We start from the raw sequence: 57671 nt of genomic DNA, 5'->3' as shown, positions 1-57671 counted from the left end.
TTCCTTCTTCCATAATGCCCGCACGCGTCGACATCGTCATTGCTTCTTCTTGATCGTGGGTAACCATAATGAAAGTAACACCCACTTGTTCTTGAATGTTGACAAGTTCAAATTGGGTACTTTCACGCAGTTGGCGATCAAGTGCCGCCATTGGTTCATCCAGTAAAAGAAGCTTAGGGCGCTTCACAAGACTGCGCGCAAGAGCTACACGCTGCCGCTGTCCCCCAGAAAGTTGGTCTGGTTTACGGTGATGAAACCGATCCATATGGACAAGGCGAAGAGCGTCACGAACACGATCACTAATCTCGTCACGTGGGGTTCCCTCTTGCTTGAGTCCAAATGCAACATTTTGGGCAACGGTCATATGGGGAAAAAGCGCATATGATTGAAACATCATGTTCACGGGACGCTCAAAGGGCGGTCGGCGCGTTACATCCACACCATCAATATATATTTTTCCGGATGATGGCGTATCAAGGCCTGCCAAAATACGCAGAAGTGTTGTTTTCCCACATCCCGAGGGGCCAAGAAGAGAAAAAAACTCCTCCCGATAAATTGAAAGGGAGACATTGTTTAAAATAGGAAGCCCGTTAAAATCCTTTGAAACATCAACAATCTCAATATAAGGGCGGGCAGTTGGGTCTTGCCATGGTTCAAGTGTGTTTGGGCGTTGCATAGGAATACAATGAATAAATCTATTTATTAGCGAATTATTGATTCTAGCACAAGGGTTCTATCACTGTCTGGAAATAAGAGTGGAGTATAAAAAACCGAAGGCCGGGTACTTGCGTAACCGGCCAACAGTTTATTTTAGGGAGGCTATGTAAGAGAACTACCTCTCACAAGTGAGAACATACCCAATTTTTGCTGCACTCTTCAAGCGTTAATTTTTACTTATTAGTATGACTTATGAGCATGGGTAACCAAGGGCGGCGTTATTGCAGCCGTAGTCGTCGCGGATCTTTTGTAAACTTATTGTATATTCGTGCGTCAGCTGAATTATAAAGCGATTGATCTTCTGGTAAAATATAGGCACGCATAAGGATTACAAGTTCCGTTACTGTGCGTTGATCATCTTTCCCACGCAACACGTGGGAAAGCCCCGGAATAGGCGTGCGAGCATCAATGTTATCTGACCGCTCCTCCATAAGCCCTCCCAACACAACGACCTCTCCTGTGCGAATTTGAATGATTGAATCCATTTCACGCACCTGTACCTCCGGCACGGTTGAACTTCTTTGTCCTGACGTTAAAATCCCAACAGCAGGATCTTCGACTTCGTTGGTAATGCGGGTAATTGTGGGACGCAAACTCATCGTAATGCGCCCTGTTGAAATATCAACAGATGGCTGTACAGTCATAATAAGCCCCACAGGAATTGTGTGAACCTCACTGGATGCGCGTTCAATATCAGGGCGACTCAGCGAGCGAATTTCCCGTTGATAATTGACACGAAAGAAAACATGGTTAGTGGCCGCCTTTAAAACAGCCACATTATTATTCAAAACGGTTAGTCGGGGATTTGAAAGCGTACGGACAGTTCCAAACACATTAAGAAGCCTAACAAAGCCTGAAATATTACGCCCAAATCCCCCTAAAGAAAAAACATTCCGCGCCCCCAAAGGTCCTGGGGGGCGATATCCGCCGGGTTGGGCCAAATTACCCAGAGGAGCCCCCATAGCAACCTGCTTCTTGACGGAGTGCCAATCAATGCCCCCTTGAAATTTATCATTCAAATTAACCTCGATTATTTTCGCTTCAATAAGCACCTGAGCATTTGTCTGTTGGCGCAAAAGCGTTAAGTAGGAACTCACAAGATGATGTTGCTGATGACTCGCCGTAAGCGTTAAGATTCCAGCTTGCTTATGCACAGAATAGCGCACATCCCCTACATGGGAACCTTCGTGGGCTTTCCCCAGCGCTGATGTTTGCAAAAGTGATTGAAGGTTTGCGTCGAGTTCCTTCCAAAAATCAAGCGTGGTTTCTGCAGCTATTTTTGTACTTGATCCGCTTAAACCTCGAGAGGGTTGAGAGCCGGTGGTCACTTCGGATCCCCCATTGAATATATCCGTTCCGATGACCAGGGATGAGTCTTTATGGCGCCGAATGTTTAAAAATTGGACACTATATGTTTTGGTATAAGGAATATTAGGTAAAATATGCAAACAATCCCCTTCTATCTGGTAGGCAAGATTGGTGACCTGAGCGATCTTCGCCAGCAGCACCTCGGCCGTTTCACGATGGGAGTTAATAAAAATATCACCCACGAGGGGGGTATTACTTATAAGATTAATCTTTCCTACTGTAGCAATTTTGTGCACAAGTTCCTTCACGCCAATTTCCCCCGAAATTGTCATATCAAGGGGTTTTTTAAACGCGTCACCTATCGTATTCTTGGGAATTTTCGGAGGCACAAAGGAGGGCGCATCATCAAAAAGGGGATCCGTCAAAGAGGACTCATATGAATCTTGAGAAGATCGAAGACTAGGATCGTGATAGTCTGTGTGTGCGCATCCTGAAAAAGACAAGGTTAGAAACAACAATACCAATGGTAATTTTTTTAAAACACATTTTATCATGTGTAATTTTCTTTAAAATCATTCGATACTTGTATCACTTCGCCAGGATTTGACAATTAAAAAAATGAAGATGCCTCGTTGACAAGCAACACGATATTACACAAAAATTATCGCAAGAGCCATAAGAGTGTCTTCAATGGATCTGTCTCAATCATCCAACGTTTAACCTCGTGCAACACAGCACATGAAAGACAAATACCCTGTATAGACAGGCATTCTTTAGAAATACATGAATTTTTAACCGTCTTCTTTCATACTTGAAGAAGACCATCACATCTGTGACACATGCCGAACACCCCATGCGACGCTATTATAATAACAAACCTTGATACTCTTCCTGGGTTCAGAATCGACACGCACTATGGACTGGTTGTGGGAAGCATCGTCGAGACACGCCATCTTGTATCACACTTGCAAGCTCTTTGGCACAAAATATGGGGTGGGGAAGTCCATGGGTACTCAAAACTTCTTGAGGATGTCCACACCGAAGCCCTCCAGAGACTCAAAGAAAAAGCCCATTACGCAGGAGCTAATGCTGTGCTGAATATTCGATTTGCCACCTCCGAAATTGGGGATGGCGCTGCCGAACTTATTGCCTATGGAACGGCCGTAAGGGTAATTGCAGATGCTTGAGAGTGGACTCGTTATTCTTAGTATAATTTTTATTGCTGTCTGGGCCCGACATCTTGAGAGGCAGCATTATGTAGATATTCAGACCCGGGAAATTCTTTATGCTAATATTCCCGTTATGACTACCTCTCTGAAAAAACAGAGGGTTTTTGTAAGTCGCACCAAACTTGTCATTAGTAGTATTTCTATTGCTGACGATTTGTTTAAGTATGTACTATCAATTCTTCGCGGTATGTTTGGGGGACGCGTTGCCTCATACGAACTTATACTCGATCGCGCACGCCGAGAAAGCATTCTGCGCTTAAAAGAACAATGCCCTGACGCGGATGCACTGATCAATGTTCACTTTTGCACCAGTAAGGTTGGGAGACGGATTGTAGAGATCGTTACTTATGGTACTGCCGTATATTGGCAGGAAAAGGGCGCGCATGGCGATCATCTTTAAGCCTTCCCTTTTTCATGATTTTAATCCTAATATTCGTATCAAAGGATATTATCGCACATTTTTTATCCTTATTATTCCCGCTCTTATCATTGCTTGGATTATTTATGGTGTCATGGGGATCATCCTTGATAGCGTTGTTGAGAATATTACACCGGCCCAAGAGCAATGGTTATGGCAGCAGATACGTATTCCCCTCAAGATTGAAGAACACAGCTATAAGGTCAAAAAGAAACTAACCCATCACATCCAGCGTGTTTTTCGCAAAATTCCCATAGACGTTCTACCGTATCATTATGATTACAAAGTCTATGTTGTGAAGGATGATGAGGCAAATGCTTTCGCGGCCCCCGGTGGCAACATTATCGTGACAGATTCTTTGATGAAGGAAATTAATAATGAGGATGTTTTATTATTTGTTTTATGCCATGAGCTGGGACATTTCCAAAATCGTGATCACCTCAAACAATATGGTCGCAATCTTGTCCTTACACAGGTCGTAAAATGGATTTTTGGCGCTGGAATTGGAGCTCTGGTTGCACGTTCTGCCCTCATTTATCGCCACGATTATTCACGACAAGAAGAGTACGCAGCTGACAGATGGGGGGCCTATCTGTTATACAAAACAAAAAAAAATCTTAATGGTGCGCTTCAATTTATGGAGTGGGCCTCTCATGTGGACGAGACTCCCCTCTGGCAGGAGTTTTTTTCCACACACCCCAGCTCACACAACCGCACTAAACGAATAATCGAAATGCTTCCAGGTCCCGTAAAAATGCCCCGACACCCACTCATCCACTTCGGTCAACACACTGTCCACGTGGGAAAAAAAATACTCGCAAACGGCCGAGTGCGCACACCACACGCGCGCGCGCCCAAAACCCAATAGTGCCTCGTTCTTCTTGTGCACCGCCAAAACCCAATAAGCATTTTATCAGTCGTAACAATTAACCGATTGGTAATACTTATTCCTTAGTATGCATGAACGCTAACGGTGGCATCCATATAGTGATTTTATCATAATGAGGATACCACCGGGTAGCGCCCATTTCATACTTTTCATGGACATCCAGATAATTTTTAGGAAACAAGGCTTGTTATAGATGTTTTGTGTAGACCCCATAAAGGTTTTCACGTAAATTAAAAAAATTACGATAATATTATCACCAAAAAATACAGGCTCGTTCACATGTTTCGCAAAATTATTAACTGGCTTTCTGCCGATATGGCCATTGATCTTGGAACCGCTAATACCCTTGTTTATGTAAAAGGCAGAGGGATTGTTTTGAATGAACCGTCTGTGGTAGCTATTGCAACAATAAAAGGCCGCAAGCAAGTTCTTGCTGTTGGCGAAGAGGCCAAACTCATGGTGGGCCGCACACCTGGAAATATTCAAGCAATCCGTCCCTTACGTGAGGGTGTCATCGCTGATTTTGAAGTTGCCGAAGAAATGATTAAGCACTTTATCCATAAGGTACACAATCGCCGTAGTTTTGTCAGTCCTCAAATCGTCATTTGTGTGCCCTCAGGGGCGACTGCTGTGGAGCGGCGCGCTATCCAAGAATCAGCAGAAAGCGCGGGTGCTGGAAAAGTATATCTTATTGAAGAACCCATGGCGGCGGCTATTGGGGCAGGTCTTCCCGTTACAGAACCGACCGGGTCAATCGTTGTTGATATCGGAGGCGGAACAACAGAAGTAGCTGTCCTCTCATTGGGCGGCATCGTGTATGCACGCTCTGTGCGCGTAGGCGGAGACACCATGGACGAAGCCATTATTAATTACATTCGCCGTCATCACAACCTTCTTATTGGTGAAAGCACAGCAGAGCGCGTAAAAAAAGAAATTGGATCAGCATTACTAACAAAGGACAAGGATGGACCTCAAGTGCGCATCAAAGGGCGTGATCTTTTAAATGGGATCCCCAAAGAAATTATCATCTCTCAACAACATGTGGCTGAAAGCCTGATCGAGCCTATTACGGCCATCATCGAGGGCGTAAAAATTGCACTTGAGCATACACCTCCTGAACTGTCTGCCGATATCGTGGATAAAGGTATTGTTCTTACAGGTGGTGGATCATTACTAAACAACCTCGATGTTGTTCTGCGAAATGCAACAGGTCTTCCTGTTTCTATTGCTGATGATCCTCTTTCTTGCGTTGCTTTAGGGACAGGTAAGGCCCTTGAAGAAATGAGAACGCTGAAAAATGTTCTCATTAGTATGTATTAAAAAGACTACTGAGGTGATCAAAAACCTTAAAGTGGTGAACGTGTATGGCCACAAATGATAGTGTGGTAAGTCCTGAGGATGAAAAATAAAAATTTATGCGCATGGGGCTGAACAAACATCATCACACAACAACAACATTTCGGCCTGTTGTTCTTATTCTCACAAGTTTTGTTCTTATTTTTCTCGAAAAAAATAACCCTGCTATTTTAGCGAATTTTCGGACGCATCTTTTTCGTACCACCCTTCCCGTTCTGAATTTTTTATACGCACCCCTTAGCTACCTATCGGGCGTCCCCACTCGCTTGCATGAGTACCTTAATCTGCAAGAAAGCTTAAAGATACTAAAAGAGAGAAACAAAGCACTGCGCAAAGAAAATATTCACTTGCAGGCACAGCAGGTGGAATACAAACTGCTTGCCAAAAAATTGCGTTACCGGCCTCACGGAATCAAGCTACGCTATACGGGGCGCGTTGTTTTTACAACAGGTCAGCCCTATCAACATAGCATGATTATCAGGGGGGGAACTGTGAATAACATTCGCAAAAACTCTTCCGTTATATACCGCGACCACCTTGTGGGCCGGGTTCTTAGTAGCACACTCTCCTCTTCTCATGTTTTGCTTATTCACGATACCATCAGCCGTATTCCCGTTGTCACAGAAAAAACAACCATTCAAGGAATCATAAGGGGAACAGGAAATCGGGACCTTAAACTCACACATGTTCTTAATGCCCACAAACTGCTCATCGGGGAGAAACTTTACACCACAGGAAAAGGGGGCATTTTTGCCCCGAATATTCTTGTAGGAAAAATCGCACGTATTGTGAAAAATGAGGTTTTTGTTAAAACCCCTGTTCGCAAAGATATGCTTGATTTTGTCTTTGTCGTTGATCCCCCTCTCGCACCACAGGAAAAGAAACATATCGATGAAAAATTATAGTTATCGCTCATCATTGGAAAATATTTTGGGAGGCGTTGGTGAACGAATCCAGCGCACGTTTCCAAGCCTTTTCCTTGTTCTTCTAGGAGCAATATATTGTATGGTTCCCCCTACCCTTATTGGACTTTGGCCTAATCTTTTTCTTCCAGCTTTTTATTTCTGGATTATTTTTATCCCTGAGCGGATTTCATTTTCTCTTGTTATGGCCATCAGTCTTGTACACGATATCTATACAGGACTGCCACTCGGGTTTCATGGCTTTATTTACGGAGTTTTTCATCTCATTGTAAGCTGGCGAGCACGCAAACTTTTGGAAAGCACGCTAATCCCTTTGTGGATTGCTTTTGGGGTTTTTGTTTTCTGTGTCGTTGGAGTAGGCCAGCTTATCGTAATGCTTTTTGAACGTGGGACGAGCAACTTTCTTGAGGTACAGTTCCATACCCTCATTACATTTGTTGTTGCACCTTTTGTTTATCTCGCGATTAATCCTCTTCTTCATAAAATGAAACTATGAATAATAAGCAGGACTCCCATCATCTGTTAACCCGTCGAATGGCTCTGGTAGGGGCAGGGAAAATTGCTCTTTTTGCTACTCTTTTAGCACGACTTTTTCATTTACAAGTTATCCAAAGGCAGCACTACAGAAACCTTGCTGAAGGAAATCGTATTAAAATAACCCCCCTCACACCCGTACGGGGAGAAATTTTTGATCGCCAAGGCAAAAGCCTTGCCTCAAATCGCCCAACCTACTTTCTGCAGATTCTTCCCGAAGATGTCCCCTCACTTACTGAGGCGCTTGCCCTCATCACGTCCCTTACATCCCTTCGATTTCCAGACTATGCTATCATCCAAAAGCGCGTGCGATCCTCACCGAAATTTCTGCCTGTTACCATTAGTGAAGATCTGAGTTGGAGTGACGTATGTGCAATTGAGGTTAATCTTCACCGCTTGCCAGGGTTTTCTGTTGAGGCCGGGCATCTTCGAAGCTATCCCTATGATAAAATTTTTTCTCATGTCATTGGTCATGTGCATTTACTTGCCGATGGGCAAAAATCCCATGCTCGTTTTCGTAAAATACCCAATCTCCACGTAGGGAAAACAGGTATTGAGAAACAGCGTGATGATGAACTACTCGGTACCCCCGGTATTCGTGAAACCGAGGTTAACGCGCACCGGCGAGAAATTCGCGACCTATCCCTCAAGCCAAGCATCCCAGGAGAATCGCTGATATTAACTCTTAATAGGGATCTGCAAGTTTTTGTGTATGAGAAACTCCAGAGCCATCAAAGTGGTTCCTGCGTTGTCATTGATGTTACAAACGGAGACATCCTTGCCCTTGTATCAGCACCTGGATTTGATCCAAATGTTTTTAGCACAGGAATAAGCACCCCTCATTGGAAGGAACTTCTTTCCAACCCCGCGAAGCCTCTTATGGATAAAGTGATGTCTGGGCTTTATCCACCGGGATCCATTTTTAAATTTGCGGTGGCGCTGGCAGCACTTGAAGATGGCATTAAAGATCTACACGTATCGTGCACAGGGAAATTTTCTTACGGATCGCACATATTTCACTGCTGGAAAAAAACCGGACATGGCTTGGTTGATTATGAAAAAGCCCTGCAGCATTCCTGTGATACTTTTTTTTACGTCCTCGCGCAAAAACTGGGGCACCAAAAAATATATAATGCTGCTCATAAATTAGGATTTGGCAGCAAAAGTGGGCTTGATTTTCCTAACGAAAAAAGTGGGCTTCTCCCAACACCTGCGTGGAAGCGTGCAACTTACCATCAACCGTGGACTGGTGGTGATACCATCAACATGTCTATTGGCCAAGGATATCTCCAAGCCACACCGATTCAGCTCGCCCTTACAATGGCACGTCTTTCCTCTGGGAAAAACATCACAGCACGTCTTTACAAAACACCCGATGCCCCCGCACCACCTCCACTCAATGCCCAACCAGAGCATCTTTCTCTTATTCGCAAAGGTCTTTGGTTATCTGTAAGTGATTGGGGGACGGGATGGCGTTTGGGACAAAAATTTGGCTCAACCGATGTGTTTGCAAAAACAAGCACCGCACAAGTGAAACGCATTACCCAAAAAGAGCGTGATGAAGGTATAAAAAATGCCGACCTTCCCTGGGAACTGCGTGACCATGCCATGATTGTAGCGGCGGCTCCGTATAGTAACCCTCGCTTTGCTATGGCAGTCGTGATTGACCACGGGGGGGGTGGTGGATCGGTGGCGGCTCCGTTTGCGGGAGAGGTTTTGCGAAAAATTATCACACTGACAAACACAACCCCATAAAAGAACAGGCAAAAGAAATAGAAGACGAAAATCATGATCAACTGGTTTATTTCACGCACACACCAACGAAAAATACGCAGCATTAACCCATGGATTGTGGGACTTCTTACTCTCATTGCATGTATTGGATTTGCTATTTTATACTCCGCAGGAGGAGGGCACCTGAAACCCTGGGCAAGCCGCCAGATTGTCCGCTTTGGTGTAGGACTAAGTATGATGATCGCTATTGCACTTGTGGATATTCGGTTTTGGTTTCGCAATGCCTATCTTATGTATTTTTGGGTTTTAGGGCTTCTCATCGTGGTTGAGCTTTTTGGCCTTGTTGGCATGGGGGCACAACGATGGATTAACCTGTACTTTTTTCACCTTCAACCTTCTGAGTTAATGAAAATTTCTCTTGTGGTTGCGCTGGCCCGGTATTTTTATGGGCTTTCTATATACGACACACAAAAGCTTACATCATTAATGCCTGCCTTTGCACTTGTCTTTATCCCGGCTCTGTTCATTCTCAAGCAGCCTGATTTAGGAACTGCCCTTGTTCTCATTATGGTTGGTTGTACGTTGATTTATTACTCTGGTCTTCCTAACTGGATTATTGGTATGGCAAGCACGCTTGTTTTAGCCGCCATGCCTCTTATGTGGAACCGTATGCATGGTTATCAAAAAAATCGTGTCCTTACTTTTCTTGACCCGGGGCGCGATCCCCTGGGGGCAGGATACCATCAGCTGCAGTCAAAAATTGCCCTTGGGTCTGGGGGAATTTTTGGTAAAGGTTTTCTTGAGGGCACCCAAAGCCACTTAAACTTTTTACCCGAAAAACAAACAGACTTTGTTTTCACAATGTACTCAGAGGAGTTTGGTTTTATTGGGGGCGTTTTTCTTCTCATTTTATATGCAATTTTAATTGCTTACGGGTATACCGTTTCCACACAATGCCGGAATCGGTTTGGTTCACTTCTTGCAGCAGGTATTAGTACAATTCTTTTCATTTACGTTATTGTGAACGTCGGGATGGTTGCGGGACTTTTGCCTGTGGTGGGTGTACCACTGCCTCTTGTATCATATGGGGGAACATCCATGATCACAGTCTTGATGGGTATGGGCTTTATTATAAGTGTCGACATTCACAAAAACAGGCTGAGTACTTTTTAGAATTAAACGTTCCTCTATGATAATGTTAGTGACAAAATGATTTGTTGGTCTTCGGGCATAAGACCCGAAACAACAATGTCACCTCCCGCCCAGCGGATGGTCTTATACAACAGGTGAAAATAGGGGCGTTCACGGTGAGAAAAATCCTGATCTGTAGCAAATTCATCTGATACAGGCATCATAAAAATTTTCCGTAAGCGCTCATTGGACGGAAAGCGCACCACCAAGACCCCCCGGTTTTTGATAGATTTTGTTGTAAATTGTAGCACTGATTTGGGGGGGATTTGTTGAATAATTGTTGTAAATAAATGCAAAAATGCCTGCCGCAAGCGCGTCTCATCAAGGCTTACAATGATTGGTTTTTTCTGTAAATCAGAAAAAATTTCAAGGTTATGTGTGACAAAAACATCGTGAATGCTTAAGAGAAAATCACGGACAAAAATCCCTAAGTCAACCTTGCGTGGGACAGGAGGGGAATTTTCAAGATCATCATCGGACAACCCGCGCAAATCACTGACTAAAGAATTCAATCGCTGTGCTGTCGCACGTATGTGTGTAATTGGTTCCAGGGAAGTTTCCGGAGCATTCGCCAGTGTTTTCATCAAGATTTCTCCATACCCCTGTAACCGCCGCAAGGGGCGCTCAAAGAGATAGCAGATATTCTCAATAAACTCTGTTTTTATGCGGTTATTCACAACCAATGCATTATTATGATCTTTCAGTACTTTTTCGACTCTTAGGCGATCCGTAATGTCAATCACAGAAAATAAATGCGCTCCATTGATTAGGGGAAGATACCGAAAATTCAAGGTTTTCCCTGTTTTCATATCCAACGTAACAGAGCGCGGAGTACGCTCATTCACAGCACGTAACACCCGCTCTTTATAGTCTTTCCAAGATTCCGAGAGGATAATTTGATTTTTATTGACATCCATTGCCTCAGAGAGTGTCATTCCAGACTTTAAATATTCATCGTCAATACTATTAATACTCAAAAATTCTTCATTAATAATCTGAAGTTTATGATCACAGCCAAACACAGCAACACCTTCATGCAGGGCATTAAGTGTTTCTTTTTGAACGGCTATTTGCGTATTGTACTTCTGTTCAAGCTCAAGGGAGTTGGTGACATCCTCAAACACATAAAAAAGGCCACCCAGTGGGTGGGGTGCTGTAATAACACGTAATGTTCTGCCATCGGGCAAATATGTCAACTCCTGCAAAGGTGAAATTAAGGCGGTAAACTGCTGATAGAGGCGTTTCTTGTACTCGGGAAAGTTCATACTTTCTTGAACCAACTCACGACTCCGCAAGTTTTCAAGCACTTCACCGAGACTTGGACAGGCGTGCAAAAAACTTTCATCAAACTCAAACATACGTGAATAGGCATGATTGAAAAAAACGAGGCGCTTATCTGGGCCATAAATCGTAATACCAATACTAAGATTTTCAAGCACCTGGCGATGGGCTTGGCGATGGCGGATGAGCTCCTTTTTTCCTTCCTCAAGCTGAGTCAACTCTGTGGCAAACCCTACACGCTCGTTATCCACATTGACTTCGTGCATTTCAAGAAGTGCGCGTCTCCCATCAACAACAACGTGACGGCGATTGACCATGCGCCCTGGTACAGTCACAGACTCAACTCGAGAAGGCATAATGTCAAACTCTGACCACAAGCTTTTCTCACGCGCGCTTTCCCCGCCCACATGAGACATATCATCCATTTCACCATAAGCAGCGTTATGGAATGTTAGGTTGCCATCGGCTGTGCGGTACCAAATAGGATAAGGTAAAGCATCCAAAATAGCACGATAGCGCTGTCGCTCTTCGAGTAAACTAGCAATTCGTTTATTTGCATTGGCCTGATCAATAATTTCAGACGTTATATCTGTAACCCAAATCACAGCAGTCACCCCATCAAGTGGGCGTAAGGAAAGCTCAAACTTGCGGCCCTTGGAAGAACTGTCAACCCGTTCATTATAGGATCGCTGGCTTGCACGAAACTGCGCAAAGAGTTCCGTGAGGGTATCTCTACTCTCCTCACCAAAGAGAAGAACAGCCTCGCTCATACTGAGGGCTTCTTCACTATCACTTCCTGTAATCGATTGCATTCCCCCACTAATGATGAAGGTTTCATCTTCAAGATTCCATATAATCCAAGAGGCTTCGCTATGATCGATCAAAGATCCTAGATACGCAGTTTTTTTTTCTAAATCATCTTTTTTTTGACGCACAGATCTCAACACAGAAGACTGCCACACCAATAGGCCTAAAATAAAATAAAGAAAAATATTAAAAACAAGATCCAGGCTAAAGCCACCACTAAAGGTGAATAAGTCTTCCATGCAATCCCATACCTCTTGTTATGAAATTTAGTATAGAATTACCTATCATCCAATGCAATGGATACCATCACTTCGATGATATTGTTCTACGTGTAGCACATACACTTGTGCTGCCAGCCATCGCTACCAGGTGCTATGGGCATGATATCTACTTATAGCAACAAGGGGGAGGAACTACACACATATTGTGTGTGGGCAGAAAAGCTCCTTATCCTTAGGAAGCATCACCAGAAGAATCGGAACTATCATCGTCTTCATCCGATTCGGCAACTAAACTTGCTGATACCACTTTTTCATCTGCTTTAACACGCAGCAGGGAAACACCCTGGCTTTTACGCCCCACGATACGCACCGCGTGTAACCCACAACGAATGAGCTGACCATTGTTCGTAACCAACATAAGCTGGTCATCACGATCAACCACAAAAGATGAGGCAACAGGGCCTGTTTTAGATGTGACATCAATGTTCGCAATACCCATGCCTCCGCGTCCTGACACACGATACTCGTAAGCCGATGAACGCTTTCCCATACCCTTTTCTGAAACCACGAGTACAAATTTTTCACGTATCTGTAATTCCTTGAAACGTTCTTCTGAAAGAACATAGTCAGTGGAGGTGCTTTCGGGTGAATCTCCCTCATCACCCGTGTCATCACCACGACGTAGCTTACTAGCCATACGCAGATACGCCCCGCGTTCTTCACTCGTTGCATCAACATGAGGGAGGGTCATCAAGGAAATAAGGTGGTCTTTTGCCGCCAACCGCACACCACGCACACCTGTTGATGTCCGCCCACTAAAAATACGCACATCATTCACATGGAACCGGATACATTTTCCTTGGTACGTGCTGAGAAAGACATCATCGTTTTCATCACACAAAGATACACCAATCAATCGATCGCCCTCGTCTAATTTCATGGCGATTTTACCGTTAGACTTAATATTCGCAAAATCACTCATACGATTGCGTCGCACAGAACCACTCGCTGTAGCAAAGACTATTTCACGATTTTCCCAAAGAGTTTGATCTTCATCGAGAGGCAGAATAGCCGTCACCCGCTCGCCTTTAGAAAGAGGAAGAATATTGATAATCGCCTGACCGCGAGCTTGGGGGGTCCCCAAAGGCAAACGATATACCTTCAGATGGTAAGACATTCCTTGATCCGTAAAGAATAGAACATGTGTATGGGTTGTAGCAACGAAAACTTTGTTTACAAAATCCTCATCGCGGGTTGCCATGCCGGAACGTCCTTTGCCTCCGCGACGCTGTTCGCGGTACGTCGACAAAGGGACCCGCTTTACATAGCCGTTATGACTCACCGTAACAACCATATCTTCCCGCTGAATAAGGTCTTCAATATCAGACGTCAATGCCCCTTCAATGATTTCTGAGCGACGTGGTGTTGCAAATTCTGCCTTAATTTCTTCAAATTCGGCGCGCATAATTTCATAGAGCCGCTCCCGAGAGCTCAAAATTTCAATGTATCCCTTGATTTCTTCAGCCAACGCATTCAAATCCGCTGCGATCTTATCACGCTCAAGACCCGTTAAACGATGCAGTCGCAACTCAAGAATTGCCCGCGCTTGGGCTTCTGAAAATTTATAACCCTTAGCAATATCTGCATATTGGGGATCATCCACAACCTTCACAAGGGGCAAAATATCATCCGCATTCCACCAGCGCTCCATGAGCTGTTCCCGGGCTGTTTGTGGATCGGGAGCCCTGCGAATCAACACAATCACATCATCAAGGTTTGCCACAGCAACAGCAAGACCAATCCCTACATGTGCTTTAGATTGTGCTTTATCTAACAAATGGTGCGTACGACGGGTAATGACTTCTTGACGGAAGGCCACAAACTCAACCAAAATACGCTTCAGCCCTAAAGTTTCAGGACGTCCCTGCACAAGAGCCAGCATATTTGCCCCAAAAGAAGTTTGCAGCGGAGTGTGTTTATGCAGGAGGTTCAAAACAACACTCGCATCCGCGTCACGTTTCAATTCAACCACAACACGTATACCATCACGATCTGATTCATCACGAAGATCACTAATACCTTCGATTTGCTTGGCATTGACCAGTTCTGCGATGCGCTCAATCATGCGCGCTTTATTCACTTGGTAGGGAATTTCGGTAATAATGATTGCTTCGCGGTTGTTGCCAAACTCTTCCACGGAAGAAACACCCCGCATCATAATTGAGCCACGCCCTGTGGCGTAAGCTTCACGGATGCCGTGACGCCCTACAATTTGGGCACCTGTGGGGAAATCAGGACCAGGCACAATTTCCATGAGCTCTTCTGTGGTAATATCAGGATTATCGAGATACGCCGCACATGCTGTTAAGACTTCGCCCAAGTTATGAGGAGGAATATTCGTTGCCATACCCACAGCAATGCCTCCTGCGCCATTTACAAGAAGGTTGGGGAAGCGCGCCGGCAATACCATGGGTTCTTTTGTAGAGTTGTCAAAGTTTGGTTGGAAATCGACTGTTCCTTTGTCAATATCATCCAACAAAAACCGTGATATTTTTGCAAGGCGAGCTTCTGTATACCGATATGCCGCCGCAGGGTCACCATCAATAGACCCAAAGTTTCCCTGACCATCGATAAGCATTTCACGCAACGAGAAGTTCTGTGCCAACCGCACAAGCGCATCATAAATTGCCTGATCGCCGTGAGGATGGTACTTACGAATCACATCACCGACCGTACCTGCACACTTACGGAATGGCTTGTTATAATCGAAGCCATTTTCATCCATCGTATACAAAATACGGCGATGGACGGGCTTTAACCCATCACGCACATCAGGGAGCGCACGCGACACAATCACACTCATGGCATAGTCCAAATAGGACGAACGCATCTCGTCTTCAATAGAAATAATCTTGGTGTTATTAAGAGGACGTTCCTGGTCTTTCATGGTTTTCCTTAAGCGTAATGGTGGTTATAAGGGGGTAAGTACTCAGCACTCCTGGTGGCGCTATAGACTAGAAGGGAACCTCGTCATCATCAAAAGAAGACGGGGTGAAGGCCTGAGGACCATCAGCAGAGGAAGACCCCCCATGACCCAGCGGAGGTGTCACTTGACTCGGGCCAAAGCTGTCTCCATACGCTGGTCCATCTGCAGCACGCGAAGGTGCCTGTCCATCACTACGGCCATCTAGCAATGTCAACTCACCCCGGTATTTTTGCAATACGACTTCAGTCGAATATTTTTCCTGACCACTTTGATCTGCCCATTTGCGCGTTTGCAGTTGGCCCTCCAAAAAGACCTTACTGCCTTTGCGGGTATATTTTTCCAGAATCTCGACTAATTTATCATTAAAGACCACCACGCGATGCCACTCCGTGCGATCTTTACGCTCACCAGTTACCTTGTCACGCCATACGTCGCTAGTTGCCACAGACAGATTCGCCACCCGAGAACCATCATTAAGCGTACGCACCTCAGGGTCTTTTCCCAAGTTTCCCACAAGTATCACTTTGTTTACTGATCCAGACATCAATTTTACCTTTAAAAAACATGCCCTAGATTAGACGCAAACCATTGCAAATACAATAAATCATTATGCCAAATAATGATTTTTAGCAAACACCACACACACGTTACGTATTGCCTAAAATGCAGCACCCTTTACATTCAAGGCAGTCGCAATCAACCGTCAATCCATGCAAACATCCATAGATCCCACAATACGCTTTTCAATTTGGCGCAAACTGGGCAGGCGGTTATCCCTTTGAGGTTTCTAAACACGAAGAAGTCATGAATTTTTTGCATTCCCAAGGATTCCAATTAAGGACGTTAAAAACCTGCGGTGTCCCTCTTGGTTGCAACGAGTTTGTTTTTATGTGCGCCGATTAATTCTAACAAAGTTCCCCCCTCGTCAGTTATCAAATCTTATGTTACACAAAAAGCATGACTTACACGCTCATACGTTTATGACCTCTTTGCCGTACCGCCTTCGCTTTGCGCCCAGTCCCACAGGATATCTTCACCCAGGGAACGCTCGTACGGCTCTTCTCAATTATTTGATGGTACGCAAACACAAAGGGACGTTGTTGTTGCGCCTTGACGATACCGATACAGCACGCTCAAAGCCTGAATTTGTAGATGCAATCAAGGAAGACCTCACGTGGTTGGGCATTCAGTGGGATGACACAGACTGCCAAAGTGCCCATATGGCCGATTACATGGCCACAAAAACAACACTTGTTTCTTCTGGGCATTTATATCCCTGTTATGAAACACCCGAAGAACTAGAAATCATGCGCAAGACTCTTCTGGCGCGCGGAAAACCCCCTCTCTACAATCGCCGTGCTCTGGAACTCTCCGCCCCAGAAATTGCTACGTACAAGGCAGAAGGACGCATACCACACTGGCGATTCAAACTTAACCGTCTGCCCGTTACCTGGGAGGACGCTGTGCGAGGAACCATTACCCTTGACACACAGCATATCTCTGATCCTGTAATGATTCGAGAATCTGGTGATCCTACCTATTTGCTTTGCACGGCTGTGGACGATATACGCCATAGTATTACCCATATTTTTCGGGGCGAAGATCATGTTACGAACACAGCTATCAACATCCAATTGCTGGAAGCCCTGGGAGCAGACCCTAGCGCTTTCTCATTTGCGCACTTTCCATTAATCTCAGGAGCATTGGGAGAGGGATTTTCCAAACGCGATGGAAGCTTAAGTCTGCGCAGTTTACGCGCAGAGGGATACGAGCCCATGGCCATAAACAGTGTCCTAGGAACCATCGGCACGTCTGATGCAATGCAAGTTTTTACCGACATGGCCACACTTGCTTCTCAGTTTGATCTAAGCCATTTTGGCCGTTCAACCGCTAAGTTTGACAAAGCAAATGTAACCCTGATTAACAAAAAAATTGTTCATGGCCTTTCTTTTGCCGAAGCAAAGAAACATCTTGTGGCCTACCCTGCTGTTGATGAGGATTTTTGGGAACGCACAAAGGCTAATCTTGATAAAATTTCTGATATTAAGCATTGGGTAGATAGTTGCCTTGGCACCATTACCCCGTGTATAAGCGATTCTGATTTTTTAAAAACTGCGCACGATTTACTGCCTCCGGTGGGATGGGATGAAGAAACATGGGACACATGGGTGATGCACCTTAAAAAACACACTCAGCGCAAAGGTAAAGACCTGTTTATGCCTATTCGCCTGGCGCTAACGGGTGAAGAGCATGGTCCTGAGTTGAAAAATATGTTTTTACTGATTGGCCGCAAGAAGGTTTCTGAGCGGCTCATGGGTTTACGTGCCTAGTTCCATGCTTTATCTCACCAATGCACACACCCGTGAAAAACAACACTTCAGCCCCCTAGATCCCGGTCATGTAAGGATGTACCTGTGTGGACCAACGGTTTATGATCGCGCACACATTGGGAATGCCCGCCCTGCTGTTGTGTTTGATGTTTTGTACCGCCTGCTCCGGCGATCGTATACGGTCACCTATGCCCGGAATTTCACAGATGTCGATGACAAAATCATCGCCCGTGCACAGGAACAGAATGTTAGTATTGATACACTCACACACATGACCATCGCCCATTACCATGAGGACATGGGGGCACTCAATGTTCTTTTACCCACACACGAGCCGCGCGCAACGCAGTTCATTCCTCAGATGATCCACATGATTAAAACATTACTTACTAAAAATCATGCCTATGTCGCGCAACAGCACGTGTTGTTTGATGTGACATCATATCCGGCTTACGGTTCTCTTTCTGGGCGCGATACAGGTGAAATGATTGCGGGAAGCCGTGTTGAGGTTTCTCCCTACAAAAAGAACCCCATGGACTTTATTCTATGGAAACCCTCATCCGTAGATCAACCGGGGTGGGAAAGCCCTTGGGGACGAGGACGTCCTGGTTGGCATATTGAATGCTCCGCTATGGCAGGGGAAATTCTCGGTGAGACGTTTGATATCCATGCCGGAGGACAGGATTTACTCTTTCCACACCACGAAAATGAAAACGCCCAAAGTTGCTGTGCCCATGGAACAGAAAGTTACGCACGCACCTGGTTGCATAACGGCATGCTTCTGGTAAACGGACAAAAGATGGCCAAATCTCTTGGTAATTTTTTTACAACACGTGACTTATTGGGAAGACTTTCGGGGGAAGTCATTCGTTATTGTTTATTATCAGCCCACTATCGGCAGTCATTGGATTGGACTGATGAGCTTATCCAGCAGGCTACACAAGCAATTGATCGCCTTTACACAGCGTTACGCACCTGCGATGAGATAGCTGATCACGAGCAGATTGATGTTGATGTTCTTGATGCCCTCCATGATGACATCAATACACCCCTTGCCTTTCATCACCTGCATCGATTAGCACGTACAATCAACAGCACAAAAAGTAGTACACAAAAATCCATTCTTGGGCGTACGCTTGTGAATTCGGCGCGTCTGTGTGGCTTAATGTTTACCCCTACAAAAGAGTGGTTCCAAGGAAATGCATCCCTTGATCCTGAAACAATTGCCGCTCAGATTGCCGCACGCACAGAAGCAAAAAAAATCAAAGATTTCGCAACTGCTGATCACATCCGTGACCATCTTCTGGCACGGGGGATTGTCCTTGAAGATACACCCAGTGGCACAACATGGCACACAAAGAAATAGCCTATGGGAACAAAAATAACCACTACAGAGCTCGCTACACTGAATACCAACACACCTGTGGTGCTATGCATAGAAACGCAGCTATCCCAAAATATTGGCACGGTAGCCCGTGCTATGCTGAATTTTGGCTGGCATGAGCTGCGCTTGATTGCACCGCTTTCAGATCACGTAAACAGCACGGCGCGAGGGGCCTCTGCTGGGGCCGACATTATTCTGGAAAATGCAAAAGTATACCCAGATATTCCCACAGCGATTGGGGATTTGCACAGTGTGTTTGGAACCTCTGATCGCGTTCGCGATATGACAAAGCCCCTCATGCACACGCCTGAGGCTATGCACAAAACCCTTGAACTGATCAAAAGAAACTCCCGTGTCGGCATTTTGTTTGGGCGCGAGAAATCAGGACTCACGAATACTGATTTATCCTATGTTGATACGCTGATTCAAATTCCTACGTGGGACAAATTTTCTTCACTGAATCTGGCACAAGCTGTAACGGTTGTTGCCTCTACATACTTCACGACAGCCAGCCCCCCACCATCAGAAATAGCTCTCGAATATGCCCACACATTTCCTGCACAAAAAAAAGATATTGTCTATTTCTTTGACCACTTGGAGCGAGCACTTGATGCAAGTGGATTTTTGCGCATCGCTGGAAAGCGGGAAGTTATGGTTCGCCACATTCGCAACATGTTTCTGCGATGTCAGCTTTCTGATCAAGAAGTGCGCACACTCCATGGTATTGTAGCCGCGCTCAGTAACCGTCCCATGCGACCACGTTCAGAGGATTCGTAAGAAGGTATAATTATACCGATAGCCAATACAAAAAAGATATACATTTACTAAGCGCATACTAATCATAGATTTATCGCATATCTTTGTGCGTTATCATGGTGCATCTCTTTTCGAAAATATTGTTGGAATATGTTGCAATATAAGGAAAAATCTTATGACTCTCTGGTTTTCCTCCCTACATAAATGTCACTTCTTTTGCCATCATAGTGATATAAAGAGAATGAAAGAGGAAAAGTTTTCTTTATTATTTTTTACACATATTTATTATGTTCAATTATCAACTCAGAGACTAGCTATGAAAAATCACCTCATACTCTTGTTTGTAATTTTTTCTGTTTTACCAACATACAAATCTCTTCACGCCTCAGATGATACACCGGCATCTGCTGCAACAGCCACAGGACTTCGTGTATGCTCCTGTGCGGATCACGATTGTGATTTAGCGCGCACCGATATTCCAAAAGGACGCGGTTCCTCTGGACGATGGAAGGATGCCCACACGCCTAAGCGAGGTTGGGTGTGTGTTGATATTGAAGACCATGAGGAGGGATCGCAAAACCATGTGCTGTGCGGGATGTGTGAACGCGAAGAAATTCGCTGGGGACACATAATGCATCACACAGGATTTCCGGAAGATCTTGAAGTTGGGTGTATATGTGCTGGGTATATGGAGGGATCACTAAATCCCAGATCACCAGCGGCACCAGGGAAAAAGCGTGAAAACTATATTAAAAAACGTGCAGCTTGGCTAAAAAAATTGCGAGACCCCTCATACTGGAAAGTTTCTCGTGCAGGAAAGGACTATTTTCCACTCCGCTGCCGCTCTCTTCGGAGTGTTGATATTTATGTGAACGAGGGAAAATTTTCCAAGTTCGGAGCCTCTATTCGCGATATTGGACGCCGCACATTTACCAATATTGGCTGGTATAATAATCGTGCAGAAGCAGCAAAGCATGCTTTTGATGAAGTTTTTCCACAATTAATAAAACCACGCGGTTATTGGAAACCTATAGCAAAGAGTCATTAAGAAAAAACCCACCCTTGCTGGATAACCCTCGCAAGAGGGTTATCCAGGGTGGCGCGGTATTGCTGGCATCACTATGCTGTAAGGTAATAGGATTTCAGGCCATCATCAACGTTTCAATTCTTCCCATCACAAAGCGATTGAAGAATGCAGGGTCGTTTGGCTTGAATGTCACTTCAAAATACAAGACCTTCTGTTGAATGTGTGGGGGCAAGCGCACCCAATCCTTCAACGTGGTGATCAACGTAGCGTGATGTTTACTTGCTAGAAAAAGAAGGTGGTCAATATCTTTCATAGTATAGGCATAATGATCAGGATATTTTTCTTGCGCGACAACATCACCGCCATTTTTCTGCAGCAAGGAAAAAAATTTCTCGGGATAACCAATTCCTGCAAACGCAAAAAGTTTTCTCCCTTTCATCCGCAAAAGACTATCCTCCACGGGATTAAGAAATCCCTTAAAAATCGGGAATTCATGATGAACATGTTTTTGAATATGCTCTGTAAGCTCACGGCTTTTGTGCTTATCATCACCAATAATTACGACAGCATCAATCTTGCGGATCGATTCCGATATGGTTTCACGCAAGGGGCCTGCAGGTAATGTTAGTCCGTTGCCAAACCCCTGCTGCCCATCAACGACAAGCAATGAGAAATCTCGCGGAACGGAGGCATTTTGGAGACCATCATCTAACAACAATACCTCTGCCCCATCACGAACTGCAGCCAAGCAGGACGCATTACGGTTAACCCCTACCCAAGTTGGCCCTACGTGGGCCAGCAACAATGGCTCGTCACCCACGTCACTATTCATATGTCGCTCAGGATTCACCCGTGTCGCATCACGCAGATATCCACCATATCCCCGACTAATAAGGGCAAAAGGAATATTTTGCTTATCAAGCAATTGCGCCAGATATGTTACTAAAGGTGTTTTCCCTGCACCACCAACGACACTATTCCCGACACACACAACAGGACGGGGAATTCCATGAAGAGGAATTTTTCGCATTTGCACATATTGGTGAACAGCACGGGCAACACGATACAAAAACGTCAGCGGCCATAACAAAAAAGCAAAAAAACCTTTGTGAGATGTAAACCAAAATTTTGGGGCCTGTAACCGCATGTGTGAATAAAAATAAAATTCCTCTTAAGTTAACGAATTTTTGCGTCAACGTCTCGCATTATTTTGTCAAGTGAAGGGTAGAGAAGACAACCAAAAACCCTTTATAAAATAATGCTTATCCGCGGAAGCATAGTCATAGCTTTTTATCAAAAAAAGGCCGTAGTTTTTGATAAATTTCAGGCAATGGATTCACTTGCGCCACGAATCGTTTACCATTTTGTGTTATTGCTTTAAGTTGAACCGGTTTACGCAGGAGCGTCGCAACTTCACGCGCAATGGCATAAGAATCTTTGGCTTGACGCAAAGCGCCCGCTTGAAGCATCTGTGTGACAAGTTCATGGATATTCTCCGTATGCAATCCCGTAACAACTGCACAATCCTGTTGAATGGGCTCAATCGGGTTATGTCCGCCAACTCCTTGGATCAACGATCCTCCCAAAAATGTCAGAGGACAAAGACTATACCAGAGTCCCATTTCTCCATGAGTATCAGCCACATAGGCATCCATAGCATCCGTAATCGGATCGCCACACGAACGCACCCCCACATATGATCCTGATTCCTTAAGTGCTTGCACAAATAGCGGTGCTTTTTCAATATGCCTCGGCGCAACAATCGTCAGTAAGTCGGAAAATTCTCGTCGTAAAAGGGCATGCGCTTGTGCAAGATATGTTTCCTCCCCAGCGTGAACACTTGCCGCAACCCAAATGGTGCGATTCTGTAAGGTTGTAGCCATCTCTTCATAAACAGCGGGGTCATACGGCAGGGGGGGTGATGAAAACTTCAAATTCCCGACATTCACAACATTACTATGCCCAAGCTGTCTCCACTGAGCAGCGTCGTACTCTGATTGGGCAAGAACAACTTTTATAGCAGAAAAAATAGGTTTCAAAAGTCCTCTTACTTTTTTCCACTTCGATGCTGACTCTGAGGTCATGTGACCATTCACAATGATAATAGGTATATTCAGCGCCCGGGCCTCAAGATATAGACATGGCCACAGCTCTTGCTCCACAACGATGCCACACAACGGCTTCCATGATTGCAAAAAGCGCAGAACCCATGTTTGGTGATCAAAGGGCAAATATTGATGCACAACATAGTCCAGGACGCTACGTGCCACCTCATCAGCGGCTGTTTTTGTCACAGTTGTCATCACAAACCGCAAGTCAGGGTGATGTTCATGAATATACTTCACCAATGTTAGTGCTGCTTTTGTTTCACCAAAACTAACGGCATGCACCCACACATAGGCATGATTATCATCCCGCACCATTGTGGGACGGCCACGAATTTCCTTAAACCGTCCCCACGCAATTCCTCTTTTACGCACATGGATGTATAGCCCCACAATAAGAAAGGGCTTCAGTATGCGCAACAGATTTTGATACACCCAGTAGAGCATGTTAATCCTTTATTAGGTTGTGGGTACACGCCCGTGTCAAGTCATTCAAACACTTTGCAAGACTCTGCGTGTGGATTGTCACATCATCAGCAGATGCATCTTTGGGAAGTGGTGCAATTGGCGTACCAATTGCATAGGTGCATCGTGAAAAAGGCAAGGGGATGATCAACTGATCCCAGCTACGCAAAACCCATTTGCGCGTAATATCATAGCTCATTGGTACAATTGGCACCCCCATCAATTGCGCAAGGCGAATCACTCCCGGGGTTGCATAATGGCGAGGACCCTTTGGACCATCAGGGGTAATTCCTACCATTGAGCCTGCACGCAAAATTGTCATAAGCATTCGAAAGACTTTTGCACCTTCTGAACCCGTAGATCCTACCACGGTGTTGATCCCTAAATGTTTCACAATTTGTGCAATAAACCGTCCATCAGCATGCTGTGAAATCAGCATATACATGGGTTTTTTTGTGCGCCACAGAAAGCTCATCATTGCTAAGCGATCATGCCAAAACGCCCCAATATAAATTTGTTGAGGCGTGCGCGTGCAAGATTCATCACCCAGAATTTCAATGCGCGACGTAACATACACAAAGCGTAAGTATACCCCAACAAGCCAGCCAAGAATGGCTTGAACAGCACTACTTTTAAAAACCCTTTTGCGGCGTTTTTTTAAGAAATCTCTGATAGTTCGTGACGACATAATTTTTGGTAGAGCTTAGATTTTTGAAGAAGATTTGTGTGAGTATCAACAGCAACGATGCGGCCTTTGTCTATCAGAACAATCTGATCGGCTTGTTGAACCGTTGACAGGCGATGGGCAACGATAATCACAGTACGGCGCCCCCGTAATTTTTCCAAGGATTCCTGTATAACCCGTTCAGAAACAGTATCCAATGCTGAAGTTGCCTCATCCAAAAGAATAATGGGGCTTTGACGAATCAAGGCCCGGGCAAGGGCAATACGCTGCCGTTGACCTCCCGAAAGACGTGCTCCTCGTTCCCCGACTCTGGTATCATAGCCGTTAGGTAGTCTCATAATAAACTCGTGAGCCGCAGCCTTCTTTGCGGCCGATTCAATATCTTTATGCGGAGGAAGAACAGACGTCTCCTCATCTCCTACTCCCGGCACACAGCCCCCAAGACCAATGTTAACCGCCACAGTGTCATCAAAGAGGGTAACATCCTGACTCACCAGCGCAATAGAGCGCCGCAAAGCATCCAGGCTGTATGTAGAAGCTGGTCTATCATCAAACAGCAAACGCCCTTCCTGCACCTCAAAAAAGCCCAGCAACAGGTTGAGAATTGTGGTTTTACCCCCACCACTTGGTCCCACAAAGGCAATACAATCTCCTTTTTTAATCGTGAGGTTTATATCTTTAAGAACAGGGCTACCGTCCCCATAAGAAAACGTTACATTGTCAAAAACAAGTTTCCCCGTAGGAGCAGGAATTTTGTCAGAACACACCTGCAGCGACTGTTCCTGTGGATAGTCAAGCAACGCAAAAATACGACTCGCGGCAGCCATGCTCTCTTGAAGCTGATTTTGGAGTTTGGCAATCCGCTTAGCCGGTTCATACAGCATTAACAGCGCCGTAATAAAAGCAAAGAACTCTCCAGGTGTCTGGTTGTAATAAATAATTTGATGACCCCAGTATAGAATCACACATACAATTGCTACTCCCCCCAAAAACTCCATAATCGGATGTCCCATGGCTTTGATACGAATCGCACGCAGTGTCTTATGCAGCAATGCTTCAACAATTTTTTTCATCCGCATGCCCTCATAGGCATACATATTGTATGCCTTCACCAGACGAATTCCTTGGAAACTTTGTGTCAGATGATTGGTGAGTTCTCCTACATGTATCTGAACGTTGTGGGATGTTTTGCGTAAGCGTTTCCCTAGACGCGACACAGGGATCATAGCAAGAGGAAAGACGGTAACAGCAAATATCGCCAACTTCCAATCGTAATAAAACATTACCCCACTTAAGGCAACGACAGTCAAAATATCTTTAACTAAGCTGTTAATCGTTTGAGTCATTGTGTTCTCAAGCATGCGCACATCATTAATAAACCGCGACACCAAAGTGCCTGTTTTGTGCTTTTGAAAAAAAGGATAATCAACGCGCAGCAAGTGATCAAAAAGCTGAAGCTGCAATCCTGCAATTAACCGTTGACCAACCTTCCCCATTGCAACACTTTCCCCAAAACTTGCTAAGGATTTTGCCACAAAGGTAAAAAGAACAGTGACACTAACACCATAAAGAGCTACTGGGTTCTTGCTACCGAATACATCATCAATGATGGGCTTCATAAAATGGGCCATAAGTGCCGTTGATCCCGCTACCACAATCATACAGGCCATTCCCCCCATAAGGGTAACCCACTGTTGGCGAGATTGTGTGCGCAAGAGCCGTATAATTACGGGAAATAGCGTCGTATCAAATGAAACTTTTTTCCTTTTTATAGGCACACGGGGTCTCCTGAATTTGTCAGAACTTTAGTGCGTTTCCAAATAAAATACAACGGCTGACGACCTTCTTGAAGGGCTTTCTTTTCATAGCGCGTGGAAATCCAGGAGTCATAGGGCTGTGTATAGTCTTCACAACACCCCGATATTGTTTCGAAATAAGGACTGTCCTGACACGCGCGCCAAATCCACTGCTGATAACCAGGGTCATCTGTCGCAATATATAAGGGCGCTCCTGCTTTCATTTTTTGGGCCAAAATCTGTAAGAAAATTCCTTGGATCAAACGACGCTTGACATGGCGTAGTTTCGGCCATGGATCAGGATATAAAATATAGACACCGTCTAGGGATGTATCCGGAAATAAGGGGAGTAACGCGCGAATATCCTCATCCGCTATGCGCAGGTTTTTCATGGATTCCCTCACCGCATCCGCAAGTAACCGGGCTCGGCCATTCAAAAAGGGCTCAACAGCGATATAGTCGTGGTCGGGATGTTGGCGGGCCTGAAAATGAATATGCTCTCCTGCACCACAGCCAACTTCTAAAAACACGGCACGATAGGCCTTAGCAGAATCTATTGCTGGAGGAAAAAACGCTGTAAGAGACTTCACAGTGCGCATTTGTGCAATAGTCAATGCGTAGTAAGGCCAATGGAGATTATACAGGCTTTCAATTTTTGCTGTCAGGGGTTTAGATTTGCGCCGACCATAAAAACGTAGATCATGTTTCTGTGGTTGGACAGGCAAGGATGTTACATCAGCACACATGAGCATTTTTTAAAGACCATGGTTATCCATAATATGTTTGAAGCCAGCTGACAATGTTTCCATCAAACGATCAACACCATCCATATTCTCAAAATCAAGGGTCATTTGGAACTTTTTGTTGCGCTGTTTAAGAACAACGTTTGCCGGAACATGACGCATAACATACTGAGAAATAGCCAGCAAATCTCCTTCCCACACATCGTTCTCCACAGAAAGTTCTTCCGCACCTGCATGGGTATCGGTGTGGGTTAATAGATCGGATCGTCTCCCCACATCTTCACCACTGTTTCCTTGGGAAATGGCTTTGCGCACCAGCTTTTCCGTTTGCCGTACTGTAAGATTTTTACGCAAAACAGCCTCTAGAACCCATGCGCTTTGTTCAGGCGTTAGTCCAACAAGCGTGCGAGCATGACCAAAGCTTATTTTTCCTTTGCTAACCAAGTCCTGGATGTTTTCGGGTAACCCCAGCAAGCGCAGGACATTAGCAATATGTGAACGTGATTTTCCCAGTGTGTGACTGAGAGTATCTTGGGTGTAGCCAAACTCCTTCATCAATCGTTGGTAACCACGAGCCTCTTCAATAATGGTTAAATCATGACGCTGAATGTTTTCCAAAAGCCCTAATTCAAGAGCCTGTTGGTCGCTAATATCATCACGAATAATAACAGGAATATCAGGAACTCCAGCTATTTTTGAGGCTCTCCAACGCCGTTCGCCGGCAACAATTTCGTAGGTATCCGTTTGCTGAGTGGGGCGCACAAGGACAGGCTGTAGAATCCCATGTTGACGAACAGACTGGGCAAGGGACTCAAGCTCAGCGCCATCAAAATGTTGGCGTGGTTGATAGTGACTAGGAATGAGAGCACTCAGCGGCAGCCGTTTTGTTGTTGCGTCCTTAACAGAAGACAATTGCTCGTCACCGAAGTCACTATCGAATGTCCCTCGATGATCATTTGGTCCACCGTGTGACAGTTCCGAGGAGTCTGCGTGATACCCCGCATTGACATGTGGACTCAACAAAGCAGCAAGCCCCTGTCCTAAAGCTGGTTTTTTTCCTGTGCTCATTATATGTTCCTTTTTGTTGTGTAACTTTTACGCCGACATGTGGGCAAGATTGGGCGCGAAGAGACGCTTGCATGTGGTTTTTGTGGATCGATCATGATGCGAGTTTTTCTTGATTACGTTGAATAATTTCACTAGCAAGCCCCATATACGAACGAGATCCAACCGAACGCACGTCATAGATAAGAGCAGGAACGCCATGGGACGGAGCCTCAGAAACTTTGACATTACGGGGGATTTCATTTGCAAAAACAAGCGCACCAAAATGACTGCGTACATCCTGCGCCACCTGGACACACAGAGCATTTCGCCCATCATACATGGTCAAAACAATTCCTAAAATCTCAAGGTTTGGATTAAATCCCTGACGGATCTGCGCGTGCGTATTTAACAAATGAGACAAGCCCTCAAGGGCATAAAACTCACACTGCAAAGGAATTAACATTTGTTGCGAAGCCGTAAGCGCATTCAAGGTCAATAAACCCATCGATGGAGGACAATCAATCACAACATAATCATAGCTATGATGGGATTTTCCAAGAGTGTTACGTAACCGGTATTCACGTTCAGGCAAATTGACAAGCTCAATCTCAACACCGGCCAAATCGGGCGAAGCAGGTAAAATATCCAACCCCGGGATCCGCGAAGGCCGCACAGAAGGACCTAACTGGGCTAACCCCAAAAGCACGTGGTAGCTGCCGTTGCGCTTGATATGTGGTGATAGGCCCATTCCCGTGGACGCGTTTCCCTGGGGGTCAAGATCTACAAGCAACACACGGCGCTGGCAAGCTGCCATGGCTGTTGCCACATTAATCGCAGTCGTTGTCTTACCAACACCTCCTTTTTGATTCACAACAGCAATAATTCGTGGGTTGCGTACAGGGGCCTCAGGAATATCAAAAAGATCACTCATTCGTTTTGCTCCCTCTCTGTCCTTCTATCTCCTCATGGGATTCTTTATTCAGCTGCCCTATTGATGGTTTATCGATAGGCTGCACTACCTTGGGCTCTAGATTTTGAATGATTAAAAGAGCACTGTCACTGTTTGTAAGACTGGGCTCAGTCGTGCATGAAAATCTCCATGTTTCTTGGGCAGCCACATACTCTTCACGCCATGACTGTCCTTTATGAAAAATCCCTAATCCATGACCAACACGTGTGCAGCTATCCATAACAGCCAGCATGTTCGTTAATTTACCGGCCGCGCGCGCAACAACAACGTCGTATTTCTGGGACAAAGCGTTCCAATCGGATACCAAGGGTATCAAGTTAGGCAACCCAAGACGTGATTTTACCTCAACGAGAAACGCGATTTTCTTTTGATCATTATCCACACACGTCACAGAAAGACTGGGGTTTTCAATGGCAAGGACTACACCCGGTAATCCAGCACCGGAACCTAAATCAATCACGGAAGCGCCCTGAGGAATATGGCGCAACACCTGGAGAGAGTCCGCAATGTGCCTTTCTGAAAGGTTTTCAATGGTTTTAGGACCAACCAAATTAATGTGGCGCTGCCACTTGATGAGAAGTTCACAATAAGAAGTAATGGACGGATTCATAGACCAGTCAAATGTTTCACGTGGAACAATTTCCTAGAATTATCACAAAACAATACGCAACCCAAGCATTATCTCGTGTAAAAACAGAAATTTCTACAAAAAACTATAAAATGTTCCACGTGGAACATTTTGCTAAAGTTATCACAAATCCAAAAAAGCAATCATGGATTATAATTTTACATTGTTCCACGTGGAACATTTTGCTAAACCATCCAAAACAGAAGGTGCCTTACACATTTGCCTAAAAAACAAAAAACACACCCCTAGCAGCACTCAATGTTCCACGTGGAACATTGAGTGCTAAGGGCCTAAAACTTTTTTCTCGTTAGCGATGCACCACAAAGTAGAATTTATCAGCAGTAATTATCGTCCCTGAGTGGTGACGTCTGAAAACTTTCTGATAAGCCCAACCAGGGACACACCACAGAGCACATCAGCTGGGTATTTCGACAGGTTAACGCGATAGGGTTACTCTGGGGCCTCGGATTTATTTTCAACCAAGCGTTTCCACCATCCCCGGCGTTTTTTATCAGCTGTTGAGTCTGATTTTTCAGCCTTGCTTTTAAGCTCAGCTTCCTGGGTTGTTCTTTTGATCGCTTGTTTGTTTTTTTGAGGAGTCACAGAAGGTGCATCAGCGGAAGGTGTCGTTTTTTCGAGAACTTTTTCCGCAGCAACCTCTCCTGCCTGAAGAGGGGTTTCCCCTGTTCCTCTGCGCCGACGAGAGCGACGATTCCGACTACGAGAGCGCTTAGCCTGGGGCTCAATATCTCCCGCATCAGAAGGTCCCGGCGAGGGTGATTTGGTAGCTCCATCCACAGAAACAGGTTTTATCGCCTTTGGAGGGGCATCAGCACTATTCTGAGAAGCAACCTTGGTCAGTTTCTGTTGATTTTCGGGCGATGGACTCCGCCGCTGAGGGCGTTTATTGCGCTCATGAAGGCGACCCTCTCGGGATTGCTGTGGTCGTTGAGGTGGTTTGCGCTCGCTATCAAGATCTATCACGTCTTCGGTTCCTAAGGCATGATCACTAGCAATTGCAACCTTTTTGCCGCACTCTTCCTCTATGTTCAGTAGCTGTTGGCGCATATCGTTCAAAATATACAGCGCCGCAGACGGATGAAGGGCTAAACGTACTCGCTCAGGGGCTTTGGAAGAAGAGGCCGCCTCCTGAACCTTGCGCAACACCCGTACACCCAGAAGATTTTGTGCAGGCACAACACCCCGGCCACCACAATGACTACACGCCTGAGTGATGGTTTCGAGATAACTAGCACCGAGGCGCTGGCGAGAAAATTCCAGAAGGCCAAATTGGCTTATATGACCGATTTGTACACGGGCACGATCTTCCCGCATGGCATCACGAAACTTGCGTTCCACCGCGTGCACATGTTTACTGTTGTCCATGTCAATAAAGTCAACGACGAGCAATCCCGAAAGGTTTCGCAGACGCACTTGACGACCAATTTCCTCCGCAGCTTCAAGATTTGTCTTGTACGCCGTATCAACAATATTGCGTTCGCGCGTTGCACGGCCTGAGTTAATATCAATAGAAACAAGAGCTTCGGTATGGTTAATAATTAAATAACCCCCGGAAGGCAAGGTGACTTCGTGCGCGTACAAATGGCTCAACTCAGCCTCAACACCATACTTTGCAAAAAGAGAGGATGATTTTTCCACATGTTTTTTTACCCGCGACGCATAACTTGGGCTGAGTTGTTTCATATAATTTTTGGCTTCTTGGTAAGCATCAACACCATCAACCAAAACCTCCTCCATATCCTTGCGGAAAAGATCCCGCAGCGCCTGACGGATAATATCTCCCTCCTCATACACAAGACAGGGAGCATTTGAACGCAAGGTCTTTTCCCGCACCTCATCCCACAACCGCATGAGGTACTCGCTGTCACGGCGAATTTCCGACTTATTACGATCAAGTCCTGCTGTGCGTATAATGAGACTCATGTTTGTGGGAAGATCCAACGACTCAATGATTGTACGCAAACGACGGCGATCCTTCACGTCAGAAATTTTTCGTGAAACACCCCCTTTGTGATAGGCATTAGGCATCAACACACAATAGCGCCCCGGCAATGAGATGTGCGTTGTAAGGGCGGCCCCTTTACTGCCACGCTCATCCTTAACCACCTGAACTAGCATCACTTGGCCACGCTTAATGACCTCTTGAATTTTATAGCGACGATAAAAATCCCCCAGCGTTTTCGCCTGCGACGGTGCCGGTTTGTCTTCGGCATCATCAGCTGTGCCTCCCGAAATCTCGACATCGTAATCATCGTCGTCTTCCCCATCAGGCTGATCCTCCGCCGATTTTTCCGATGGAGGTTTATCTTCTAAGAGATGTCGATCGGTAGAAAGCTCATTGGTAGCATTACCAAAAGCTTGATCATCGCCCCCCTGTTCAACAGTGTCAAAAACATCCTCAAAGAGGTTTTCATTGATTTCTGATTCGGCAAGAATTTTTTGTTGCTCTTCCTCTAGAGCTTTACGATCCTCAACAGGAATTTGATAATTACTGTGTTGAATATCAGTAAACGCTAAAAATCCATGTTTTTCCTGGCCATAATCCAGAAAGGCAGCTTGTAAAGAGGGCTCTACCCGAACAACTTTTGCCAGAAAAATGTTCCCTTTACGAGATTGATTATTTGCTGTTTCAAAATCAAAAGCAACAAGTTTGTCATTTTCAACAACAGCTACGCGGCGCTCACTGGCGTGCACCGCATCGATTAACATGCGTTTTACCATTACGTAAAATCTCCATCACTAGGGGTGACGGACGCGCTACTAATTTAACACTGTTTATCAACCTCGTACGTATATACGACTTACACAGGCGTACCCACGTTTGCATGCCTGTCAAGGAATGATCTAACCGCAATTCGAATTGTCCTTTATATATCACTGGAACGTTTCTCAAAGATACCCACGACTGGGGATTGTTAGTTTAATAGCTTGTCCAAAAACCGCCGCATTGATTGTGCAGGCGGAAAACTCATACCCACACCCTACAGCAAAAATTGTAAATTACCAACACGTTTTGTGCGCGGAACGTGCCCATGAAAAATGGGCATCCTGCCTAAGTTCTCTCAGAGTTTTGCAAAGCTTTGCTAAATTTGGCCCTTTCACAAGTCATGGCAATTCACTAATACAGCAAGGCAGCACACACAAACATACCCATAAATTATAATCATTTTAGATTTTATCACTGTGTAAAAACAACAGAAGAAGCATCTGTATAACCTCTTGCTATCCCGCAACGTATAATAAAAATAGCGTAAGAATTCCTTGACAGTTTATACGCGCTAGACAAAAGTCTGTGGTTTGATAAAATGAAATACAACAACAAATGAGTATAACCTCTGTGACAAGCCAAGCCATCCAAAAAATACCTACGCCTGTGCGCGCCGACAGTGATACCCCAGCACCCTATATATCTTCATCACAACGGTTACCCGAAATAACCCTTAAGTCTTTTATTTTGAGTATTCTTCTTTCTGCTGCAATGGCAGGAGCAAATGCTTACCTAGGTCTTAAAATTGGCCTTACCGTTTCAGCTACTATTCCAGCCGCTGTGATTTCGATGGCTATTTTGCGCTTTTTCAAAAATGCCAATATTCTGGAAAATAACATCGTACAGACCACCGCCTCCGCTGGCGAAGTCGTCGCTGCTGGGACAATGTTCACCCTTCCCGCTCTTGTATTAATGGGGTATTGGGACACATTCCCCATGTGGCAAACCTCTCTTATTGTGGGAATCGGTGGAGTTTTTGGCGTATTGTTTTCTATTCCCTTGCGTCGCGCCCTTGTGGTTGAGGGGAATCTATTATTTCCTGAAGGTGTTGCCACAGCCGAAGTCTTGAAAGTGGGAGAAAGTTCCACGTCCGAGGGAGCGAAGGACTTACTTCTTGGGGGTCTTGGTGCCACACTTTTGAAGTTTGGTCAGTCTGGTATTGTGGCTTTTTCAGAATCAATCGGTATTTGGACAAAAACCGGAGGTACGCTTATTGGTGGCAGCATTGGGCTAAGTCCTGTTCTTCTTGGTGCAGGCTATATCGTTGGGCATCCCGTTGGTATTAGTATGACAATCGGTGGTGTTGTTGCATGGTTTATAGCCTTACCACTTTTTGGATACATAGAAGGTATTCCTGAGGCTAGCTCTGTGATGGGATCAGCTATGATTATTTGGAGTTCAAAGATTCGTATGATTGGTGTTGGCATGATGGTTTTGGGAGGATTGTGGACGACAGTGCACCTTATTGATCCGATGCGTCGTGCGATTGTTTCATCCTTGAGTTCGCTGAAAAAATCAGCCTCGGGTGCCAAAGTGAGAATCTTACGCACGGAGCAAGATATTCCGTTTATCTATGTTTTATGGAGCATTATGGCTTTATGTCTGCCACTTATTCTGATGACACATAATTTGTTTGATCCGCAATCACTGTCCTTCACAAGTCTTGGGTATGCGGGTGTGATTATGGCAATCATTATAGCAACACTTGTGCTCGGTTTTCTGGTGTCAGCCATTGCAGGGTATATGTCGGGGATTTTAGGTTCATCAAATAATCCCCTTTCTGGCGTCACAATTATGGCCGTAATGTTTGTGTCTCTGTTGTTGCTTGTGCTTATGTCAAACGATCTCGGACAGGCTATTTCTGCAGCAACCCTTGCCGGTATTTCGATTATCATAGCGGCCGTTGTCGCGTGTGCAGGTGCCGTAAGTTGTGATAATCTTCAAGATTTGAAAGCAGGACAATTAGTCGGAGCGACACCTTGGAAACAACAGGTTATGCTAATTGTTGGTGTGATTGTTGGGTCATTATTAATGGCACCAATTTTTAACGTGCTTTTTGCAGCTTATGGTATTGGGGATGTTATGCCACGAGAAGGAATGGACCCTGCGCGGGCTCTTGGGGCACCAAAAGCAGCTATGATGGCCATGGTAGCCAAGGGCGTATTTACGCACTCTCTTGATTGGAGCATGGTGACCATTGGTGGAATCGCAGCCATTCTTGTAATCGCAGTAGACGAGGTTCTGCGCGCGCGTGGATCAGAGTTCCGTCTCCCTGTATTGGCTGTTGCTCTTGGTGTATATATGCCCTTAGAGATTACACTTCCTGTTTTGATTGGGGGGTTGATTTCTCTTTATGCTACAAAGAAGCTTGACAAGGCACGGGGGATTCTTGGCATTCACTTTCACAATGTTGTAGAGGTTGCGCGTCGGCGAGGGATGCTTTTTGCGTCAGGGCTTGTTGCGGGTGAAGCTCTTATTGGCATTACCATTGCCGCCATGATTGTTTCCGTGCCGTCCATGCGCGATTCTCAAGAAATGTTGAATTTGAGTGTATTCGCACAAAATATTGGGGGTACTGTTGTATTTGCTCTCATGTGCGCCTATCTATATACTATCAGTTCCCGTACCTCAAGGTCTCTGTAAAGAACCGACGTAGGGAGGGCGCAACACACTTACCTACCCGCCTGCAGTATAGCAAGGATAGGTGGTTTCATTGATGAAGGAGCACAGCCATGGCACGTCTTCAGGTTTTAACGCTTCCTGATGATCGCCTGCGCCTTGTTGCAACACCAGTGGTTGCAGTCAACGGTGCTGTACGCAAACAGCTTGATGATATGCTTGAAACGATGTACGCCGATAATGGTGTAGGACTTGCAGCAACTCAGGTCAATATTCACAAGCGCATGATTGTCATAGATCTGCGTGAGGATCTCCCTCAGGCAGCCTCTTCTGGTGTTTACAAGATGATCAATCCTGAGATTATCTGGTCAAGCCCAGAAACAACGACAAACAATGAGGGATGTCTTTCAGTTCCGGAATACCGGGTAAAAGTGACGCGATCCGCATGTATACGTCTCCACTATTTGGATGAGAATGGAGATCCTCAAAACATCAAGGCCGAGGGAATGCTTGCTGTGTGCATTCAGCACGAAATTGATCACCTCAATGGAAAGCTGTGTATCGATTATCTCTCTCCCCTAAAGCAAAAAATGGCCCTTAAACGCCTTGCCAAACTCAAACGTTTTTATAAAACGCTTCCTGAAGAAGACACACCCGATGCCTGATAAGGAAATTAAGAGTCAAAACAAGAGTAAAACTTCAAAGGCCTCTCCCACACAACCGCTCCGTGTTGTCTTTATGGGAACCCCCGACTTTGCTGTACCAAGCCTAGTGGCTCTTCTACAGAAAGATACTCTCTATGAAATCGTCGGGGTCTTTACACAGCCTCCTCGTCCTGCTAATCGGGGACAAAAGCCTCAGAAATCCCCAGTGCATCTTTGTGCTGAGGATCATAACCTTACCCTTTTTACCCCCGAGAAACTATCCCCTGTTGATGCTTATGAATCTTTCTGTGCCCTTGCTCCTGATGTGTGTGTCGTCGTGGCCTATGGGGCACTCTTGCCACAGCGATATCTTGATGTGCCAACGCACGGGTGTATTAATGTCCATGGATCATTGCTACCCCGGTGGCGGGGTGCAAGCCCCATTCATGCATCAGTCATTTATGGTGATACAGAAGGGGGGATAACCATCATGGAGATGGTGAGAGAATTAGACGCCGGCGATATGTTAGCACATGTTGCTGTGCCCATTACACCAAAAACAACAGCAGGGGAATTTCATGATGTGTTATGCCACAAAGGGGCTGAGATTCTGACGCATACACTTGCGAGATACTGTGCCGGGAACATTATCCCTGTCCCCCAAGATCATACCCTGGCCACATACTCTGGGAAACTCACCAAAGAGTCGGGGCGGATTGATTGGACACAGTCGGCATCTTTTGTAGACCGTCATATCCGCGGACATACGCCCTGGCCAGGTGCCTGGTTTACCTACGATGGTGTGCGCATTAAAGTACTCAAAGCAACCCCTGTGATTACCCTTGAAATGAAACCTGGGGAAATTAGTCCAGATAGTATGCATATTGGATGCAGAGGAGGGGCCATGCGTCTCGAGACGGTCCAACGAGCAGGAAAAGAACCCCAAGATATCATCCCGTTCTTACGGGGTTTTCCGATGGCTCCTGGAAGTTGTGTGATCCATTCACGTGCGCTATAAACTCACCATTGAATATGACGGAACGGGATTTGCTGGGTGGCAAATGCAGCCCACTGCAATTACTGTACAAGGTGTCTTATTAGAAGCGATCGGTAAGTTTACACAGACCGATCCTTCACACATTTCTATTATGGGATCAGGGCGCACGGATGCTGGCGTTCATGCACTCGGACAGGTAGCTCACGTAGACTTTGAGCGTTCCTACACCCCCCACCAAGTCCGGGAAGGAATAAATAGTCACCTCAGGAAACATCGCGTATGTGTGGTAGAGGTGAGCCAGATAAGCAGTGAGTTTCACGCCCGATTTTCTGCACTCCGGCGATCCTATCGGTACAGAGTTCTCAACCGCCGTGCGCCTCCATCGTATGAACACAACAAGGTGTGGCATTGCCCTGTGAACCTTGATCGGGATGCCATGCAAGAAGCTATACCCTATTTTCAGGGCCTACAGGATTTTACATCCTTCCGCGCATCACTCTGTCAAGCGACAAACCCCATTCGTTCGCTAGAGTCAATTACCCTCATAGCGCACGAAGATGAACTACACCTGAATGTTTCCGCCCGTGCATTTTTACACCATCAGGTGCGCAACATTATGGGAACCTTGATGTGGGTTGGAAAGGGTAAGTTTAAACCGCAAGATATTCCAGGCATTTTCGCAGCACGTAATCGCTCTGCTGCTGGACCGACGGCTCCACCTTATGGGCTTTGCTTTATGAAGGTCGACTATCCCGAGGTACTGATCAAAACTTGGCAGGATGGGATTGAGTGAACTGGGATATACATCTGGAGAACTTTTATGAAATGCTTCGGGTAGAGCGCGGATGTAGCAACAACACACGCATTGCTTATAAAACAGATTTACAAAAAGTACAGGGTATCCTTGGGAAAACCAGGCTTGAAAATCTCACGCGGGAGGAAATTTATACCTTTCTGGAGAATGAGTATGGTCAGGGAATGGCATCTTCTACTGTTAGTCGTCGCATTTCAGCCTTAAGACAATTTTTTCACTTTTTGATTACTGAGGGAGTTCTTGAAACAGACCTTACACAATACCTGAAAAAACCCCGCTTAGGGCGCACTCTTCCCAAGCACCTCAGTGTGGAAGAGGTTTCTTGCTTGATTGAAGCTAGTCACGACAAAGAGGGCATAGAGGGCTTGCGTTTAACAGCCATGATGGAGATCCTCTACGCCACGGGTATGCGTGTTACTGAGCTTGTTTCAATGGCCCGCAATAGTCTCATTAAAAGCCAAAACCATGACTTGGTGCGGGTATGCGGAAAAGGCAGCAAAGAACGCCTTATTCCTCTTACGCACCACGCAATCAAAGCGCTGGATGCGTATCTTCCTTTGCGTGACTCTTTCGGCGCAAGAACAAGCCCCTTTCTGTTTCCCTCACGCGGGGTTCTGGGGCACCTTACGCGCCAACGATTTCACCAGTTAATCAAAGAGCTTGCGCTTTCTGTGGGAATTGACGCCCGCAAAGTTTCTCCGCATGTCATCCGTCATGCCTTCGCCACGCATTTATTAGCTAGAGGGGCTGATCTTATTAGCGTGCAAAAACTTCTCGGACACAGCAGCATCAATACCACAGAAATTTATACGCACATCTTGCCTGAATCACTCAAAGATTTGGTTGAGAGTTGTCATCCCCTGACACAACGTGCTAAAGAAAAAGAATAATTTTTGGAGCTTACGATGGTACATCTTGATTTTGAAAAACCGATTATTGAGCTTGAAAACAAAATTACCGAGCTCCAACACTTATCATCAACAGATTTCAGTATCACAGGAGAGATCACCCGCTTGCGTGAAAAAGTGCATACACTCCTGGAAAAAACCTATGGTTCCCTTACTCCCTGGCAAACGGTACAGGTGGCCCGCCATCCAGATCGTCCACACACTCAGGCCATTATTGATCATCTGATCACCGATTTTACTGAGCTGCACGGTGATCGCAATTTTGGGGATGATCGGGCTATTATTGGTGGCATTGGTCGCTTTCGAGGAACCCGCTGCGTTATAATTGGTCATGAAAAAGGAAACGACACAGAATCCCGAATTCGCCACAACTTCGGAATGCCTCTTCCCGAAGGATACCGCAAAACTCAACGCTTAATGAAGCTGGCAAACCGCTTTAAAATCCCTGTAGTCGCTTTTATTGATACGGCTGGGGCTCATCCCGCACTTGAAGCAGAAGAGCGTGGACAACATCAAGCCATTGCTGAAAGTATAGAGGTTACACTCAACCTTCGCGTGCCTGTTGTCTGTATTATTACGGGGGAAGGGATGTCTGGAGGGGCTATTGCCATTGGTGCAGGGAACGCCGTTTGCATGCTTGAACATGCTATTTATACCGTGATTTCACCAGAGGGCTGTGCGGCGATTTTGTGGAAAACAGCTGATAAAAAGCAAGAGGCCGCCACTGCACAAAAATTAACCGCACAGGACTTGCTTGGACTTAAAATCATTGATGAAGTGATCAAAGAGCCCCTTGGTGGAGCACATCGTAACCGGCAAGACGCCATGGCAGCAATTGGCGATGCGCTTGAGCGCCAACTTATCCGCCTTATGCGCATCCCCGATGGTGATATACGCCAGCACCGGTGGGACCGTTTCCTCCATATTTCCCGCAAAGTATCCTAAGAAAATAAAACCATCAATCGGAATAATTGTTTTTAATAAAAGTATTAATATAAATATTATCCTTTAAAAACAAATAATTAGTAACAGTGAATATTTATCGGTATTAATAAAATATTAGGGGTTCACTGTTATCATACTACGCAAAGCTACAGAAGAAATCATCATGCGAAAAATTTTATCTTTCCTCAATGCTTGTGTATTCATTTTCAACACATATACACCAATACAAGCAGGGACATCCTCTGAGTTTAATTTTCCTGTCTTTTACGCAAGCGTTCAAGAGGCCAATAAAGAAATCCGCGTGCTATCCGGTGTTATTGCGAATACTGCTGCAGAAAAGCGTAGGGATATTAGCATTCAAAGCGCCATAAGCTTTTCAAAAAAATACCTGGGAATGCTGAAGCAACTTCCCAAATTCTCGGAATACTTACAGAAGAATAGCAAAAACTCTTCCGTCCAAAGGGCAGCAACAAAGTATCGCTTTATTGATCATGAGTTAAGTCGCATGAATGAAGAGTACTACAAAGCTCAGGCAGAAAAAGAGTTTGAAAAAGGAGGAAAGCTGGATCTTTATAAGTATCTGTTAACCATGATTTCTACACTTGAAAACGCTGGAACATTCAGCAAAGAACATGCAAATTTAACGTATCACGGCGTTATGGGAATTGTTTTTATTGTTCACGAGTTATACAGAAAATTTGAAGACGTCAGCGGGCGCGATCCCAAATTGGAAAAACGTATCAACACAGCTATTGTGAAGTTTTTGCGTCGTGCTCTTTAAGTTATCGCCTCTCTCACCCAAGCCATGAACCACGCTCTATCACAGAGTGTGGTTTTTTATGGTGTTGTTTGCAATCCTTGGGTAGTATGCCTTCATTGATCCTATACACCCTCTCGATTTTTCTATGAATACAATGGTTGCAACGAAACCAGAGGTCCCGGAAATTATCTGCGCGGGCAAAAAAACAGCCTCTGGGCGTTCCTGGCAATACCGTCTCTTTGACCATGCGGCTTGCGTGGCTTTACGAGAGGAAGCAGGGCTTGACGACACACTAGCCCAATTGTTGGCTATGAGGCACGTCAATCCAACAGAGGTCGGGGATTTTCTCAATCCTACTCTCAAAAAATTGCTGCCTGATCCCAGTCATTTGCATGATATGGATCGTGCCGTTAAACGCTTAATCCAAGCAATAAAATCCCAAGAGACAATCGGCATTATTGGTGATTATGATGTAGATGGTGCATGCTCAACAGCCATTTTGGTGCATTATCTAAAGCACATGCATGTTGCGTGTCATTTTATTATTCCGGATCGGATTCTTGATGGGTACGGCCCACAACCACATCTTATCGAACGCCTTCAGCATAAAGGGTGTTCGCTGATCATTACACTCGATTGTGGGAGCACCGCAACGGCGGCTTTGGCTTTCGCCCAAAAACAAAGACTGGATCTTATTGTAATTGATCACCATAGTATGCAAGAGATCCCCGATACTTTTGCGCTTGTAAACCCCAATAGGCCCGACCAAACATCAAACCTCACAAATCTGTGTGCCGCAGGAGTTGTTTTTATCTATCTGGTAGGTGTTAATCGTGCCCTGCGCCAACAGGGGTATTGGAACCAGGCGCCTGAAGGAGACCTTCGGGATTACCTTGATCTTGTTGCACTTGCCACTGTTTGTGATGTGATGCCTCTTACAGGGCTTAATCGTGCTTTTGTAAAGTGGGGGCTTGATAAATTACGCCACCCTCGACCAGGCATACAGACACTTATGGCAGTTATCGGAATAAAAGAAATCACAAATGCCTACCACCTTGGGTTTGTTATTGGTCCTCACATCAATGCCGGAGGACGTGTAGGATCCCCAGATATCGGCACAAAACTTCTCTTGAGCGACCATAAGGATGAGGGACGTTTGTTGGCAGAGAAACTGAAGGATTGTAATAACGAGCGCCGTGATTTAGAGAAGAAAGCTATCAGCCACGCGAGCCACCTCGCAAAAGATCTTGTGTCACAAAACGTGCGTTTTTTGGTTATTCATCAATCAGATTGGCACCCGGGCATTATTGGCATTGTAGCCGGCCGCATCAAAGATATGTTCCACAGACCCGTAGCAATTTTGTGCGGAAGTGGCGATTCTGTCAAAGGTTCCGTTCGGTCTATTCCCGGCATTCATGCGGGAAACATCATGCAAAATCTAGTGAACAGTGGGACTCTTATTCAAGGGGGAGGGCACGCAATGGCTGCTGGTCTTACAGTACATGAAGAGAATATTCACGCACTCCAAAGCCGGGCCAATATGGCAGTATCAATCAATGCTGTCAGTCATCCCCATACTGATGTCGATATGATTCTCTCACCCAGCGGAGCAACGGTACATTTGATTAAAAACTTTAATACCCTTGCTCCGTATGGAAACGGCAACCCCACACCCACATGTATCATCACACATGCAATCATTGAGCATATTCGTGATATAAAAGGCGAACACATAGGTCTAACACTCAGTGATGCAGCTGGCGGACGTTTAGATGGGATCGCTTTTCGGACATCCCAAAGCATTTTAGGGGATATGATCCATATGAATAAGGGAAAGCCTTGTCACTTTTTGGGAACACTTAGCCTTAATGCGTGGAACGGAAATGAGCGCCCCCAACTCATTATATCGGACGTATGTGAAGCAAATCCCTAGCCCTTAAAAGCATGCGTATTGCCAAACGTTAGTAAATGCAGACGAACCATATAACTGGTTCCTGAACTGGTATAAATGGTGCCAGAAAAATTGTCACGCTGAATACTAAACTCCATTTTTAGGCACTCATTTTCATAAGCAACACGGGCAAAACGCTTGAGGATAAATTTAGGGTTTGATAGATTCCGGGTGAAACCAACCTCTGAAGACCAATGCTTGAGAAACTGGGATGAGACAGAGCTTGTAATCTGGTGCTGACCATGTTCATCCGTAGGATTTCTATCCTTACGAATAAATATAAGCGTGGTGTGCAATTTTAGCATGGAGGGTCCAACGCCTGCTGTAAATTCATGGCGGCGCACAGCAAACTTATCCTGGGTAAAGCGTCCTCGATAGTAAGCATCAACATATTCATGGGGATTTGTATACATACGCGTCACATAATCTGTGCGTCGTTTTGAGGCACCAATGGGTCTTTCGGAATCGTTAGGATACGCAAAGCTATAACTTTGCCCCAGATAAATAGTTGTTGGACGTAAGCCTGCGTTATACAGAGCCCATTTAATACCATAGTTCACACGACTGCCGAGATCTACTTTATCGATCCCACCAAAGCGATTGGTGTGGTGATGATTGATATCCGTCACTTCACGGATACGACTGTCGTCATTAGGAAATTTGTTGTTCCAATTTTTTTTGGGCTTTTCAATTACACTGATCATTGGTGTAATTATAAGTGGCTTTGAAAAACCATGCGTTAGTAGCGGTAATTTCCAATGAAGAGCAGCATGGGGAACAGCCCGGGTTAGGTTGCGACGGTTCATAACAGGCGATGTTTTTACATCAGTTGCTGCGTTGTCAGGACGATAAACATAGCCATCCGTACGCACGCCAAGAATAAGTTTATACTCGTCCCCCAGGCGGCTTTGGTAAGGAAGATTCCATTGGGTCAAAGCATGAATGCGGTGCACAGACTCCCCGCGTGAGCGGCTTAAACCTAATACACTGCCATCAATACTCCAATAACTGTTCGCCCACTGTGGGGCTGTTTGATAGTTCACATCAATAGAAGGTAGGATTAAAGGCATGGAATGTGCATTATCATTCTCAAGGAGCGGTTGGAATGTAATGGCTTCTGCATGGATATAAGTGCGCTTGTAAAAACCTTCGGCGTTTACTTGGGATGTCAAATATGACGCGCGCGAAAGCCCCTCAATGGGGTACAGACGGGCGTAACTACGATTTGATGTGCGTTTGATAGAAACTCTACCGCGCCAATTTTCATTGATATCCATGGCGTATGTCGTATCAATATGGCCACGCATCCCTCCTTTTTCACGTGGACGATTTTTATGTGTAACCCCTGCGCTTCCTCCTAAAGAAAGGATGGAGTTATGGAAGCGTTGACGGTAGCGGACATTCATAATTTGTGACTGTGTGCCTATCGCTGGCGTAAGCAAGAAGTCTTTATTTGTTCCTAGGGCAATATAGTAGGGTGTTTCCACAACATGGCCAAAACTTCCTCCGCGTATCGTGGGCGTTAAAAGACCCGAGCGACGCTCTACAGAGGGATCCGGGTGAGAAAAATAGGGAATATACATCACAGGGACACCCCCTACCTCAAAGGTGGCATCTGAATAAGAGAGGTCTTTTTTCTCCATATCCCAATGAACATTACGTGCACGCAACTGCCACAAAGGTTGGGATAAAGGATCCTTGCGGCAAAACATACACGGCGTATAACGGACAAAGTTCATGTTTGCGGCTTTGGGTTGTTGAAAATTTCCCTCCAAAGCAGTCAGTTTTGTATGCGCATCCAAAAGAGCACGAATACGAAAAATATATCCCTTTTTCAGATCCTCTGTTAGGACTGCTTGGTCCACAAAAAGGGTATGGCCCTCAGCGTTTTCAATTTGCACATTTCCTGTTGCTGTTACTTTATCATACTCTTTTTCGTAAATAACTTTATCGGCACGCACAAGCATGCCTTTGTGTGAAAGAATAACATCTCCGTTTGCCTCTATCTGGGTCGGGGTTTCTTTCACAAGGATACTGTCCGCACGAAAAACAAATGCAGGACTGTGCATTTGCTTTGCAGCACTTGTACACGAAATAATTACTCCAAGAGAAATTATCAAACGTAATGTTTCCCATACATGCTGCATTGTGTACATCTAGCCTTCCTCTTTGTGAATCAACATACCCAAGGGTAAGAACAAACTTACACCCACCGGTATCCAGGCACTTGCTTGTATTGGTAGCACCCCCGATAACCCCATCGCCAGAGATATTTCCCGAAATGTAAAAAGAAAAAAACCGGCGCCAAGCGTCAAAAGACTTTTCGTCATCACACCACCCTCTCGCAAGGGATGCATTAGGAAAATACCGCCAGCTAAAATCATTCCCAGCATCCAAAAAACGCGGGCCAAGCTTGCATGCCAATAAAGTGAATAGGCATCCACAATGATGCCTGATTTTTCAAGCAGGTGGATGATTTTTGGAATTTGCCAAAAAGAAAGCAGCTTGGGATTAAGGTAGCGCTCTTCAATGTCTTTTTGCTGAAGCTTTGATTGCACACTGATTGTCTCAACATAATAGGGAGGGGAGGCCGGAGATACGATCCACGCTTTTGCAAGATTTAGTGCTCCATAACCATCAAGCTGTCCGAGTTCTGCATCAATGCGCTTATGAAGAGTGACCCCTGCGCGATCAAAGAAAAGAACAGATATTCCCCGCAAAACGCCAGTTTTTCGATTAATGCTAGCAATGCGGTAAATGCGTGAATTATTCTCCTCGATAAGCCGTGTCCAAATACCATTCTCAGAAGCCAAAAACTGTTGATCGCCATGCTGAAGATGTCGCGCTTCAAGAAACTCAAACCGCTTCACCATAAACCGTGATAATGAATTTAACAGCACAAGATCCACTGCACCAATAACAATGCCTACCAACAGAAACGGAAGCATGATTTGGCGAAACGAACCCCCAATTGCTTTGATAATCACAAGCTCATTACGACGATTGAGCGACCACAAACACACCATGGTGGCAACTAACATCACTATCGGAGCAACCTGCTCAAATAAATAGGGGACTCGCAATAGCCCCATCTTAATTACAAGCAAGGTGCTTATATGAGGCAACAGAACCGCCCGACGAAAGATACTCATCACATCTACAAGAAAAATAAGCGTTGCAAAAGCAGTTCCGATTACACAGAACCACCGAATAAAATTCATCATTAAATACGAAGAAATTCTCCATGACACTTTCATCATGTGTGCCACCACCTACGAAGAGAGGCAGGGGGCTTTGCCAAAACAGAAAGTGTACCCAGAAAAAGTGTTCCCAGAAAAATATAGCCGACCACATTCAGCCATATTGCCCGCTTTGCAAGTCCGAAAATCCCCATTAGTAACAGTTGCGTTGTTACACTAAGGATCACGCCAATAAAGGCTTTTTCATAACGCTGGCTACGGCGCGAAGACCCAAGAAGCATACTTAACGATCCAAAAATTCCAAAAAGGAGAATCAGGGTGGGCGTTAGAAGGCGCTTGTGGAACTCAGCATAGGCTTGATTAAGGGTAAAATATGCATGGAGGTGGGGGGGGTAGGTATACAAATCTTTCATTGTTTGGCCATGAACACTTACCTTCATAGAGCCTGAACTTTCCGATTTTTCGTTCAGCACAACATCGTATTGCTCAAACATAAGAAGGGTTGGCTGAAGCGTGTCAGGATTTCTTTCATGTCGCACACCCTTGTACAAGGTCATGTGTAGACGGTTATTTTTACGGAAAAAAATACCTTCGCGCGCCGTGATTGTAGATCCCCCTTTACGCATATCATGGATCAAGAGCCCTTCAAGAATTTTTCCTTTTTGTGCTTTGCGAACATAAACTGTCAGATTATCAAAGTTAAGAAACTGCCGATCTTGAATATAAAAATTGGGAGTTGTGTTGCGAATTTTGTGCAGTGTCTTCACAAATAGTTGATTCGTTTTGGGCACAACAACCATAGTGAGCAGGGCTGTTATAATCACCAACAATCCCCCCGCAAGAAGAACCGGACGCGTGATGTCAAGATTGCTGTTTCCCACGGCCCGCAAAACAACCAGCTCATTATCTCCTTCCATGCGATAAAAAACAAAAAGTGTCCCGAGTAAAAACCCAAAAGGCAACACAACCGTCATAATCTCCGGTAAGATGAGTACAGAAAGCTTTAAAAGAGTAGCAATTGGAAAGCCCTTTTGCACGATGACCTCAGTGAATCGCAAAGTTTGGGTCATCCACACTGTTATTGTTACAACCGATATAATGACACATGTCGTAAAAAAAAGTTGCTTGAAGATGTATCGCGTACTAATAAACATACAGGGCTATAATTTCGTTAAATCAAACAGGACAGGGTCAAAAACGTATGAAGAACACATTGCCTCGCATTTTGTATCGCTATTTCGGGATCTTTGCAATTTTTTTCACTGCCTCCTTTGGAATTATAGCTGCTGATCACGAAGTAATCGCCACTGTTAATGATCTACCAATTTCCAACTTTGATCTTACACACAAAACAAAGTTATTACTCCTTTTTACAGGGCAACCGGATACACTTGAGGCCCGTGAAGCACATAAAAAACAAGCGCTTCAGCTATTAGTCCGTGAAATGCTGCAAATTGGCTATGTAGAAAAACTAGGTGTTAAATTTTCAGATAAAGAGTTTGATGATGCGCTGGCACGACTTGAGCACATGAATAACAAGGAACCAGGTTTTTTTAAAAAACTTATTGCTGAAAAGGGCATTAGCCTGAAAATTCTGCGTCTCAATGTTCTAGCCAACTATGCGTGGCAAATGCTAATTTCTGAGCGCTTTGCAAACTTTATCACTGTTTCCAATGCCGAAATTGATGCGCGTCTCGCTCTTGTAAAAAAACAACAATCGACTCCTCATGTTCACTTTTATGAGATTGTATTGCCTTTTGATTCCGAGGCATCTCGCAGGGATGCAGAGCAAACAGGTTATGAGGTCCTCCAACACCTGGACAATGGTGCTGATTTTCGCGCTCTAGCCCAACAAGTATCCCAAAGTGGGACAGCCTCCGTTGGGGGTGATGTGGGATGGGTTGCTCTTCATGAACTTGATCCACCGATTCAGCATCTTGCCAAAAATCTGAGCATTGGGAAAACATCATCATTGACGCCCCTACCCCGCTCTTATCATATTATCATGATGAAAGATAAAAAAGATACTGCCCCAGCTGTTGAGCCAGAAACCTTTTATTCCTATGTTGAGGCCTTCATTCCCAACCCCAAGAATGGGGATGAGGGTGAAAAAAACAGACTGCGGATTAGGATTCCTACCATTCACAAAAATGCAAAGTCCGAAAAAACGCTTCGCAGTCTTTTGAAGGGCATTAAAAATACCCAAATAAAGTCTCATGATCACATAACATCCCAGCAAATCGCCCCACAAATGCTCGCTTCTTTTCGGAAAATGTCTCCTGGAGAAACGCTGCCGCTCTCTGTTCGGCCTGAGGGGTGGTATATTACTGTTTTGGTGGATAAAAAAGAGTACACAGGTGAAGAGCTTATTAAGCAGCAAATCAAAATGCATATGCGCGCTGACCGTATCGCCAAAATTTCACAGCGAGAAATGAATACGCTTATGCGCCGAGCGCACACAGAGGATCGCACAAACTCCGGCATTGTCCGCTCTTCATTTACACACACAGCACTAGAGGGCTCCAAACAGTAGGTCGCGATGGTTACGTCTATGTTCCCAAGCAATGCCGTACCTGGCCTTAATGTGTCTGCTCTTCCGACACTTGAAAAAACATTAGTGCTGACCAATTTCCGTGCCAAAAAATCCTTAGGGCAGAATTTTTTGCTTGATATGAATATCACACGGCGTATTGCTCGTGCAGCCCCGCACATTGATCAGGGAACAGTTCTTGAAATTGGACCCGGTCCGGGAGGATTAACACGGGCTTTGTTCGTTGAGGGCGCTCGCCATGTTATTGCTATTGATCCAGACATGCGCGCCGCAGGAGCTTTAGGGCTTTTATCACCCCATTTGGAAGAAGGGCGCAAGCTTGAATTCTTGAATGAGGATGTTCTTAAACTTAGCCTACATACGCTTGGGGTAAATCCACGACAAGTAGTAGCGAATATTCCTTATAATCTTACCAGCCCCATCGTGATTCAGCTTTTGCGTCATATTGACGCATTCAGCTGCATCACGATTATGGTACAAAAAGAAGTTGCTGCACGCCTTATGGCGGACACGCGTACTAAAGATTATGGGCGCCTTTCGATTATTACACAATGGTGTTGTGAGGGACGGGCATTGTTTACATTACCACCTGAAGCCTTTACGCCAGCACCGAAAGTGTCCTCAACCGTCATTCAGCTTACTCCCCGAAAAAACAGGGAAACTGTTTCTTTTCAGGCCTTAGAAAAGCTCACACATTTGCTTTTCCAGCAACGGCGGAAAATGTTGCGCGGGACTTTGCGGCACCTGTCAGAAGAAGACTGGAACGTGTGTATAGACCACAACATTCAGCCTACGCAACGCCCCGAAGAGCTGAATGTACAAAAGATGTGCTGGTTGGCAAACTTTCTCGATAAATAATGCAGCATCTGCACTTCTTTGATTGAAATAAAACCGTATTCATGAAATACAATAAGTATCAATTTATACATGGATGGAATACGCATGGAAAAACAAAAAGCAGTCGACGCCGCAATTAGCCAAATTGAGCGTATGTTTGGCAAAGGATCCGTTATGCGGTTGGGGCAACGTGAAAGTATGGAGATTGCTGCCATCCCAACAGGATCTCTTGGACTTGATATCGCTCTTGGTGTCGGCGGCTTGCCTCAGGGACGTATTGTTGAGATCTATGGACCTGAAAGCTCAGGTAAGACAACTCTGACCCTTCATGTTATTGCATCGGCCCAGAAACTGGGATTTAATTGCGCTTTCGTTGACGCAGAGCATGCGCTTGATCCTGCATATGCAGCAAAACTAGGGGTTAACCTTGACGATCTCATCATTTCACAGCCTGATTTTGGTGAGCAAGCCCTGGAAATCACGGATACACTGGTGCGCTCGGGGGGTATTAACCTTGTCGTTGTCGATTCAGTAGCAGCCCTTGTTCCCAAAGCCGAACTTGAGGGGGATATGGGAGACGCACACATGGGGCTTCAGGCGCGGTTAATGAGCCAAGCACTGCGCAAACTAACAGCCTCTGTATCTCGAGGAAACTGCATGGTAATCTTCATCAATCAAATTCGTCAAAAAATTGGAGTGATGTTTGGAAATCCCGAAACAACAACGGGGGGTAATGCCCTGAAGTTTTATGCCTCTGTACGTATTGATATACGACGCATTGGAGCCATCAAAGACAAAGAGGAAGTTGTTGGGAATCAAACACGCTGCAAGGTTGTAAAGAACAAGGTTGCACCACCCTTCAAGGTTGTTGAGTTTGATATTATGTACGGCAAAGGAATTTCCCAATCTGGTGAAGTTTTGGACCTTGCTGTGAAAGCGTCAATCGTCGAAAAAGCGGGATCCTGGTACTCCTACAAAACAGAACGTATTGGCCAAGGACGGGAAAATGCCAAAAAGTTTCTTGAAGATCACCACGACTTAATGAGTGAAATTGAAAAAGCAATCCGGCTGAATGCAGGACAACTTTCTGAGGTCATGATGACTGGTGAAGATGCCACCGAGAACAGTGTAGATGACGACACATCAACGGCAGCATAACGCTATAACCCTATTGTTTATCTCAGGATATTGAATTTCTTCTGATTTTTCTCAGAACGGGGATACTTCCTTTGTTTTCTTTAAGGTTTTCTCTTCCTTTGTATGAGGGTCTGAAAATGGGATTTATCTACTATATTCACTAGAGTATACGTGACGTCTGTAACGCTTTCTTTAACTACTGCTTAAGGGTTTTTCAGACTCGTTTATTGTGACAGATTCATCGGATAGGATACCCAAGCCTCTTTCAAGCGCTTTGTACGCCTTATTTTAAACCTCACGTTTCTATTAAGGGGGCGAGATTTCTAAGAGCGCGCTTCCACCACACTGGGGGCTGGACCAAGCTCCACAGGCTCAAGACCAGAGTCCAAGGAAGCATCCGTGTGGGATGGTTTTCTTGATGTGTTTGTAGAATCCTGGTCAACGTCTGTACGCTCTGTTTGTTTTGTAAGAGAGTCTGTATCGCGCACCCGCACATACGAAACTACTTTTTGTACGCCCTTTGATTTGCGCGCAATAGCAATAACGTCATCGAGTTCCTTTTGGTGGCGAGCGATCCCCATGATGTATACGATACCCTCACATGTTTTTACGGTGTAATTCACAGACTGTATCTGGGAATCCGTCAGCATTGATGTCGATATCTTTGAGGTAATCCAGGAATCACCCACATAGCCACTTGTTTTGGGTGGGGCTTCTCCTACTGCGATGCGGTCAATAGCTTCTACAACACCAGAAACTGTCCAGGTTAGGCGTATGGCCTCTTTTTTCATTGCTTCTGTTTCCACACGCCCCGTAAGTAGAACACGCCCTTCCCGCACGGTCACACTAAGGCGACTGAGTAACTTGGGTTGATTTTTCGCCCATGTTGCATTCACACCTGAGCGCAAAGCGGCATCGGAAATTGTTCCGGTGATTCCACGTTCCTCTACCAAGGTTGTGGTTACAAACATTCCCGCTGCCCCAACAGCAACAGGGACACATCCCCCCAAAGCAAAAAGGGCTGTTAAAAGAGTAGCCACACACAATTTTGTCAACAACAGCAAAAGTCCTTCTTATATATGTGTATGGTTATGGCGTATTTTCTTCCATTTGTGAAGTGTTTCTGTAGTGTACCCAGAACCCCAACCCCCAACACATATACTCATCCACACGCATATCTTTCAAACCTAACACATAGTGGTGGGCACGAAAGTAGTTTGCAGCACGCGCAATGCGTCGCCGTTGGTGATCTGTAAGAGCACACAGGGCATCCTGACGTTGCCAGCGATATTTGACCTCAATAAAAACGAGGGTGCGCCCATGTATGTAAATCAAATCAATTTCTCCGTAGGGTGATCGATAGCGATGCGCTACAGGGATATACCCTTTAATGCGCACAACAATTCGAACCCACCACTCAACAATATAGCCCTTCGTATGATTACTAAGCATGATAGAACAAACACTGTATCGGTGTTGTTTTTCCTCTCAGTCTTGCAAGAAAATAGAGAGACATTAAGAAGTGACGTTTTTTAGTTTTAATGCCCGCATGTATATTTCTTGGCGGGGACGGGCAAACATTTCAGCAACAAGACGTGAGGCATCCTTGACAGAGTGTTTCTCCAAAATAGTCACAAGTGTTGCATCAATCGTCTCTGGTGTGGTTTCCTTATCAGGACATCCCGCAACAATCAGGACAATCTCCCCCTTCAACGTCATAGTGGATAGGCCTATAGATACATCATCCAAAGACCCACGAACAACCTCTTCAAACCGCTTCGTCAGTTCACGCGCAACACACACCTGACGAGACCCAAAGCAGGCGTGCATATCACTCAAAACAGCACCTAAGCGAAGAGGGGTTTCATAAAAAATGAGGGTTTCTGATACACACGAGAGTGCTTTGAGTTTGAGGCAACGCTGGTTAGAAGTGGTCGGTAAAAATCCACAAAAACGAAACGCATCGGTTGCCATCCCACTCACGGTAAGACCAGCAATAGCGGCACAGGGTCCCGGAAAGGAAAAAACACAGAGATTTTCATGGATAACAGCTGATACTAATTTGCACCCAGGGTCACTAATAAGAGGTGTTCCAGCGTCACTCACAAGTCCAACAGAGGCCCCTTGTGTGATCTGTTGGATAATGAGAGGGCGCACTTTAGCCCCATTATGGTCATGATAGTTAAGCAACTTGCGCCTAATACCATAAGCCCCCAGGAGCGTTTGAGTCACACGTGTGTCCTCAGAGTAAATATAATCAAGGTTCTGCAACGCGTGGAGGGTGCGCAGTGTAATATCACCCAAATTACCAATAGGTGTAGCCAGCACATACAATCCTGGCGTCAAAACTTCATTTGTAATACTTGCAGGTAAAGCAATCACTTCACTAAAAAATTTCGTGTGTCTCTATGCGTTAGCTCGAAATACACACAAAGTCAAACACCAAGACCACACCTAGGATTGTTCATGGGGTGCAAATAACATTTTTATAAATAATTAACATTTACATATTAATATATTTTTATATTAATAATTTTATAAAAAATGAAAAGAATTTATGAAACTTTTGTATTATTTGCATCATTACTACCTTCTTTATATGCATCAGAATCCTCCATGGAACGACCCAGTATTCGTGCAGCTGTAAAAACATGTGAACACTTAGTGTCTGATCACTGCAAAAGGCATACATGCCGTGAGTATTGTAGTGCCACTTACGCCAATACCCACCGAAACAAAATTGAGCAAATAGCCTCCTGTCTCGAAAGCTGCCCCTATGCCTGTAGCGCTATGGGACATGCGAAGGACCCCTATGCGAACAGACAGTCTAATTTTGATGTCCTTGAAGCACAAACAAGGGAAGTAACAATGCGGTGCATTGCAGAACTTAGGGATCCAGACGGTACAGTTTCGGGACGCCCCACTGGTCACTGGAAAGATGCCCTCACGCCCCGCTATAGAGAGCTTTTACGGGGTGCTGGAATGTTAAGAGCTGAGCGAGAAGCAGCCAATGAGGGTTCATATAGTTCCCACACAGGAATTGGTACAGGCCGTGGACCAGCACCCGCGGCACTGGCTCCGGCACCATCAGGATTTCGCATGCAACAAGCCGAATTAGACACCGCACGGGCCAGATTACGCTCTACCGGACGACGGTTACAGTAAGCACAGAAAGATTGTTCTAATACAAAACCCATCTGTTTGCAGGTGGGTTTTTTGTTAGACAGAGTTTCTTGTTTATGCGCGAGCCTGTTTCAGGTATAACCAACACGTACACATTTAGACACAGAAAGTAAGACGAATGTTTTGGATACGCAGTTTTGGAATGGCACTCGTTTTGTTTGTGGCAGGTTGTCAAACAACGGTTGTCATTGATCCGAAAAATCAGGAAATTAAGCAACCTCGGAAATTCCTTGATTTACTGCCTCTCAATACACAAGCGCCCAAACCCCGGGAAACAAAATACACAATTGGGGTATTAATGCCTTTTTCTGGAAAAGACAAGAAACTAGGAGAGGGATTTTATAATGCAGCAAAACTAGCTCTTTTCAGTCACACCGATCACGACATCGGGCTTATGCCTCTTGATACAAAAGGAACACCTGAAGGAGCCGAAGAGGCAATGGAGCGGGCTATAGCTGGAAAAGTAGATGCTATTATTGGCCCTATTCGTGCCAATGAAGTGCGTGCCATCCACTACAAAGCACGCCATAATCGGATTCCTGTTATTGCCTTTACCAATGACCTTCGCGCCCAAGCATCAGGGATACTTATTTTTGGATTTGATGTCCAAGAACAAGTGATGCGGGTTTTCTCCTATGCACACCAACAAGGACTTGCTTCAGTAGCTGCAATTTTACCCCAAAATGAGTATGGTTTACGCAATCAAGAGGCTCTCGAACGAGCAAAGCATAACGGTCTTATTAAAAATATTGACTTTTATTTTTACGCACCGCGCGGGCAAAAGTTCATTGAAGATCTGTCCTATCTCAAGGGTAAGTCTTACGATTCTCTTTACATTCCTGAAGGTGGTGGAAATCTGAAAACAATTATTTCTAGTCTTTTGTATCATCAAGTTGATATACACACCATGCGTTTAGTGGGCTCTGGTCAGTGGTTGGATGATGACATCAAGTTGATGCAAACCCTTCAAAAAAGTTGGTTTACAGCGCCACTTGAACAAGGCTTTAGTTATTTTCAAAATTTGTACTACCGCCAATACAAACACAATCCACTGCGTATTTACACGCTGGCTTTTGATGCTGTTCAAGTGCTTGCGCAACTCTCTCAAAAACATGCGCAAGATCCTTTTAACCTTAATCACATCACCAGCAAACAAGGCTTTATGGGTATTGATGGGCTCTTTCGCTTTACCGCAGATGGCGACACAGAGCGAGGACTTGCCGTATACAGCCTCATCGGTAAGGAGTTTAAAGTGCTGTCACCCGCACCCAAGTCTTTCTTGTAGCCAGGAAAACGACACGATGAATAGCTCTGTTGACGCAGTATATGAAGGAAAAGTTATCCTGCGACAACCCATGCACAGTTACCGCGCAGGATTGGATGCCGCTTTTTTAGGTGCTTCCGTTCACGCAAACCCGCATGAACGTATTCTAGATGTAGGGTGTGGTGTCGGTACAGCATTACTGTGTGCCCTTTATCACCAACCTCATGCGCGGGGATGCGGCATCGAAGGTACAGAAATATTTGCAACACTCGCCAAAGAAAATGCAGATACTAACAACCGAATTTGTGTAATCCACCATGCAGATATTTTCACAAAGCCTTCCGTGCTTGGAGACCAAACCTTTGATCATGTAATCACGAACCCACCCTATCACAGCCATGAAGGGTGTACGCCATCACCGCATGCACTCAAAGCAGTTGCTGCCGGGGAACCCCAGAACGGCTTAGTTCCCTGGCTTAATTATTGTATTAGGCGTTTGAAGCCACGGGGACATTTAACCATGGTTCATCGAACTGATCGACTGGACGAAATTCTTGCGCATCTTTACGGGCGTATGGGAGAAATTACACTGGTGCCCCTTTTCACACAACCTACCCACGCGAAACGCATTCTCATTCGCGCACGCAAGAATGTTTGTGGAGGTCTTACACTTTGCCCTGGGATCCACATTCACACCAAGGATGGCAGTTATACACCTATTGCTAGAGGTATTTTATCTGGGGAAACTAAAATAGATCTTTTTTCATAAGTGTTGGTGTTGGTAACCCAATATGAGAAAAAGCCTTCGCTGTCAGTTGGCGGCCCCGCGGTGTGCGTGTGACAAAACCCTGTTGAATAAGATAAGGCTCAATTACGTCCTCGATTACATCTCTTTGATCAGACAAGGCCGCTGCAAGGGTATCTAGCCCCACCGCTCCCCCATTTACTGTTTCTGCAATGTATGACAGATAGCGCCGATCCATCGTATCTAGCCCCTCATGATCTACATCAAGGCGTTTGAGTGCAGCATCAGCAACAAAGGCATCCACAGAAGAATCATCGCTTTCCATGGCGGCAAAATCACGAACCCGGCGCAACAACCGCCCCGCTATACGAGGGGTCCCTCGTGAACGCCGAGCAATCTCATAAGAGCCCTCCGGTGTAAGGTTCATCTGTAGCTTTTCTGCTGCGCGTTGTATGATGCGTGCAAGGTCATCGACATCATAGAAATTCAACCGCACAGGGATGCCAAACCGATCACGTAAAGGACCCGTGATAAGACCCGAGCGCGTAGTCGCCGCCACTAAGGTAAATGGGGGCAAATCAATACGAATCGCCCGCGCTCCAGGACCTTCTCCTACAACAATGTCTAATTTAAAGTCTTCCATAGCAGGATAAAGTATTTCTTCTACCGTTGACGAAAGACGATGAATTTCATCAATAAACAAAACATCGTGTGCCTGAAGATTTGTGAGAATAGCAGCCAGATCTCCTGCTTTTGTTAGTGTTGGGCCTGATGTAGGACGAAAATTTACCCCCAATTCATTCGCTATCACATGCGCAAGGGTTGTTTTTCCTAAACCAGGAGGCCCATGAAATAACACATGATCAAGTGCTTCGCCGCGCTTGCGTGCTGCACGAACAAAAACGTGTAAATTAGCACATGCTTCTGATTGACCCGTGAAGTCAGCAAATGACTTCGGGCGCAGAGCCGTATCAAATGCAGAGAAATCATCTTCACGTGCATCAGCCACTACAAGACGATCAAGTGTCATGGTATCTTCTCCTATCGTTGTGCCAGATGACGTAAGCACGCACGAATAAGAGCACTTTCATCTCCTGTTTCTGGGTTGTCCCCAACTACCTGCTGTACCGCACGCGCAGCGTCATTGCGCGTGTAACCAAGATTTGTAAGCGCCGATACTACTTCATCGTGGCGTAGCGGAGAAGGTATATGGTCTCCCCGTATTCCTATTGAACGAGGCAAAGCCATTGTACCCGCTTTATCTTTCAACTCAGTAACCAGACGTGTTGCTAACTTGGGACCAACCCCATCGGCCCGTGTGAGAGATGCCTTATCTTGTGCTTGCAAAACATGTACAAGCTCAAGAGGGCGAAATAAGGAAAGAATGGCAATAGCCATACGGTTACCCACTCCTTGAACACTGCGCAACAACTGAAAACAGGATTTTTCCTCTAAGGACGCAAACCCGTATAGATGGATAAATTCTTCACGCACAATGGTGTCAATAAAAACTGTTACAGTGCCTTCGATACCCACAATATCCCCACGCGTGTGCCGCGAACAAAAAACATCATAGCCAACGCCATGGACATCAAGAACAATACCTGATTCACTTTCATACGCTACTCGTCCCGTTAATTGGGCAATCATGATCCATATGCTTTCTTTTGAAATGACAGCGCATGCACATGACACAAGGCCACTGCTAACGCATCCGCTGCATCAGGAGCCAGTACCCCATCTGCATTCACCGCCCTTGGCAAGAAATGTCGGACCATCGTGTTTATTTGATCTTTTGAGGCGTGGCCAGATCCTACGATTGCTTTCTTAATATGATTGGCTGTGTATTCGCTCACAGGTATATCATGCACAGCTGGTACCATAAGCGCAACCCCTCGCGCCATTCCTAGTTTGAGCGTTGAGGCAGGGTTCATATTCACAAAAATTTCTTCAACTGCTGCCTGAGAGGGCCTGTAGTTCCTAATCACACCTGATAATTCTGTAAATATCACACCCAGTCGTTGGGCCATAGCCAGAGTGGTAGGAACGCAAATAGTTCCGCTAGCAATATAATGGTAGGTGGTATCCACAACATCGATAACCCCCCACCCCAGATTGCGAAGGCCGGGATCAATTCCCAAAACACGCACTAATGAGCCTCATTCAAGACAGCAACGACCGCATCTGAAAGGTGCATATTTGTGGATACTGACTGGACGTCGTCACTTTCTTCGAGGGCATCAATCAAGCGTAATACTTTGCGCGCAATATCCGCATCCGTAATTTCTGCGGGGCTTTTTGCAATCCACTGCAAACCTGATGATTCTGGTGAACCCACCTTCTTTTCTAAGTCATCCCGCACCTGATGAAACGTATCTGCTGTGCAAAAAATAGCATAGTTTTCTGCATGCACTTTCACATCTTCTGCACCAACAGTGAGAGCTGTTTCAAAAACATGCTCTTCATTTCCTAATGACAGAGGGTATGTGAAGCATCCCATACGATCAAACATAAAGGCCACGCTATTTGATTCCCCTAAATTTCCCCCATATTTACTAAACGCCGAACGCACATCTGAGGCTGTACGGTTGCGATTATCTGTAAGTGCGTCCACAATAATTGCAACCCCTGAAGGTCCATAGCCTTCGTAACGCACGTCTTCGTAGTGCGTATCATTGGCACTACCTGTGGCTTTTTTTAACGCACGCTCAATGGTGTCTTTGGGCATATTGTTGGTACGTGCATCCGCAATCGCAGACCGTAACCGAGGATTAGAATCAGGGTCGGGGCTTTCCTTA

The 57671-nt window shown here is 45.3% G+C and carries 50 protein-coding genes (2 of these 50 cut by a window edge); 26 read left to right on the top strand and 24 right to left on the bottom strand.

Annotated elements, in window-relative coordinates; all coding sequences use genetic code 11:
- Positions 1-676, bottom strand: partial view of an ABC transporter ATP-binding protein gene (locus H6849_02290; protein ID USO01848.1) — the 5' portion only. 455 nt of this gene lie to the left of the window's left edge; 676 of the gene's 1131 nt are visible here — the first part of the coding sequence; its start codon is at positions 674-676; its stop codon lies off the left edge, out of view.
- Positions 677-935: 259 nt separating this feature from the next.
- On the bottom strand, positions 936-2579 hold the full coding sequence (locus H6849_02285; GenBank protein ID USO01847.1) for a secretin N-terminal domain-containing protein: 1644 nt from the start codon (positions 2577-2579) through the stop codon (positions 936-938).
- A 309-nt stretch (positions 2580-2888) separates the two neighbouring features.
- Here H6849_02285 and H6849_02280 point away from each other — a divergent pair, with 309 nt between their 5' ends.
- From H6849_02280 to rodA, 8 genes are all read left to right on the top strand, one after another.
- Complete coding sequence (locus H6849_02280) at positions 2889-3212, top strand: YbjQ family protein (protein USO01906.1); 324 nt, start codon at positions 2889-2891, stop codon at positions 3210-3212.
- A complete protein-coding gene (locus H6849_02275) occupies positions 3205-3654 on the top strand; it encodes a heavy metal-binding domain-containing protein (GenBank protein ID USO01846.1) in 450 nt (149 codons plus the stop codon). Before H6849_02280 ends, H6849_02275 begins: the two co-directional genes overlap by 8 nt.
- Positions 3638-4540: a M48 family metallopeptidase gene (locus H6849_02270; protein USO01845.1), complete on the top strand. Its 903-nt coding sequence runs from the start codon at positions 3638-3640 to the stop codon at positions 4538-4540. The genes H6849_02275 and H6849_02270 overlap by 17 nt, the downstream gene beginning before the upstream one ends.
- Positions 4541-4840: 300 nt before the next feature.
- Entirely contained in the window at positions 4841-5881 is a 1041-nt protein-coding gene (locus tag H6849_02265; protein USO01844.1) for a rod shape-determining protein, read from the top strand.
- Between the two features lie 101 nt (positions 5882-5982).
- On the top strand, positions 5983-6822 hold the full coding sequence (locus H6849_02260) for a rod shape-determining protein MreC (protein USO01843.1): 840 nt from the start codon (positions 5983-5985) through the stop codon (positions 6820-6822).
- Positions 6809-7336 carry a hypothetical protein gene (locus tag H6849_02255; GenBank protein ID USO01842.1) on the top strand — a complete coding sequence of 176 codons (528 nt, stop codon included), beginning with the start codon at positions 6809-6811 and terminating at the stop codon, positions 7334-7336. Before H6849_02260 ends, H6849_02255 begins: the two co-directional genes overlap by 14 nt.
- The gene (mrdA, locus tag H6849_02250; protein USO01841.1) at positions 7333-9129 is read left to right on the top strand and encodes a penicillin-binding protein 2; all 1797 of its coding nucleotides are present in this window, start codon (positions 7333-7335) and stop codon (positions 9127-9129) included. Before H6849_02255 ends, mrdA begins: the two co-directional genes overlap by 4 nt.
- A gap of 33 nt (positions 9130-9162) precedes the next feature.
- The gene (gene rodA, locus H6849_02245) at positions 9163-10281 is read left to right on the top strand and encodes a rod shape-determining protein RodA (protein ID USO01840.1); all 1119 of its coding nucleotides are present in this window, start codon (positions 9163-9165) and stop codon (positions 10279-10281) included.
- 14 nt (positions 10282-10295) lie between these two features.
- On the opposite strand, the gene H6849_02240 is transcribed toward rodA, so the two are convergent.
- The 3 genes from H6849_02240 to ssb all read right to left on the bottom strand — a co-directional run bounded on the left by H6849_02240 (position 10296) and on the right by ssb (position 16141).
- Positions 10296-12626 carry a PAS-domain containing protein gene (locus H6849_02240; GenBank protein USO01839.1) on the bottom strand — a complete coding sequence of 777 codons (2331 nt, stop codon included), beginning with the start codon at positions 12624-12626 and terminating at the stop codon, positions 10296-10298.
- A 214-nt stretch (positions 12627-12840) separates the two neighbouring features.
- Positions 12841-15555, bottom strand: a complete 2715-nt coding sequence (gene gyrA, locus H6849_02235; protein USO01838.1) for a DNA gyrase subunit A — start codon at positions 15553-15555, stop codon at positions 12841-12843.
- Positions 15556-15622: 67 nt separating this feature from the next.
- On the bottom strand, positions 15623-16141 hold the full coding sequence (gene ssb, locus H6849_02230) for a single-stranded DNA-binding protein (protein ID USO01837.1): 519 nt from the start codon (positions 16139-16141) through the stop codon (positions 15623-15625).
- Positions 16142-16583: 442 nt separating this feature from the next.
- Between ssb and H6849_02225 the strand changes: the two genes are divergently transcribed.
- From H6849_02225 to H6849_02210, 4 genes are all read left to right on the top strand, one after another.
- Positions 16584-17924, top strand: a complete 1341-nt coding sequence (locus tag H6849_02225) for a glutamate--tRNA ligase (protein USO01905.1) — start codon at positions 16584-16586, stop codon at positions 17922-17924.
- Between the two features lie 4 nt (positions 17925-17928).
- Positions 17929-19290: a cysteine--tRNA ligase gene (locus tag H6849_02220; GenBank protein USO01836.1), complete on the top strand. Its 1362-nt coding sequence runs from the start codon at positions 17929-17931 to the stop codon at positions 19288-19290.
- Between the two features lie 3 nt (positions 19291-19293).
- Complete coding sequence (locus H6849_02215; protein ID USO01835.1) at positions 19294-20085, top strand: RNA methyltransferase; 792 nt, start codon at positions 19294-19296, stop codon at positions 20083-20085.
- Between the two features lie 295 nt (positions 20086-20380).
- Complete coding sequence (locus tag H6849_02210) at positions 20381-21112, top strand: hypothetical protein (protein USO01834.1); 732 nt, start codon at positions 20381-20383, stop codon at positions 21110-21112.
- Between the two features lie 94 nt (positions 21113-21206).
- Here the strand turns inward: H6849_02210 and lpxK are convergent, their stop codons facing one another.
- The 9 genes from lpxK to H6849_02165 all read right to left on the bottom strand — a co-directional run bounded on the left by lpxK (position 21207) and on the right by H6849_02165 (position 32272).
- The gene (gene lpxK, locus H6849_02205; GenBank protein USO01833.1) at positions 21207-22238 is read right to left on the bottom strand and encodes a tetraacyldisaccharide 4'-kinase; all 1032 of its coding nucleotides are present in this window, start codon (positions 22236-22238) and stop codon (positions 21207-21209) included.
- A 133-nt stretch (positions 22239-22371) separates the two neighbouring features.
- A complete protein-coding gene (locus tag H6849_02200) occupies positions 22372-23643 on the bottom strand; it encodes a 3-deoxy-D-manno-octulosonic acid transferase (protein USO01832.1) in 1272 nt (423 codons plus the stop codon).
- 1 nt (position 23644) lies between these two features.
- On the bottom strand, positions 23645-24349 hold the full coding sequence (locus tag H6849_02195) for a lysophospholipid acyltransferase family protein (protein USO01831.1): 705 nt from the start codon (positions 24347-24349) through the stop codon (positions 23645-23647).
- Positions 24319-26124 carry an ABC transporter ATP-binding protein gene (locus tag H6849_02190; GenBank protein USO01830.1) on the bottom strand — a complete coding sequence of 602 codons (1806 nt, stop codon included), beginning with the start codon at positions 26122-26124 and terminating at the stop codon, positions 24319-24321. Before H6849_02190 ends, H6849_02195 begins: the two co-directional genes overlap by 31 nt.
- Complete coding sequence (trmB, locus tag H6849_02185) at positions 26115-26888, bottom strand: tRNA (guanosine(46)-N7)-methyltransferase TrmB (GenBank protein USO01829.1); 774 nt, start codon at positions 26886-26888, stop codon at positions 26115-26117. The genes H6849_02190 and trmB overlap by 10 nt, the downstream gene beginning before the upstream one ends.
- Positions 26889-26897: 9 nt before the next feature.
- Complete coding sequence (locus tag H6849_02180) at positions 26898-27953, bottom strand: ParB/RepB/Spo0J family partition protein (protein ID USO01828.1); 1056 nt, start codon at positions 27951-27953, stop codon at positions 26898-26900.
- Positions 27954-28044: 91 nt separating this feature from the next.
- On the bottom strand, positions 28045-28863 hold the full coding sequence (locus H6849_02175; protein USO01827.1) for a ParA family protein: 819 nt from the start codon (positions 28861-28863) through the stop codon (positions 28045-28047).
- Complete coding sequence (rsmG, locus tag H6849_02170; GenBank protein USO01826.1) at positions 28856-29512, bottom strand: 16S rRNA (guanine(527)-N(7))-methyltransferase RsmG; 657 nt, start codon at positions 29510-29512, stop codon at positions 28856-28858. Before rsmG ends, H6849_02175 begins: the two co-directional genes overlap by 8 nt.
- A 468-nt stretch (positions 29513-29980) precedes the next feature.
- A complete protein-coding gene (locus tag H6849_02165) occupies positions 29981-32272 on the bottom strand; it encodes an Rne/Rng family ribonuclease (GenBank protein USO01825.1) in 2292 nt (763 codons plus the stop codon).
- Between the two features lie 601 nt (positions 32273-32873).
- Here H6849_02165 and H6849_02160 point away from each other — a divergent pair.
- The 8 genes from H6849_02160 to recJ all read left to right on the top strand — a co-directional run bounded on the left by H6849_02160 (position 32874) and on the right by recJ (position 41938).
- The gene (locus tag H6849_02160) at positions 32874-34961 is read left to right on the top strand and encodes an oligopeptide transporter, OPT family (GenBank protein ID USO01824.1); all 2088 of its coding nucleotides are present in this window, start codon (positions 32874-32876) and stop codon (positions 34959-34961) included.
- Between the two features lie 89 nt (positions 34962-35050).
- Positions 35051-35602: a peptide deformylase gene (gene def, locus H6849_02155; protein ID USO01823.1), complete on the top strand. Its 552-nt coding sequence runs from the start codon at positions 35051-35053 to the stop codon at positions 35600-35602.
- Positions 35595-36599, top strand: coding sequence for a methionyl-tRNA formyltransferase (locus H6849_02150; protein USO01822.1), 1005 nt, complete (start codon positions 35595-35597; stop codon positions 36597-36599). Before def ends, H6849_02150 begins: the two co-directional genes overlap by 8 nt.
- Positions 36589-37371, top strand: coding sequence for a tRNA pseudouridine(38-40) synthase TruA (truA, locus tag H6849_02145; protein USO01821.1), 783 nt, complete (start codon positions 36589-36591; stop codon positions 37369-37371). Before H6849_02150 ends, truA begins: the two co-directional genes overlap by 11 nt.
- Before the next feature lie 32 nt (positions 37372-37403).
- Complete coding sequence (locus tag H6849_02140) at positions 37404-38282, top strand: tyrosine recombinase (GenBank protein USO01904.1); 879 nt, start codon at positions 37404-37406, stop codon at positions 38280-38282.
- A 15-nt stretch (positions 38283-38297) separates the two neighbouring features.
- Positions 38298-39245, top strand: a complete 948-nt coding sequence (locus H6849_02135) for an acetyl-CoA carboxylase carboxyltransferase subunit alpha (protein USO01820.1) — start codon at positions 38298-38300, stop codon at positions 39243-39245.
- A gap of 163 nt (positions 39246-39408) precedes the next feature.
- A complete protein-coding gene (locus H6849_02130; protein ID USO01819.1) occupies positions 39409-40026 on the top strand; it encodes a hypothetical protein in 618 nt (205 codons plus the stop codon).
- 124 nt (positions 40027-40150) lie between these two features.
- Positions 40151-41938 carry a single-stranded-DNA-specific exonuclease RecJ gene (gene recJ, locus H6849_02125; GenBank protein ID USO01818.1) on the top strand — a complete coding sequence of 596 codons (1788 nt, stop codon included), beginning with the start codon at positions 40151-40153 and terminating at the stop codon, positions 41936-41938.
- Here recJ and H6849_02120 read toward each other — a convergent pair.
- Genes H6849_02120 through H6849_02110 form a run of 3 tightly spaced genes read right to left on the bottom strand, consistent with a single transcriptional unit; the run spans position 41935 to position 46310 of the window.
- Positions 41935-44112 carry an LPS-assembly protein LptD gene (locus H6849_02120; protein ID USO01817.1) on the bottom strand — a complete coding sequence of 726 codons (2178 nt, stop codon included), beginning with the start codon at positions 44110-44112 and terminating at the stop codon, positions 41935-41937. The two genes, recJ and H6849_02120, sit on opposite strands and share 4 nt — an antisense overlap.
- A complete protein-coding gene (locus H6849_02115; GenBank protein ID USO01816.1) occupies positions 44113-45180 on the bottom strand; it encodes an LptF/LptG family permease in 1068 nt (355 codons plus the stop codon).
- A 32-nt stretch (positions 45181-45212) separates the two neighbouring features.
- Positions 45213-46310 carry an LptF/LptG family permease gene (locus H6849_02110; protein USO01815.1) on the bottom strand — a complete coding sequence of 366 codons (1098 nt, stop codon included), beginning with the start codon at positions 46308-46310 and terminating at the stop codon, positions 45213-45215.
- Positions 46311-46357: 47 nt separating this feature from the next.
- Between H6849_02110 and H6849_02105 the strand changes: the two genes are divergently transcribed.
- The 3 genes from H6849_02105 (at position 46358) to recA (ending at position 49702) form a co-directional block, all read left to right on the top strand.
- Positions 46358-47689, top strand: coding sequence for a peptidylprolyl isomerase (locus H6849_02105; GenBank protein USO01814.1), 1332 nt, complete (start codon positions 46358-46360; stop codon positions 47687-47689).
- A 6-nt stretch (positions 47690-47695) separates the two neighbouring features.
- On the top strand, positions 47696-48565 hold the full coding sequence (rsmA, locus tag H6849_02100; protein USO01813.1) for a ribosomal RNA small subunit methyltransferase A: 870 nt from the start codon (positions 47696-47698) through the stop codon (positions 48563-48565).
- Between the two features lie 84 nt (positions 48566-48649).
- Complete coding sequence (recA, locus tag H6849_02095; GenBank protein ID USO01812.1) at positions 48650-49702, top strand: recombinase RecA; 1053 nt, start codon at positions 48650-48652, stop codon at positions 49700-49702.
- Between the two features lie 302 nt (positions 49703-50004).
- On the opposite strand, the gene H6849_02090 is transcribed toward recA, so the two are convergent.
- The 3 genes from H6849_02090 to rsmI form a co-directional block, all read right to left on the bottom strand.
- Positions 50005-50736 carry a BON domain-containing protein gene (locus H6849_02090; GenBank protein USO01811.1) on the bottom strand — a complete coding sequence of 244 codons (732 nt, stop codon included), beginning with the start codon at positions 50734-50736 and terminating at the stop codon, positions 50005-50007.
- Between the two features lie 34 nt (positions 50737-50770).
- Entirely contained in the window at positions 50771-51133 is a 363-nt protein-coding gene (locus tag H6849_02085) for a YraN family protein (GenBank protein ID USO01810.1), read from the bottom strand.
- 63 nt (positions 51134-51196) lie between these two features.
- Positions 51197-52063 (bottom strand): 16S rRNA (cytidine(1402)-2'-O)-methyltransferase, encoded by an 867-nt coding sequence (rsmI, locus tag H6849_02080; GenBank protein USO01809.1) that lies wholly within the window; start codon positions 52061-52063, stop codon positions 51197-51199.
- 234 nt (positions 52064-52297) lie between these two features.
- Between rsmI and H6849_02075 the strand changes: the two genes are divergently transcribed.
- From H6849_02075 to H6849_02065, 3 genes are all read left to right on the top strand, one after another.
- Entirely contained in the window at positions 52298-52846 is a 549-nt protein-coding gene (locus H6849_02075) for a hypothetical protein (protein ID USO01808.1), read from the top strand.
- Between the two features lie 136 nt (positions 52847-52982).
- Complete coding sequence (locus H6849_02070) at positions 52983-54149, top strand: penicillin-binding protein activator (GenBank protein ID USO01807.1); 1167 nt, start codon at positions 52983-52985, stop codon at positions 54147-54149.
- Between the two features lie 16 nt (positions 54150-54165).
- Entirely contained in the window at positions 54166-54897 is a 732-nt protein-coding gene (locus H6849_02065; protein USO01806.1) for a methyltransferase, read from the top strand.
- Here the strand turns inward: H6849_02065 and ruvB are convergent.
- The 4 genes in view from ruvB to H6849_02045 are tightly spaced (at most 11 nt apart) and all read right to left on the bottom strand, a layout consistent with a single transcriptional unit that may run on beyond the window.
- On the bottom strand, positions 54875-55903 hold the full coding sequence (ruvB, locus tag H6849_02060; protein USO01805.1) for a Holliday junction branch migration DNA helicase RuvB: 1029 nt from the start codon (positions 55901-55903) through the stop codon (positions 54875-54877). The two genes, H6849_02065 and ruvB, sit on opposite strands and share 23 nt — an antisense overlap.
- An 11-nt stretch (positions 55904-55914) precedes the next feature.
- Entirely contained in the window at positions 55915-56523 is a 609-nt protein-coding gene (gene ruvA, locus H6849_02055) for a Holliday junction branch migration protein RuvA (GenBank protein USO01804.1), read from the bottom strand.
- Positions 56520-57023, bottom strand: a complete 504-nt coding sequence (ruvC, locus tag H6849_02050) for a crossover junction endodeoxyribonuclease RuvC (GenBank protein USO01803.1) — start codon at positions 57021-57023, stop codon at positions 56520-56522. Before ruvC ends, ruvA begins: the two co-directional genes overlap by 4 nt.
- Positions 57023-57671, bottom strand: partial view of a YebC/PmpR family DNA-binding transcriptional regulator gene (locus tag H6849_02045; protein USO01802.1) — the 3' portion only. The gene runs 107 nt beyond the window's last position; the window shows 649 of its 756 coding nt (coding positions 108-756); the start codon falls outside the window, past its right edge — the gene reads right to left on this strand; it ends in the stop codon at positions 57023-57025. Before H6849_02045 ends, ruvC begins: the two co-directional genes overlap by 1 nt.

It is taken from the genome of Alphaproteobacteria bacterium, assembly GCA_023898725.1.
Classification (GTDB): Bacteria; Pseudomonadota; Alphaproteobacteria; order JAUHZC01; family JAUHZC01.
Note: the sequence above shows the minus strand (reverse complement) of the source record. Positions and strands in the feature narration are given on the sequence as shown.

Excerpts from the sequence above, each read along its gene's own strand:
- H6849_02285 (USO01847.1), bottom strand. The coding sequence starts at position 2,579 with ATGATAAAATGTGTTTTAAAAAAATTACCATTGGTATTGTTGTTTCTA.
- H6849_02275 (USO01846.1), top strand. The coding sequence starts at position 3,205 with ATGCTTGAGAGTGGACTCGTTATTCTTAGTATAATTTTTATTGCTGTC.
- H6849_02270 (USO01845.1), top strand. The coding sequence starts at position 3,638 with ATGGCGATCATCTTTAAGCCTTCCCTTTTTCATGATTTTAATCCTAAT.
- H6849_02265 (USO01844.1), top strand. The coding sequence starts at position 4,841 with ATGTTTCGCAAAATTATTAACTGGCTTTCTGCCGATATGGCCATTGAT.
- H6849_02260 (USO01843.1), top strand. The coding sequence starts at position 5,983 with ATGGGGCTGAACAAACATCATCACACAACAACAACATTTCGGCCTGTT.
- H6849_02255 (USO01842.1), top strand. The coding sequence starts at position 6,809 with ATGAAAAATTATAGTTATCGCTCATCATTGGAAAATATTTTGGGAGGC.
- mrdA (USO01841.1), top strand. The coding sequence starts at position 7,333 with ATGAATAATAAGCAGGACTCCCATCATCTGTTAACCCGTCGAATGGCT.
- rodA (USO01840.1), top strand. The coding sequence starts at position 9,163 with ATGATCAACTGGTTTATTTCACGCACACACCAACGAAAAATACGCAGC.
- H6849_02240 (USO01839.1), bottom strand. The coding sequence starts at position 12,626 with ATGGAAGACTTATTCACCTTTAGTGGTGGCTTTAGCCTGGATCTTGTT.
- gyrA (USO01838.1), bottom strand. The coding sequence starts at position 15,555 with ATGAAAGACCAGGAACGTCCTCTTAATAACACCAAGATTATTTCTATT.
- H6849_02220 (USO01836.1), top strand. The coding sequence starts at position 17,929 with ATGCTTTATCTCACCAATGCACACACCCGTGAAAAACAACACTTCAGC.
- H6849_02215 (USO01835.1), top strand. The coding sequence starts at position 19,294 with ATGGGAACAAAAATAACCACTACAGAGCTCGCTACACTGAATACCAAC.
- H6849_02210 (USO01834.1), top strand. The coding sequence starts at position 20,381 with ATGAAAAATCACCTCATACTCTTGTTTGTAATTTTTTCTGTTTTACCA.
- lpxK (USO01833.1), bottom strand. The coding sequence starts at position 22,238 with ATGCGGTTACAGGCCCCAAAATTTTGGTTTACATCTCACAAAGGTTTT.
- H6849_02200 (USO01832.1), bottom strand. The coding sequence starts at position 23,643 with ATGCTCTACTGGGTGTATCAAAATCTGTTGCGCATACTGAAGCCCTTT.
- H6849_02195 (USO01831.1), bottom strand. The coding sequence starts at position 24,349 with ATGTCGTCACGAACTATCAGAGATTTCTTAAAAAAACGCCGCAAAAGG.
- trmB (USO01829.1), bottom strand. The coding sequence starts at position 26,888 with ATGTGTGCTGATGTAACATCCTTGCCTGTCCAACCACAGAAACATGAT.
- H6849_02180 (USO01828.1), bottom strand. The coding sequence starts at position 27,953 with ATGAGCACAGGAAAAAAACCAGCTTTAGGACAGGGGCTTGCTGCTTTG.
- H6849_02175 (USO01827.1), bottom strand. The coding sequence starts at position 28,863 with ATGAGTGATCTTTTTGATATTCCTGAGGCCCCTGTACGCAACCCACGA.
- rsmG (USO01826.1), bottom strand. The coding sequence starts at position 29,512 with ATGAATCCGTCCATTACTTCTTATTGTGAACTTCTCATCAAGTGGCAG.
- H6849_02165 (USO01825.1), bottom strand. The coding sequence starts at position 32,272 with ATGGTAAAACGCATGTTAATCGATGCGGTGCACGCCAGTGAGCGCCGC.
- H6849_02160 (USO01824.1), top strand. The coding sequence starts at position 32,874 with ATGAGTATAACCTCTGTGACAAGCCAAGCCATCCAAAAAATACCTACG.
- def (USO01823.1), top strand. The coding sequence starts at position 35,051 with ATGGCACGTCTTCAGGTTTTAACGCTTCCTGATGATCGCCTGCGCCTT.
- H6849_02150 (USO01822.1), top strand. The coding sequence starts at position 35,595 with ATGCCTGATAAGGAAATTAAGAGTCAAAACAAGAGTAAAACTTCAAAG.
- H6849_02140 (USO01904.1), top strand. The coding sequence starts at position 37,404 with ATGCTTCGGGTAGAGCGCGGATGTAGCAACAACACACGCATTGCTTAT.
- H6849_02135 (USO01820.1), top strand. The coding sequence starts at position 38,298 with ATGGTACATCTTGATTTTGAAAAACCGATTATTGAGCTTGAAAACAAA.
- H6849_02130 (USO01819.1), top strand. The coding sequence starts at position 39,409 with ATGCGAAAAATTTTATCTTTCCTCAATGCTTGTGTATTCATTTTCAAC.
- recJ (USO01818.1), top strand. The coding sequence starts at position 40,151 with ATGAATACAATGGTTGCAACGAAACCAGAGGTCCCGGAAATTATCTGC.
- H6849_02120 (USO01817.1), bottom strand. The coding sequence starts at position 44,112 with ATGTACACAATGCAGCATGTATGGGAAACATTACGTTTGATAATTTCT.
- H6849_02115 (USO01816.1), bottom strand. The coding sequence starts at position 45,180 with ATGATGAATTTTATTCGGTGGTTCTGTGTAATCGGAACTGCTTTTGCA.
- H6849_02110 (USO01815.1), bottom strand. The coding sequence starts at position 46,310 with ATGTTTATTAGTACGCGATACATCTTCAAGCAACTTTTTTTTACGACA.
- H6849_02105 (USO01814.1), top strand. The coding sequence starts at position 46,358 with ATGAAGAACACATTGCCTCGCATTTTGTATCGCTATTTCGGGATCTTT.
- rsmA (USO01813.1), top strand. The coding sequence starts at position 47,696 with ATGGTTACGTCTATGTTCCCAAGCAATGCCGTACCTGGCCTTAATGTG.
- recA (USO01812.1), top strand. The coding sequence starts at position 48,650 with ATGGAAAAACAAAAAGCAGTCGACGCCGCAATTAGCCAAATTGAGCGT.
- H6849_02085 (USO01810.1), bottom strand. The coding sequence starts at position 51,133 with ATGCTTAGTAATCATACGAAGGGCTATATTGTTGAGTGGTGGGTTCGA.
- H6849_02075 (USO01808.1), top strand. The coding sequence starts at position 52,298 with ATGGAACGACCCAGTATTCGTGCAGCTGTAAAAACATGTGAACACTTA.
- H6849_02070 (USO01807.1), top strand. The coding sequence starts at position 52,983 with ATGTTTTGGATACGCAGTTTTGGAATGGCACTCGTTTTGTTTGTGGCA.
- H6849_02065 (USO01806.1), top strand. The coding sequence starts at position 54,166 with ATGAATAGCTCTGTTGACGCAGTATATGAAGGAAAAGTTATCCTGCGA.
- ruvB (USO01805.1), bottom strand. The coding sequence starts at position 55,903 with ATGACACTTGATCGTCTTGTAGTGGCTGATGCACGTGAAGATGATTTC.
- ruvA (USO01804.1), bottom strand. The coding sequence starts at position 56,523 with ATGATTGCCCAATTAACGGGACGAGTAGCGTATGAAAGTGAATCAGGT.